This window comes from Psychrobacter sp. DWR1-2-3, assembly GCF_049896465.1.
In the GTDB taxonomy this organism is placed as follows: domain Bacteria; phylum Pseudomonadota; class Gammaproteobacteria; order Pseudomonadales; family Moraxellaceae; genus Psychrobacter; species Psychrobacter maritimus.
The window spans coordinates 729,555-787,225 of sequence record NZ_JAFCUJ010000001.1; the positions used below are offsets into that span (position 1 = coordinate 729,555).

Genomic DNA, 57,671 nt, shown 5'->3' on the forward strand with positions numbered 1-57,671 from the left:
TGTCCATGACGGCATCACAATCACCGCGGCCAGATGCGCCGTCATCTTCCACTCATTTAGATAATGAGCATTTAATTAAAGAAAGCTCGCCTATTTATCATGACACTCCAAAACAGCTATTAGGTGTCTACGTCAAAGGTATTGCGATGGGTGCGGCGGACATTGTACCCGGTGTTTCGGGCGGTACCATTGCCTTGATTGCGGGGATTTATGAGCGCTTAATTAATGCCTTAAGTAGCGTCGGCCCCAATCTATGGCAGATATTTCGCCAACAAGGCGGGCTTAAAGGTTTCATTGCAGTATGGCGACAGGTCGATGCTACTTTTTTAGTGTGCTTATTACTTGGTATCGCCACCAGTTTTGCTACTTTAGCCGGACTTATTAAGCATTTATTGGACAATCAGCCTTTACTGATTTGGTCGTTCTTTTTTGGTTTGGTAGTCGCCACTGTCTTTATTTTATTAACTGAAATTACGCGCTGGAATATAGGGCGGGTCGCATTATTTTTGCTGGGGGCTGGTAGCGCGGTCGTTATTAGTAGCTTGCCGTTATTGACCACGGCACCAAGCTTACCTTATTTGTTCATTGCGGGCGCGATTGCCATTTGTGCGATGATATTACCCGGTATCTCAGGGTCCTTTATCCTATTGTTAATGGGCGCTTATGATTCGATACTCGAAGCGGTCCATACGCTAAACTTTAGTATTATTTTTACCGTCATTGCCGGTATGGCAACGGGGTTATTATTATTTACCCGTATGCTCAAATGGCTGCTATCACGCTACTATCAAGCAACCCTTGCCTTGCTAACAGGTTTTATCGCAGGCTCGCTGGTGAAAGTTTGGCCATGGAAAACCGATGCGCTCGGTACATTAAATAGCGCTGCTATCAATAACGTCATGCCATGGCAATATCCTACGGGTGCTCATTGGCTAACCACTTTAGGCTTAATGCTGTTAGGCGCTGTTTTGGTCACCGCCTTATCATGGTGGGGGCGCCGCGGCGTTCGTCCTTAAAGTTAAATGGACCTCAAAAAACACTTTAATTCCAAAAAAGCGCCCATGATTGTGGTGCTTTTTTGTTGGTAATTTTCTTGGCAATAATGGCAGAATTTGCACAGTATTTCCTTAATATCGTTTAAAAAAATCAAACGTCAGCTGTTGTCGCAAAGTCGTCGCTAGCCTCTTTAGCTTTAGGTCACAAACTTCCATAATGACCGTGTTGGAATTCACCTGATGAAGAGCGAGATGAACAATGTTATTAACAATATTTTCTACTTTTGCGAGTGAAACATGGGGCGCTGGCGCCATACTGGGTACTGGTCTGCTGCTAGGCTTGCTACTGGCGCTTGCCTTATCGTCGCAGCGTTGGTTGCTATGGTATCTGTTCGGTGGCATGGCCTATTGGTTGGCGGTTGAAGCCATTCACAGTTTATTAAGCTATTGGTTGGTATTGTCAGAATGGCACAATTATGTGGTTGCTATGGGTATCAGCTGGCTACCTTTGGTTGCTTGGGTACTTTATAGAGCATTGCGTTACGAAGACGTCAGTCGCACTGTGCATGAGCAACGTGAGCTGCAAGCCGCCCGCTATATTGAACATACGCCCGTCTATGATGATGACTATCAACCGCGCTTTCAGTAATTCGGTAATTCGGTAATTCAGTCATTCACTAAGTTTGCCCAATCATACTGCCGTCATCGAATGTTACAAGATACTTAATGCTCTCTACGTAACTCCTAAAGAATTGAAACCTATCATTCGTTCAATCGTTTATAATCTAATTATATATTTGTCGCAAAAATTGTTATAAAGTACGCATTATTTTGCGTCTCATTCTTTAGGAGTTCGATTATGTTTACTGTTCCTGTATTAGATATTAAGTCTGATCCATTAGATGTTTTATTGGCGGTGATTGGTTACCGTTTATCGATGTTGGCTGATAGCGATAACGAAGACGTCAAAGCGCTGTTTGCTGACCGTAAAGTAACCATCGAGCTTGCCAGCACTGAAGCTGATGTGGCGCGTTATTATAGCTTTGATAATGGTACATTTAGCCAACATAGTGGTCATGCTAAAGAAGCCGATTTGACGATTAATTTTAAAGACTCAATGACCGGCGTTAAGCTGTTGACCAAAGGCAGTCTTCCTGCTTTTATGACCGCTGTACAAGAAGGCAATCTAAGCATCGAGGGCGACTATAGCCTAATGATGTGGTTCAATAAGCTTGCCAAACACATCGTGCCAGCCGTTCCAGAACAATGTAAACCTTACATCCAGCAAGCCAAACCTTATGCTTATAAAGCGCAGAAGTTTGCTAACCATTGGCTCGGCGTTGCTAAGCACAAGTTGGGTAAATAATTGCGTCACCTAATTAAGTAGCTGACTAACCTCTAATGAGCTACTTAGCACTATTCTGATTTTATAAAAAGGTTGCGGTATACTATACGGCAACCTTTTTTATTGCCTAGATTTTATTGTTTTAACTTTACCGAGGGCAAAACATCCAAGGTTATTTAATTGTTCTTCATTTAACTAATAGCTATTAATTTATCTAATACTTCTAAATACCGTTATAAAAGGATTTATCTCATGGCAGGATTGCTTAACATCTCAGAACCGAATGCCAATAATCATAACCACACTGATACGACACTTAATAATAAAAACGCGTCCCATGATTTTTTAGCGACATTGGCAACAGACGCGACTAATACCAAGCAACAAGCTGCCAGTAAGCACAGCCGTGAACAGATTGCTCAATTGTTTGACTTGCCTTTGATGGATTTATTACTGCAAGCACAGACGATCCACCGCCAACACTTTACCGCCAATGAAGTACAGATCAGCACCTTGCTATCTATCAAGACCGGTAACTGTCCAGAAGATTGCGGTTATTGCTCCCAGTCTGGTCATCACCGCGATACCACTAAGTTACAAGCGGAAAAACGTATCGAGGTCGATAAGGTCATTGCCGCCGCCAAACGCGCCAAAGCCACAGGCTCATCGCGTTTTTGTATGGGTGCAGCGTGGAAACACCCAAGCGCCAAAGACATGCCTTATGTGGTCGAACTGGTCAAAGAAGTCAAAGCATTGGGGCTTGAAACCTGTATGACCCTTGGCATGCTAGATACGGACCAAGCAGCACAATTGGCTGATGCAGGTTTAGATTATTACAATCATAATCTCGATACCTCAAGAAGTTACTACGAGCAAGTAGTCAGTACCCGCAGCTATGATGAGCGTCTAGATACTATTGCAAACGTACGCAATTCAGGTATTAACGTTTGTAGCGGCAACATCGTCGGTATGGGCGAAAGCCGTAATGACCGCATCGACTGGGTCCATGAGCTGCTGAAAATGCCAAAAGCACCCGAGTCGATTCCGGTCAATCTATTGGTTCCTATTCAAGGTACGCCTATCGGCGACAAGGTTTTAGCAGAAGGTCAGCTGCCAGTCCTTGAATGGATACGGACGATTGCCGTGACACGTATTTGCTGCCCAAGCAGCTACGTACGCTTATCTGCTGGACGCGAAAGCTTATCTGACTCTGAGCAAGCATTGGCATTTATGGCAGGGGCAAATTCATTCTTTTATGGTGATAAGCTACTGACCACGGGCAATGCCAGCCAGTCGGGTGACGATAGACTGATGCGCGAGCTTGGGTTAACCAAGCAATTTGCCGCGCCACGAGCGCCAAAGCAAGTACCGGTGCTTGACGCCATGAGTGGTCATCAGTCGCAAGTTGTCTTAGCAGAGTAAATGCCTTGCGTGCCGCTACCATTATCACGTAATCTGCGCTAAGCTTGCCGACGTTATGAATCAAGAAATTGTGCATAAGATATCAAATCGTAAGAGAGAATATGATGGCAGATTATTTCAATTGGATTAAAGCGGCACACATTATCTCTATGGTGTGCTGGTTTGCGGCGATATTTTATTTGCCGCGCCTATTCGTTTATCATGCGATGAGCGAAGATAGCATCAGCCACGAGCGCTTTGCCATTATGGAGCGCAAGCTCTATCGCGGTATCATGACACCATCGATGATAGCCACCTGGTTGTTTGGTTTATGGATGTTGGGAATGGGCTGGGATGTTTATAAAACTCAGGGCTGGCTACACGTAAAATTATTATTGGTGGTGCTACTTTCTGGTTATCATGGGGCTTGCGGATTTTATCGTAAAAAGCTCATTGATAATCCGCATTATAAATCGCATAAATTTTGGCGCTGGTTTAATGAAATTCCAGTATTTGCGTTAATCTTTATTGTGATTTTAGTGGTGGTAAAACCCTTTTAAAAACAGCTAACAATAAGGCTTATTTACCTTATAAGCATTTTTATCTTTATTCTAAAATCCATAAAAAAGCGTCCGTTACTCTAACAAGTGACGGACGCTTTTTTTATCTCTCAAGTAAGCTGAATAAATACCCTTAAAAATTAAACGTTTGGTCGCATGATTTGATAGACGTTGCTTAAATCATAAACACGGTAGCGCGCAGGCTCACGGCGATTTTCACCGGCATAGCTCAGTATTAATGCTTGCTTGGCGCGCTCATCGACCCAGCCAACAAACAGTCCGCTATGCTCGACGCCATTGTAACCATGATTGATATAATACAGCCAATCGCCGACTTCTATCTCCTTGCTACTGGCATAAGGGCCTTGACCATAAGTGCCTTTATGAATGGTATCGCGGCTCACCCCTGCTCGATTAAACACCGCATTGAGATAGTCCCAGCAGCCACCTTTAATAATCGTCCGCTCATTTAACGCCATCTTGCGCGCGGTGCTAATCACTTCGCGCGCCGCCCGACTGCTTTGGGTTTCAGCATTGCTTAACAGCGGTAAATATTCGCTATCGACATTGTCATAATTGCCAGATAAAAATGCGGGCAGAACAGATGGTGCTTGGCGTGCTACTTCAGGATAACGGTAATTGCTTTGGGCATTACCGATGTAAGCATTTTGGTTAGAATAGGAGTTATTAGAGTAGCTGTTATTAGAAGAGCTATTACTAGAATAGCTTGGTTGGCCGTTGCTCGAATTCGAGCGATAGCTAGTGGCATTGCCAGCACGCTGAATGGTAGAACGTGTGCTAATTTTGGCCGAAGGAACCGCTGAATACGTTGGGGTATAACGGGCGCTATAATCAGGTTGGACAGATTTTTGCGCAATCAAGGCGCTCATACTATCGGCATGAACCTGACCGGCCGCAGCAAAAGTAAATAATAAGGCACTGCACGACGTTGTGATTGACCAAAGGGACAAACGCGACATGACTAACTCCTTGTCAACATATTATTGATTAGCCGACTCAATTTAATATTAATAAACGGCTATCAATGCTCAGTATCAATAAGCGTATTAACGATAAGTAAGATAAGATTTTTCAATCCTATTTATAAACCATTTGCACAGGAATCTGCAAGTCTTATTGCTTGGAGATAAGCGATAAAAGGTATGATATTAAAGATAAACGGTAAAACGAGATAGGAGTTTTAAAGATGAAGGCAGAGACTTAAGAAAGATAATATAATCAGTTTAATATAAAGAAAGTATATTCAACATAGCGTTCTGCTGGAACAAGTTTTGCTCGCTTGCGGTGTGCTTTGCACTCCAGAGGCTTGGCAAAAAATTTTCCAGCAGCACTAATTTTTTTCTAAATTGAATCAGCTATAAGCTATGTTAAATATAACTCACAGAATGAACAAACTAAAATATTAAAACCAATCGACAATCTAATCGTTGCTCATCTTAATATTGGCATGGCGTTTGCTCAGCGGTTGACCTTGTAATATGGCTTTGGCCGCGTTAGCTTCTTGGATATTGTCAAAACCGCCAATCAGATATTTACGTATGTCATCACAATCGACAATCTGTAGCTGTTCACCAATCAGAGTAATTTTATCGCCATCAGTCAGGTGAATATGCTCACGTTTGCCTTGATTATCATGCACCAACTCGCCATCACGTACCCACAATACGCCGCTACTAATAATACCGCTCATGGCTTGTTTATGTTTCAGGCGTTGCCGATTAAAAATAAAACTACCAATAATCAATAAGGCCAAAGCGCCAATAGCCAAGCGCTCAGGCAACAGACTCATGGCCAAAGCAACCGCCACTGCCCCAACCAGTAATGCGGAGCCAAACCAAAACAGCCCATTTTCAGCCGCTGGCGACTGACCTTGTAAGGTGATTTTGGCGCCGTCATCAGTCAGCTTTAGCATGCGCGATTACCTGTTCAAAAGCAGTGAATGGTTAAAAGTTTAAATAAAAAGTCATAAAAGAACGTTTAGAAATTTACCAACCTAGTGCTGTTTTTTGCATAGCAATCAGCTCAGCGATACCTTTTTCCGCCAGAATCAGCATATCGTCTGCTTGCGCGCGGGTAAATGGCTTTTCTTCTGCCGTCCCTTGCAGCTCGATAAATTCGCCCTTTTGCGTCATCACCACATTCAAATCGGTATCGCAGCTGGCATCTTCTTCGTAATTTAAATCAAGATAGGCTTCGCCATCTTTCATACCAACCGATACCGCAGCGACCAAACCAATCAATGGATCGGCTTTGAGCTTTTTGGTTTTTTGTAGGCTTTCTAGCGCATCGATAAGGGCAATAGCTGCACCGGTCACACTAGCGGTACGCGTGCCGCCATCTGCTTGCAATACATCGCAATCAAGATAAATGGTATTTTCGCCAAGCTTACTTAAATCAATCATCGCCCGTAAACTACGACCGATTAAACGCTGGATTTCTTGCGTACGACCTGATTGCTTACCGCGTGCTGCTTCGCGCTGATTACGGGTATTGGTCGCACGTGGCAACATACCGTATTCTGCGGTAATCCAGCCTTTGCCTTTACCTTTAAGCCAGCGCGGTACGCCCGACTCAACGCTCGCAGTACATAATACTTTGGTATCGCCAAAGCTGACCAATACTGACCCTTCGGCATGCTTAGTGTAATGGCGCTCAAAGCTGATTGAGCGAAGTTGGTTAAGCTCACGGTTGTCAATACGCATAAAATTTCCTAGTACGATGTTGTAAAAGCAGAGTGATGGTTATATAAAGTTAGCAAATAAGAGGTTCGTCGTTACATCAACGGATGTGCTCGCAGACATAAATATGACGATATCCTAACGTGGCAGCGGCGCAATAGCAAGATTCTCTCAAGCTATTACGCCGCTGCTTTAGCAAGATTTAGCGTTAACTTTACTCTAAACCTTCCATCTTACGCAATTCTTTACGTAGGATTTTACCGACGTTTGATTTTGGTAATTCATCAACGAATTGGATATGACGCGGACGTTTGTAGCCGGTCAGTTGCTTTTTGCCAAAATCAAGCAGCTCTTGCTCGGTGACATTGCCTTTTTTGACCACAAATAGCTTTGGATCTTCACCGCGGTCATCATTTGGAATACCAATAGCGCCGCATTCTACCACAGCAGGATGCTCACTCATGGCTTCTTCGATCTCATTTGGATAAACGTTAAAGCCCGAAACCAAAATCATGTCTTTTTTGCGGTCAACGATTTTGATAAAGCCTTTTTCATCCATGATACCGATGTCGCCTGTTTTTAAGAAGCCACTAGCGGTAAAGGTTTCAGCCGTTTCTTGTGGACGATTTTGATAGCCAATCATTACCTGTGGACCTTTGACACAAATCTCACCGCGATCACCTAATGCCACTTCATTTTCATCATCATCGATTAAAATAATATCAGTGCTAGAAGCAGGAATACCAATTTTTCCGGTAAATTCAGAAATAGTCATTGGGTTAAAGGCGACTACTGGCGAGGTTTCAGACAAACCATAACCTTCAACGATAGGCAGACCAGTGATTTTATGCCACTCTTTTGCGACGCTTGGTAATACCGACATACCGCCGCCAATCGAGGCTTTTAGGTTAGAGAAATCTAAATCTGCAAAGCCTTCTTTATGTACTAAGCCATTAAATAAGGTGTTTACCGCAGGGATAAACGATGGCTTGTATTTGCCCATCTCTTTAATCAAACCATCCAAATCACGCGGGTTTGGAATTAATAGACCGGCATAACCTTGGTACATACCATACATGCCGCAAACCATAAATGAGAACACATGGTATAGCGGGAGCGCGGTTAAAATCACATCATTGGCATCGACATCATCATCAAAGGCGCTGTTCATCAGGACACTAATCTGGAGCATGTTAGCGACTAAGTTACCGTGCGACAGCATCGCGCCTTTGGCAACACCCGTCGTACCGCCCGTATATTGCAACAAGCCCACATCGCTTAAGTTCAAATCAGGACGCTTATACTTGCTGGCTGAGACCGCATTTAACGCATGCTTAAAGCTGGTGCTCTCTGGCAGACGATAAGCGGGAATCATTTTTTTAACATGACGCGCGACCAGGTTGACCACTGCCCCTTTGACCAAGCCAAGCATATCACCAAGCTTACAGACGATGACATGCTTCACTTGGCCTTTATCTTCGGCATCTTGATAGGTTTTTGCAAAGTTTTCAACGATAAACAACGCTTTAGCGCCACTATCATGCAACTGATGCGATAGCTCACGGCTGGTATACAAAGGATTGACATTAACCAGTACCATACCTGCACGGATAATACCCAAAGCCACCACTGGATACTGCAAAATATTGGGCATCATTACCCCAACTTTATCACCCTTTACCAATCCTAACGACTGTAAATAGCTGGCAATTTGGCGACTGTATAAGTCTAATTGCTTAAAGGTAATGGACGCACCCATGCAAATATACGCAGGTTTTTGCCCATAACGACTAAAGTTACGCTCGAACACTTCAAGTAAAGACGTACTGTCATCTGGCATATCGATGGTCGCATCGATGCCATAGCGCTCATAAGCACTCAGCCACGGACTGTCGCTATCTATCGTCGGCATGGTAGGAAATGCATTTTCAACCATTGATTGAGCGTTGCCCGCAGCGTTATGGTTGGTGGTTTCTTTATTGATACTGTCCGTCATAATCGTCCCTAAATGTTACTGTTAAAATATAGAGTATATGTGCTGCCCTTACCGTGGTCGCCAACCACGTATTGATAAAATCAAAAGTTTGTGAATAAATAACTGCTCATCACCTAAGCTCTGAGCGCAATTGTTATTCACAAACTTTTTACATCAAAAATCTTTAGACATATAAGCCGCATGCCTAAGTTTACTCTCACTATGATGCAAATGCATAAAAGCTATTGTATCACCAGTTGTAAACGCATTAACGCAAAAAGCTATTATTCAAATAGCCAGCATTGTCGATGCTTTTATAACGGCGCTAAGCACTTAAGCATGCACTTTTATCGTGAAATACAAAAATATAATCGGCAGGAACTATAGCAGTTTTGCTCGCCATTCTCTATGCGTACTGCCAAATCATCATAGAAAAATAAAAAAAATGATAAGGTCTTATACAAACGACCTTATCATCTTTCAGTATGACACCAGCGAATATCCGGCTATTTCTGACCCTATTTATCATGCATTAAGCGCGATAAATGTGGGTAAAAAACATAATACTCGGTGCTAAATCACTTAACCGTGATTCTTCTCTTCTAAAGCGCGCAAGTCTTTATGTAAAATCTTACCGACGTTAGATTTCGGTAACTCATCGATAAATTCAACATAACGAGGACGCTTATAACCGGTTAGATTTTCTTTGCTATAAGCGAGCACGTCTTCTTTAGTCAAGCTGTCATCACTGCGCACCACATAAATCTTCGGTACTTCGCCGCTCTTTTCATCATCGACACCGATAACGCCGCATTCCAAAATCTTTGGATGACCTGACATCACATCTTCTACTTCGTTTGGATAAACGTTAAAGCCTGATACCAAAATCATATTCTTTTTGCGATCAACAATCTTAAAGTAGCCCTCTTCGTCCATGACGCCGATATCACCAGTACGGAAATAACCGTCAGACGTCATGACCTCAGCGGTAGCATCATCACGTTTCCAGTAGCCTTTCATGACCTGCGGACCACGAACACAGATTTCACCGCGCTCACCGAGGGGCACTTCATTGCCTTCTTCATCCAAGATGGCCATGTCTGTCCCAGGCATCGGTAGACCGATATTACCTGAGAACTCGCCCGTACCTTGCGGATTTGCTGAAGCAACAGGTGACGTTTCCGACAGACCATAACCTTGCACAATGATGTTGCCGGTTATTTTTTCCCATTTAGCCGCAGTATCTTTTAATACTGCCATACCGCCGCCCATAGACATCTCAAGCTTGCTATGGTCTAAGGCTTTAAATGCGTCACTATTAGCGAGCGCATTAAATAGCGTGTTTACCGCTGGGAAAAACGCCGGTGGATAATCCTTATAGGCTTTGATTAAACTTGCGCCATCACGTGGATTCGGTACCAGCAGACCGATACAGCCACGATATAGACCGTACATACCACAAACTGTAAATGAGAAGATATGATAGAGCGGCAAGGCTGTCATAATAACAGGCTGCTCATTACGCGCTTCAAACTTATCAAACGCATCGCCAAGATAGGTATCACACTGAATTAAGTTGGCGACCAAGTTACCGTGCGTTAGCATCGCGCCTTTCGCCACACCTGTGGTACCACCGGTATACTGCAATACGGCGACATCATCAAGCCCGATATTGGTTGGGCGGTTATACTTTTTCGCAGACAATTGATTGAGTGCTTTTTTAAAGTTTACGCTCTTTTTAAGCGTGTAATGAGGCACCAGTTTTTTCACATGACGCACGACAGCATTGACGATAAAACCTTTTAACGGGCTCATTAAATCGCCCATCGACGTCACCACCACATGATCGACCAAATCTTTACCGATATCTTCATAAGTCTTGGCAAAGTTTTCTAAGATAAACAGCACTTTAGTCTCAGAATCTTCTAACTGATGCTGCAGCTCTTTAGTGGTATAAAGTGGATTGACGTTAACCAAGGTCATGCCAGCACGTAGGACACCTAATACGGCAACCGGTAGCTGCAAGATATTGGGCATCATAACGCCGACTTTATCGCCTTTTTTTAGACCAAGCGACTGTAAATACGCGGCAATCTGTTTGCTATAACGGTCTAAATCTTCGTACGAGAGCTTTACATCCATGCACACAAAGGCGGTACGACCAGCATGAGTAACAAAATTCTGCTCAAGAATATCGATTAAAGAGGTATTGGCGGGCGGCATATTAATCTCGTACTGTATGCCAAGCTTTTCGTAAGTTTTGAGCCACGCTTTGTCATTACGACGAATTAGGTTACCTTGATTTTCCATAATCTTACTGCTCCTAGTAATAGTGTGCTGCTATTAACCCATCTCTATCACAGAGTGATAAACATACCAAACCTCATCGTTCAAGCTAACCATCCATATAACCATGATGGCGGGCGGCTGACGATATAAGCGTCTGGCAATGAGTCAACAATATAGCGATAAATAGCCCTTTGTTGATTAACATACACACTTTATACAAACTACTCAATATAAAAGATTGCTACCTGAGTTCTTAAACGTACTTGACGGCCGTTAATTATATTACTATCAAATACTTAACCATTAAATGACCGGCCATACCACGGATTGTTACCAATTATTTATTACCAAACATTGTTCTATTGTTAATAAAAATAACCGTACCTTACGCTTTTCTTAACGTTTACTATCAAGGGCAGCAGCAAGCTCGGTTAGGGTCACAAAGTTACGCCGCGTGCCATCCTTATCGCTATCTGGTTTTTGAGCCAGAGTACTGGTCGCAAGTTTGGTGCTATGGCTATAGTGCCAGTCATTAATATAATTGCTTTGGCTTAAGCGTTGACCAAACCCTGCTACGGCGATGGCAAACTGGGTATCGATATTGGCTTTATTTAAAGGGCGGCTGGCATTAATAATCGGTTGGTTTATAAGTTTGGAGCTACCACCTTTTGGCGCTTTATAACGAATATTTAGATAACCAAGCTCGTTTGTTTTTTTGCCGCGAGCCGTCTTCTTTGATTCATTCTCATTATAACGGCGCTCGCTAAACAATCCTTTTGCACCCGTTGGCGTTACCTCAAACAGCGCAATGACTGCCTTACCTGCTCCCAACTCGCCGGCATCGACTTTATCATTATTAAAATCTTCCTCATTAAGGACGCGGTTTTCATAGCCAATTAAGCGCCATTCGCTGACCACATTTGGATTAAACTCTACTTGCACCTTGACGTCTTTGGCAACGGTGTTAAAGGTCGCCGCCAGCTCATCGCTAAAGACTTTTTTGGCCTCAGTCAAACTGTCGATATAGCTATAGTTACCATTGCCGTTGTCTGCCATTTGCTCCATCATGTGGTCGTTGAGATTGCCACGACCAAAACCGACGGTCGACAAGGAAATACCGCGATCACGATTGGCTTTGACCAACTCTAGCATCTCATCGACATCACTAATACCGACATTAAAATCGCCATCGGTCAGCATCATAATGCGATTGATGCCGTTCTTTTTCATGCCTTGTTCTGCTTGTCTATAAGCCAGCTTTAAGGCGTCTTCGCCATTGGTTGAGCCAGCGGCAGTTAAGTTCTCTATCGCAGCGAGTATTTTTGCTTTTTGGTCACCACTGGTCGCAGGCAGTGCCACACTGGTAGTGCCCGAATACGTAACAATGCTAATACTGTCTTGCGCACGCATCTGTTCGGTGAGTAACTTCAATGACGATTGCGCCAGTGGTAGCTTATCGCGTGATGACATCGAGCCTGACACATCGACCAAAAATACCAAGTTGGCGGGCGGCATAACTTGATTGGCAGTTTTATTAGACCAGCTATTCTCAACCGCTTTAATCCCAACTTTGACGATTTTATTATCCTGATCGGCCTTGTCCCACGGCGAATCAACCACTTCTGTTGCGACCACAAAAGGTGCGTTGGCAATGCGCTTGCCATCATCAAATTGATAATTAAAATAGTTAATCAACTCCTCTACGCGCACGGCATCGACAGGTGGCAGCTGCCCCTCATTAAGATAGCGGCGCACATTGGCGTAGCTGCCAGTATCGGTATCGATGGATAGAGTGGCAACCGCCATCTCAGTGGTGCGGTGTACCGGATTGGCGTCGTTTTTTTGATAATTATCACGTACTGGTGGCTGTACGCTGATGCCAGATAACGGCCGCACACTCCATTGCGGCGCGGAACGTATCATGCTGCTCATGCTATTGCTCATGGTGTTATTGGTAGCACTCATAGCACTGTCAGCTAAGACAACACGTGGCATCGCCACCTCCGCCTCGGCGACTGCTACAATAGGCGGCATAGATTTTTGATTATCTGATTGCTTTATAGCGTTTTGACCGATAGTGCTACGGGTTTGCTCAGCCATCGGCTGGCTCACTGGCGATGAGCTACACGCCGTCAATCCCATCATACTGGCGACAGCAGTGACTAATAGCGCATTTTTGGTTAGATGCTGAGCACGCGTTCGTGATAAATAGGCAGGTGATATAGATGACGATGACATAATAGCTACTCCATATGATAGACGGCTTGGATAGACAGTTCGATGATAACGGTACCGTGTTACAGCCTTTATAATAATTATTGCTGAGCACTATTGCATAGTGGGTTATGAAACAGGCGCTTAATAAAAAGACAAACCATATGCGTCTGATTCACTATACTTCTCTTATTTTGTAAAAGCTATCAGCCAAAACGCAATCAGCACGTCTATCTAGCACGTCACGACCTGTCGTCTATTCTGACTTATGCCTTTTTAATTTTGCCAATATCCTTTACGATAGCACTATCCTATTTGCATGCTTGCACCAATTATTTATACCTATTAAAACTGATAAGTGAACCCTATTTTATGTCCGATGTTATTGATAATACCATTACACCCATTATCCCAAATGAACCAATGGATACCCGCTCAGTCGCGGAGTTCACTGAGCAAGCTTATCTCAATTATGCCATGTATGTCATCATGGATCGGGCGCTACCCAATATTGCTGACGGTCTAAAACCTGTCCAGCGCCGTATCGTCTATGCGATGAGCGAGCTTGGGCTAAAATCGACGGCGAAAGCGAAAAAGTCTGCGCGTACCGTCGGTGACGTGCTGGGTAAATACCACCCGCATGGTGATAGCGCCTGTTATGAGGCGATGGTGCTGATGGCACAGCCGTTTAGTTATCGCTATCCGCTCATCACCGGTCAAGGTAACTGGGGTAGCCCTGATGATCCCAAGTCCTTTGCCGCGATGCGCTATACCGAAGCCAAAATGTCGGCTTATGCCAATACCTTGCTTGCAGAACTCGGACAAGGCACGGTCGATTGGCAAGATAACTTCGATGGCACCATGCAAGAGCCAACCACCCTGCCTGCCCGCCTGCCAAATATTTTATTGAATGGTACGACTGGTATTGCCGTCGGTATGGCGACCGATATCCCGCCGCATAACCTAAATGAAGTGGTACGCGCAGCTATTCGCTTGCTAAAAAATCCTGAGCTATCGGTTAAGCAATTAACCCAATCAATACCAGCACCTGATTTGCCAACCCCTGCTGAAATCATTACCAGTAAAAAAGATTTGCAGGCGATGTATGAGACTGGTCGCGGCAGCTATAAAATGCGCGCGACCTTTCATATTGACCCAAAAGAGAAGAATCTTGTCATCATCGACGCGCTTCCTTACCAAGTCTCAGGCAATAAGATTCAAGAGCAAATCGCTAAGCTGATGACTGATAAGAAACTGCCGTGGATTACTGATATTCATGACGAATCAGATCATGAAAACGCTTGCCGTATCGTCTTAGAGCTAAAATCTACTCGCGTCGATGTGCAGCGAGTAATGAGTCATCTATTTGCCAGTACTGATTTAGAAAGCAATTACCGCGTCAATATGAATATGATTGGCCTAAATGGTAAGCCGCAGGTCAAAAACCTCAAAGAAATCCTTGAAGAATGGCTGATCTGTCGCCGCTCAGTGGTCACGCGCCGTTTGCAATATCGCCTCGATAAAATCGATAAGCGCTTGCATATCCTTGCAGGTTTGCTGATTGCTTATCTGAATATCGATGAAGTCATTCGTATCATTCGTGAAGAAGACGATCCAAAATTATCATTGATGCAAGACTATGACCTGACTGAGATACAAGCCAATGCTATCTTGGACATTCGTCTGCGCCAGCTCGCTAAACTAGAAGAGATTGAGCTGCGCCGCGAGCAAGATGAGCTGGCTGCTGAACGCGCCATCATTCAAGAATACTTGGACAATCCAGACAGCCTGACCAATCTGATGATTGATGAGCTTACCGCCGATATGAAAGAACACGGTAACGAGCGCGTATCACAATTGGCAGAACGCGAAGAAGCGCAAGCATTAAAAGAGTCTGACCTCGTACCAAGTGAGCCTGTCACCGCTATCCTATCGAAAGCGGGCTGGATTCGCGCCGCCAAAGGTCATGAAGTCGATGCCGCTGGCATGACCTATCGCTCAGGTGATAGCTATCAAGCCCACGTGCGCGGTAAATCCAACGAGAGAATTTACGTGCTCGATAGCACTGGACGCAGTTATAGTATCGATGCGCATAGCCTCGCATCCGCCCGTGGTCAAGGCGATCCGCTGACCAGCGTACTCAAACCGCCAGCAGGTGCTAGCTTTGAGCAGCTATTAACGGGTGCTGACGATCAACGTATCATCCTCGCCAGCTCAGCAGGTTATGGTTTTATCAATACTATTGGCAATCTCGATAGCAATCAAAAAGCGGGTAAAAACATTATCAACCTAGCAGCTGATAGTCGCTTGCTTCCTGTTGCGCGTATCGATGCGCCAGCGGATATGACTGCCAATGCTAATAATGAAAATGTCGAAGGTGAGAATAGCAGCGCAAGCGCGATGCCTGACCATGTTGCCGTTGTTACCAATGCGGGATACTTATTGATATTTGCCCTTGATGATTTGCCTGAACAGGCTCGTGGTAAAGGTAATAAGCTGATTAAATTAAAAGACGGTGAAGAGGTGCTTGCCATCACGCCACTCAGTCAGCAAGACAGCCTAATCATCACCGCTGGCAAACGTCATGTGACGCTAAAGCCTAATGATTTGGCTAATTATACTGGCACTCGTGGTAATCGTGGTGGGCAGTTGCCAAGAGGTTTTCAGAATGTGACGAGTGTTGAGGTTGGGTGATTATTTTTTTATATTGTGAATTTGAAAACCTACCTTAGTCCTCTCTGAAAAAAGAATTTATATAGGCGGTCACAAATGGCTAATAATGACGGTTATATCTATATATTAACTAATAAATTTGTACCGAATATATATAAAATTGGTTATACAAAAAGGAATCCCATTGAAAGAGCTAAAGAAATAAGTCGAGCTACAGGCGTTGCGGGAGAGTGGAAAGTATCTCGTGATTGGCCTGTTACTGAGGCTTATCAAACAGAGCAATATATATTTGCAGAGTTTAAAAGCTATAGACTTGATAAAAAAGGTGAGATGTTTGATTTCCAAGGTAAGGGGGTCGAATACGTTATAAAAAAGATGGATAACTTGTTATTAAAAAAACAACAAAAGCTTAAGGATTATATAGATAAATTAAACAAAGAGAAAATAGAAGTTCAAAATAGAAACCGCTTAATCGAAGAAGCTGTAGCAGAAGTTGAAAAAGCTCTCACTGCTGAAAGGCTTAATTCTAATTATATCTCTCGTATTAGGAAAACTATAGACAGAATAAGTAGAGAGGATAGTCTTGCTGAAATAGAGACTGTGAAAGATAACAGCAAGCAGTTAGAAAATTATAAATATGGCACCCTTATTGTAGGTGGTATTTTAGCATTATGGTTCAATATAGAATCAATTGCATATTACGTTCTTTTTGCCATAGTACTTTTCCTCTTACATTCATTTACAGCAAATAATGAAGAAGATATTGAAAAAATTCATGATAAAAATTCTAGGCACTATCTAGAAAATTTATCTCAAGATATAGACGTTCTGAAACCTATAATGGCAAAGTTAAAAATAAAACGAATAATATGCATAGAAAAAACGGAAGTGAGTGTCAAAGCAGACGGTAAAATAATTGTTTTAAGTGCTATTTATAATGGGAGAAAATTTATTCAAAGTTATTCAGGAGATGAAAAACCTGCTTTAATCAAGTTTATGACTTATATTAAGCTAGCGTAAAAGATGTAGATGTAGGGGTAATTATCCTACGATACAAGGCTGGGCTTTTAGCTCAGCAAACCATGCTAAAAAAACCAGTACTCGAATCATTAGAATTAGTCATAATCCTATCAATATCCGCGCCACTTCAACTAGACGGATAAACCCTTTCTTCTAAAAATTTCCAAAACAAGGTGGGAAAAGCTTTATTAGAATCTGCTCCAACTTCAGCTCACTGTATACCTTACTCTGACGTTGGAAATAACTAAACACAGCGATACCAAAAGTATCTACAATAAACATGGTCGCACTCAATAATGCACCGATAAATAAACACAGCTTCATGCCAAAGGGCATATATTCAAAGGGTATTTGGGTAACACCGTATAGATGCAGGTTTTCAGCTTTGCTAATGGGATAAAACATGATTCCAACAGCGAGCATAAACGTAAACGGTGCTAAAAAGCAAAAGTGCTTTAGTTGTGTTGGCATATCAGCAGTATACAAATTCATCGTATAAGCACTCATCAACATAATAAATAGCGCAATAAAACGACTGGCTAAACGAGACTGAGCAAATTGCTTGGCATGTCTTTGTACATCATATACCCGTTGCGTCTGTGTTTTAATGACAGGGTCTGGATAAAGTTGTTGCTGCGCTTTGATAACAGAGATTAATCTTCCTTTCCTGACAAAGCTACTTATTGACGAGTACGCCCAATAGGCTAAGACTGCGCTCATAAGAAACAGCCACCATATCACGCTGGGGTATGTCGCCCATACCATTAGGATGACTATGAATAACATTAATAGCGCGAGAAAAAACTGTAAGAAATTTCTTATTCGACTAAACTGCAAGCTGAACAATATCATACGCTTTCGAGTAGCGAACGTGGGAGACTCTGCACCTAGTGGAATATCGCCCGTAAGTTTTTGACCAATAATTCTGAATGTGCCCTTGATACTGCTATCATTTAAACCCGCTCCATAATGTAGCACCTCAAGAAGCGCATCAATGCGAGCTTGTTCTTTATTATTAAACACAATATCAATTCCTTTGAGGGCACTTCTCAGAATTTTAGGAGTAGTTTTAGTATTTTACAAGCTGCAACGTTGTTTCATGAATGAATAGAACAATTTAAGGCCCAATACTCAACTCCTAACCCTGCCTTAACCCCAAAATCGGAATCACTAAATCTTCCTCATCAGTCAAATGTTGTGAGAGTAAGTCGGTCGCATCCATTAAGGTTTGATGCAATTTTTCTGCCAGCATTTTATCCTCAACCTCACTTCTTGCCAGCGTATCATTTTGCACTTGCAACTTATCAAGTAGCGCATCCAAGCGCACATGGTCGCGACCCAATATCTCAAACCCTGCCTGTAGCTGCGGATACATCCGAATAAACTCAGGGAAAAACCCTTCATCCTCGACGCCATGATGTTGATGCAATTTAAGGATATGCATATTGATACGCTTAAGCATCTGCGAGCGATACGCTGCCCAGTCGTACTCGCCAGATTGATAAGCCTCACTTATCTGTGTCAAGATACGCTGACGCTTGCGTATGTTAGTATGTACTTTTAGCCAGCCCGATGTTTTGTAAGCATAATCTGCGCTAAACCATTGCTCTGGTGGTAGCTTGTTGAATAAGAACAACCAATCCGTCTCAAGCCGACTGTCAGGATGACGCGGCGACAAAGTAAATAAATCATCGTCTAAGGCTTTTTGACTCATATTATTTTCGGTAGATAAGCTCATTATGCTGTCCTTATCGGGCAAGTTTGCATCTTATAGATTTATTAATAATACTAAACGAAATGCTATTTCTATTTAGAGCTTATATAAAGTCAAAAAGTATAAAATCAACCGTTTGCTGGCCAGCGCCTTCTAAATATGAAAGGCTTTTATCGTTATAAAAGCGCTACATAAATGAGTCACAACCACCCTATTGCTGTATTTTTAGTCATATAAAATTGAGTACTTATTGATAAATACAAACTACATTATTATTAGCGATAATACTTAAAATTATTCAGTAAATCTCAACGACTCTCAACACCTGCTCTAATTACCTAAATAGTCGTTTTTCAAATATAAAGGATACTCATGTTTATTGTAGATAAGGCGGCGACAGCCAGTATGAAGCATACATTGCCAGTGCCGAAAGTGATATTTTTTGACATCGATGATACGCTTAGCCGTAACGGTGTTATCGCCGCGCACAACCAAGCGACCCTTGAAGCGCTTGCCAAAACTGATATTAAATTGGTGATTTCGACCGGACGCTCTAAAGCGATATTGCCAGCAGATATTTTAGCTTTGTTTGAAGCTGATATCTTAGATGCGATTATTTGTATGAATGGGCAATATAGCTTTGATAATAAGGGTGTCATCAGTCATTACCCTTTATCTGCTGAGCAGACGGACAAAATCGTCCAGTTATGTGAAACAAGCGAGCTGATTCATAAGTTCGACTCGGCGACGCATATCGCATGGTCAGGTGAAAACGCCCGCTTGCGTGAATACAACGCCATAACGCCAAACTCTATTCTTGACCCAGATTATCATAAGGCAAATACGGTTTATCAATGCTCGGTCTTTTTTAACAATCCAGAAGAGAAGATGCAAGATATCGACTTTGCAGAGGACGATTTAAAGCTGGTACATTGGCATCACATCGGTGCAGACATCCTGCCAGCAAACGCCTCTAAAGCACGCGGTATCAAAGATGTCTGTCAGTATTATGGCGTAGATGCACGTGAATGTATGGCGTTCGGTGATGGCATGAATGATTTAGAGATGTTTGATTTGGTCGGCTATGCGGTAGCGATGGGCGATGCTCAGCCCGCACTAATCGAGCGCGCAGATTTCGTCACTGGCACGATTGAAGAGTACGGAATACAAGCAGTGCTTGAACAATTTAAGATAGCATCATAAGTATAAGAATCTTAAGAGAAAGTAGTCATAGCGTTTATCTTTATAACCAAAAAAAACCCCTTGCCAATCGCTGACAAGGGTTTTTGTTTTTCTAGTCATTGCTAATTTTTGGTTGATAACTCACAGCTGGTCGACTTAATAAGGTAGCGAGGTAAAAAGAGTAATGACACAAATAACTATCTCAATAATTAAATATAGAGCAAAAAAGGACTTAACGCTTCCTTGTCATCAGACTATAAACCCAGCCACCAATTTTATAAAAGCCGACGACCATCAGGATAAGCACCAGCGCTGCCAGTACATAGGCCAGCCAATTGGGCACACTACTCAGCCAACCAATGGTAAATGCCAAGCCCATATAGGTTTCCACCGGCCAGTTTAAGATAGGCGTCGGTGAGCCAGCATGGAACATCATCATAAAGGCGACCATCCCAATTATTGCCGCGATGATTCCAGCTCGTTTACGGTTATTCATCTTATTCCTCTATCTCTTAGTTAATCAATATGGTTAGAACTGCGCTTGTTTTTTATTTTATCTTGCTATTTTTATCAACGTTTAGATATCAAGGCATCACAGCATCATGACCTCAAAGCCTTAAGGCATCGTCAAACCACCATCGACAGCGATAGACTGTCCGGTGATGGCCAAGCTCAAATCAGACGCCATTAATAGCACCGAATTGGCAAAATCAGCCACCGAGGTTGCTTGTCGTAATGGCGTGGTGGTGGCGATATAATCAAAGACTTCTTCAGTCGTTAAACGGCTCGCATCCGTGGTTTGTAGCAATCCACCTGCCAGCAAGTTAACGCGGATGCCGTATTGTCCAAGCTCCGCAGCCAAGTTACGCGTCAGCCCAATCAATGCGGATTTGGCAGTGGTATAGTCGTAATAAGTGACCACCGGATTATAAACAAGATTGGTCGAGATATTGATAATCTTGCCCATTTTTTGCGTTTTCATTTGTGGTAGTACCGCTTGCACACTATTGACCGCACCTTTAACAATACCGTCAAGCTGCTGCGAAAAATGCGCCCATTTGACGGTTTCGATACTGGTATAGTCGGCACTGGGATTAAACTGATAACTTGGCAAGGCGTTATTGACCAATATATCAATGCGACCATAACGCGCAACCACTTCAGCTGCCAGCGCTTGCATTTGTGCTAAATCGCTAACATCAGCTTGATAAGCAAATGCTTGACCACCTGCGGCAATGATATCGGCAACCACTTGGTCGGCAGCGCCTTTACTATTAAGATAATTGACGCAAACGCGTGCGCCTGCTGCTGCCATTTGCTCAGCAATCTGAGCGCCAAGTCCGCGACTAGCGCCAGTGACAATAGCGACTTTATCCGTGAGCAGCGCTGGAATCAGTGGGTTACTCTGAGTCATGATGTTGCATCCTTTATTATTGTGTTATGGTTAATCTATTTATTTTATATAAACTATGTTGTTAAGTGGAGGCTGAAAAATAAACCAGCGCCCATCATAACATGATTATTTGCGCTTATTATCTTACAAAAGTTTAGCGGAAAACCTCATACTATTAGTTTTAAATAATTCTTAGCCAGTTATCAGCATGAGCCTTAATAGTGGTATGAATATCGGTTGCATCCTTACTCTTTAAATTATTCACAATCATAGCCATAATAGTTTCACATTTGGCTCGATAGCTTATATTTAGTACTTAACACTTAGTATTCACCACTTAGCCCTTAGCATTAACTATCTACCATCTAACTTTTACTCATTTGCATCATTCTTATTTAGGAGAGCTATTTTGACCCATTTATCATCATCCCACTCTGCCGCTCACAGCATTGTTCGTGGCACTCGTATACTGCCAAAAGCGCTTTTAGCGGTGACAGTCGGACTTGCACTTACCAGCTGTAGCAACTCTGACAATGCGGCAACTGACGGTACAACTGCCAGTACAGAAACGCTTAATTTGTATAACTGGTCTGAGTATATGCCGCAGGAAATTCTCGATGGCTTTACCGAAGAGACGGGCATTCGGGTCAATTACACTACCTTTGATTCTAACGAAGCCATGTACGCCAAGCTTAAATTGCTTGATGACTCTAGCCAATATGATTTAGCGATTCCATCGACCTATTATGTCGAAAAAATGGCCAAAGAAGGGTTGCTACAAGAGCTGGATAAATCCAAATTAAGCAACTTTAAGAATCTTGATACCTCATTTACCAATACCAAAGTTGACCCAGAAAACAAATATTCGATTCCTTACATGTGGGGCAGCACCGGTCTTGCCATCAATGGCGAAGCGGTCGATCCTGCGACCGTAAATAGCTGGAATGACTTATGGCGTCCTGAGTATAAAGGTCAAGTGATGCTGATGAATGACATGCGCGAAGTGTTTGGTATGGCGCTATTGACCCTTGGCTATTCAGGTAATAGTAAAAACCCTGACGAAATCAAAGCTGCTTATGAGAAGCTAACAACCTTGATGCCAAATGTAAAAACCTTTAACTCCGATGCCTCGCGCATGCCGTATATGGAAGGCGAAACCACGGTTGGTATGAGTTGGAATGGTGAAGCTATCATCGCCAATAACGAAGGCTTGACCAGCTTGGTGTATAAATACCCAACTGAGGGCGCTATCTTATGGATGGATAACTTTGTGATTCCAAAAAACGCCAAACAGGTCGATGCAGCACACAAATTTATTGACTACTTACTGCGTCCTGAGAACTCTAAAATCGTCAGCGAAGAGATTGGTTATGCCTCGCCTAACATCGCCGCGCGTGAGATGATGCCAGAAGAGGTTAGAAACAATCCAACCATTTATCCAAGCAAAGATGTCCTAGCAAAAGCTGAATTCCAAGAAGATGTCGGTGATGAAGCCTTGCAAGTTTATCAGCAGTATTGGGATAAGCTGAAAACCGGTCGTTAATCATTGTTTGTTAAAATATGATTATTAATGGTTGATGGTTAATAGCTGTTTTTATTAAATATGGTTATAAAAAAACGCTGACCTTATAGAGTCAGCGTTTTTTATTTGTCTTTTATTTATTTTTCTATTTATAAATGCAAATCAGTTTCGCTGCCTTTATGCTCAATACGCCGCTGCTCGCGGCGCTGATAACGCAGACCTGAGGCGGCAAACCATTGCGGCTTGGTGGTTTGTAGCAAATCACTGAGCCGCTGCAGTTGTAGTTGTAAGGTTTGAGTTAACCAAAAATAGCCTTGCCACTCAAAGCCTAAGTTTTCTACACTTGGATATTCTGATACCGCAATGCGCGTAATAGGACGAAATACCTCATCGTTTGGGCTACGTAATACCGCCGCCATATGCTGCATCGCTTGCGTTAATTCATGCTGATAATGGATAAGCAAAATATGATTTTCATCGTCAATTTCAATATTCGCTAAGCGCGGCGCGGCACTTAAGAGCAAGTCAATCGTACCAATAATATTACGATGGGTACGCTGAATGGTCTCTAGCGTTTCTTTTTCAATTCCTGATTCACTGGCTGTCGCGGCGATATGCGGGCGCACGGCAAGCAAGCGCTTATTGATTTTTTGCAGGGCTTTGACCAAAGATTTATTAACGGGTGTATCTGGTACAGAGCTGCTCTTTGGATAAATAATACTGGCTGAACTGGTCGCCTTACTATATTTAAATGGCTTGGGTACCAAAACTTCCGCATCAATATGATTGCCAACCCCAGCGTACAAATTACTGCAGGTTTCAAGATTGCTAGCCAATAAAAACCGCCACATTAACGTCGATTTAAGCGGTAAAATTAAGGTTGCTGCTACCGCCACCCCTGCCCCAAGTAAGATATTAAAGGCGCGATATAAACCATCTTGGGCGATATTGCTATGATCAGGGCTTGAAACAATCATCAGCATCGTAATCCCTGTCAATAGACCAATATAACCCAGCTGCTTGACCGCTACATAACCGATGATGCCACTGATAATACCAATCAGCCCGTAATATAACCATAGCCAATGACCGGTATCTTGGATCAGCCATAAGAAACTCAGCCCGACCACCACCCCAAGTAAGGTGCCGAGTATGCGCTCTTTGGCCTTGGTATAAATCGCCCCTTGATATTGCAATAAGCCCAATATCACAAACACGGTAATGGTCGTCCACTCGCCATGCGGCAAGTGCGTGAACTCATTTAACAACAGTGCAATCAGCACGGCCACACCCAAACGTATGGCATGCAAAATATCCGCATGCTGATAGCGGGCATATGGCTCCACAAACGGCGCAGTAAATCGTTGCCAAAAAGTCGGTTTCACGCAGGCTGTCTCTTATAATAAATGAATAAAAATAAATGAATAAAAATGCGGTTAAATAATAACTGCTAGCTTAACTATTGATAAAGCGATAATAAAGCAATGGTCAAAAAATAACGCCTTTCATCTATTAAAAGATAAAAGACGTTAAAGGTCAAAACATGCTAGCACATAACAACAAAAAAGCACGCCAAGATAGTGCTTAGCTGAGAACGTCTGGCTAAGAGCATTTAGCTATTGCTAGAGCCAAATGCTACACCTCTAAGAAATCTAGAATGCCTTCCGCCGCTTCACGACCTTCCCAAATCGCTGTCACGACCAAATCAGAGCCGCGTACCATATCACCACCAGCAAAGATTTTGGGGTTACTGGTTTGAAATTTAAAGGTTTGTTTTTCGGCGGCTACGACCCGACCCGAGCTGTCCATCGAGATTTGCTTCCCTGCAAACCAATCAGCAGGGCTAGGACGGAAACCAAAGGCCAAAATAACCGCATCGCAGGGGATAATTTCTTCTGAATTGGGAATGGGCTCGGGGCGCTGGCGACCACGGTTGTCAGGTGCGCCTAGATGAGTGGTAATCACCTTGACCGCGTTCACTTTGCCATTTAAACCAATGATTTCTGTCGGTTGACGGTTGAATAAAAACTCAACACCCTCTTCGCGCGCATTGACCACTTCGCGGCGGGAGCCGGGCATATTTTCTTCATCGCGGCGATAAGCACAAACCACTTGCTGCGCCCCTTGACGAATACTGGTACGGTTACAGTCCATCGCCGTATCACCGCCGCCTAGCACCACCACTTTTTTACCTTTTAAATCGATATATTCTTCTGGATTTTTCTCCCAGTCGTTGCAGCGATTGACGTTTGCAATCAGGTAATCTAGCGCATCATAGACGCCCTCTAGCTCTTCACCAGCAAAGCCGCCGCGCATATAGGTATAAGTACCCATGCCCATAAATACCGCATCATACTCACTTAGCAGCTCATCAATGCTGACATCAGTACCGATTTCTGTCTCTAAACGAAACTCCATGCCCATACCTTCAAAGATGACACGGCGGTTGCGCATGACGTCTTTTTCCATTTTAAACTCTGGAATACCAAAGGTTAATAAGCCGCCAATTTCAGGGCGTTTATCAAAAATAACAGGCGTCACGCCATTTCTAACTAAGATATCTGCACAGCCCAAACCTGCTGGACCAGCGCCAATAATAGCGACTTTTTTGTCCGTCCAAATCACATCGGACATATCAGGACGCCAACCAAGGGCAAAAGCGGTGTCGTTGATATATTTTTCGACGTTGCCAATAGTCACCGCGCCAAAGCCGTCGTTTAAGGTACAAGCGCCTTCACATAAGCGGTCTTGCGGGCAGACACGTCCACACACTTCAGGCAAGGTATTGGTACGGTGGCACAATTCTGCCGCCTGAAATATCTGACCTTCACTCGCCAATTTAAGCCAATTGGGAATGTAATTATGTACCGGACATTTCCACTCACAGTACGGGTTACCGCATTCAAGGCAGCGATGCGATTGCTGCGCCACTGACTCGCTTTCAAATGGATGATAAATCTCGACGAACTCGGTTGAACGGGTGGCGATGTCTTTTTTGGTGGGCTCAAGGCGTGGTACATCTAAAAACTGAAAACTATTTTCTAAGCGTTTTGCCATGGTATTGTCTCTTTTATATAGAGGTATTTTATAGTGGCTAACGACAGCCAATATCTGCAGCCTTAATGAGGCAAATTTACGGATACGGGCTGTCATTTACCTGCTTAAAATTGTGCATTAAAGCTATGAGTTAAAACTGCTCGTAAACCTCTTGCTAACTCATCCCGTTTATTGTGGATCAGCCGTCGTGGTCTTAAGCAAGGTCGCAACGTTTGCTGCTTTGGGCTTCACCAAATAGAACTTACGCGCATAATGCTCAAAGTCCGCTAAGATGGTCTGCCCCCACGCACTACCGGTTTTATCGACATGGGTTTCAATGACTTGTTGCAAGTAAATACGATGACCTTCCATTTGCTCGCTTGAGATACGGTTTAAATCAATCAGCTCATGATTACAGCGATCAAAGAAGTCACCATCCATATCGAGCACATACGCAAATCCGCCCGTCATACCCGCGCCAAAATTCAGACCCGTACGACCAAGGATGGTAATGATACCGCCGGTCATATACTCGCAGCAATGATCGCCTGTGCCTTCGATGACCGCATGCGCGCCAGAGTTACGTACGCCAAAACGCTCGCCCGCCGTGCCAGCAGCATATAGCTTACCGCCCGTGGCACCATACAAACAGGTATTACCGATGATAGCAGTTTCTTGCGCATGAAAGCTTGAGTCTTTCGGCGGATAAATGACAATCTCACCGCCCGCCATGCCTTTACCGACATAGTCATTGGCATCGCCTTCAAGCTCAATATGTAAGCCACCCGCATTCCAAACACCCAAACTTTGCCCTGCGGTGCCGTTTAAATGCAGCTTAATGGGCATATCACTCATGCCAAGGTTGCCCCATAGCTGCGCAATCTCGCCTGAAATACGCGCGCCGATAGAGCGATCGCAGTTGCCGACGGCATAGCTATAATCGCCGCCGTTACCTTGACGAATATTGAGCAGCATATCGCTAATCATCTGCTCAGCAAGCAAGCCTTTATCAAATGGCTCATTACGCGCAACCTGACAGGTTTGCGCTTTGCCGCTACTGGCTGGATGACTAAATAATAACGGCGTTAAATCCAAATGACGCTGCTTATCGGTATTACCTTCTAACACGTCAAGCAAGTCAGTACGTCCGACCAGCTCTTCCATACTGCGTACGCCTAATGCCGCAAGCCATTCACGCGTTTCAGTCGCGACAAATTTAAAGAAGTTAATGAGCATTTCTGCTTCGCCAATGAAATGCTCATCGCGGAGCTGGGCTTTTTGGGTAGCAACGCCGGTCGGACAGTTATTAAGATGGCAAATGCGCAAATATTTACAACCAACCGCAATCATCGGCGTGGTACCAAAGCCAAAGCTTTCAGCACCGAGAATCGCGGCTTTGACCACATCAAGACCGGTTTTTAGACCACCATCGGTTTGGATGCGGACTTTATCACGCAAGCCATTAACACGTAGCGACTGATGAGTTTCAGCAAGCCCTAGCTCCCACGGCGAGCCAGCATGATGGATAGAGGATAGTGGCGATGCTGCGGTGCCGCCATCATAGCCTGAGATAGTAATTAAATCGGCGTAGGCTTTTGCCACGCCCGTTGCAATCGTACCAACACCGGGACGCGAGACCAATTTTACCGATACCAAAGCATCTGGATTGACTTGTTTTAAATCAAAAATCAGCTGCGCCAAATCTTCAATAGAATAAATATCATGATGCGGCGGCGGTGATATGAGCGTTACCCCGGGTACCGAATAACGCAGACGGGCGATTAGCGCATTGACCTTACCGCCTGGCAGCTGACCACCTTCACCGGGTTTTGCGCCTTGAGCAACCTTAATCTGCATCACTTCTGCTGAACGCAGATAGGCCGGCGTCACGCCAAATCGACCAGAGGCGATTTGCTTAATTTTTGAATTACGCAGCGTGCCATAACGTACTGGATCTTCGCCGCCCTCACCAGAGTTTGAGCGCCCGCCAATGGTATTCATCGCCATGGCAATCGCTTCATGGGCTTCGGGTGATAATGCCCCTAATGACATCCCTGCTGAATCAAAGCGCGTCAAGATTGCTGAGATATCTTCGACCTCATTAACATCGATAGAATTATCAGTTTTTAATTGCAATAAATCACGCAAGGTCGCAACGGGACGGCTATTAACCAAATCGGCATAATGACGATAATTATCATAATTGCCTGTCCGTACAGCGGTATGTAGGCTATTAATGACGTCAGGATTAAAGGCATGGTATTCTTTATTAAAGACAAACTTCAGCAAGCCACCTTGATCGAGGGGCGCACGACGTTTAAAGGCATTGGCAGCCAATTGCGCTTGATCGGCAGCTAAATCGGCAAAGGTTGCACCTTTAATCCGACTTTGCACCCCTTTAAAGCATAAGCTTACCACTTCTTCAGAAAGCCCAACCGCTTCAAATAATTGCGCGCCGCGATAAGAGACAATGGTCGAGATGCCCATTTTTGATAAGATTTTTAGCAATCCTTTATCCAAGCCTTTACGGAAATTTACCCGCGCTTGAATCGGATCGCCAAGCAGTTCGCCAGTCGCTACCAAATCATCAATGACATCATAAGCTAAATATGGATAAACACAGGTCGCGCCAAAGCCAATCAATACCGCTACTTGATGCGAATCACGAGCTAGACCTGTCTCGATAATTAAATTGGCATCGGTGCGAATACCTTGGGCAATTAAGTAATGATGCACCGCACCGGTGACCATAATGGCATTGGCCGGTACTTTATCGGCAGCAATATTTTTATCAGACAAGACAATCAAAGTATGACCAGCACGGATGCTGTTTGCCACTTGCTCACAGATAGCTTTGATGGCGGCTGATAACTCAAGATTGGCATCGTAGTTTAAATCGATACGCGCCAGCTGGAACGCTGGATCATCCAAAGTTTCGAGCTGCTGCATTTTACTGGCTGACAATACCGGCGACGATAAGATAATACGATGGGCGTCGCGTGCTGATGGCGCAAACACATTGGTCTCAGCACCCAAGCAAGTTTGTAGTGACATCACGATGGACTCGCGCAATGGATCAATCGGTGGATTGGTCACCTGTGCAAACTGCTGGCGGAAAAAGTCGCCGACATGGCGAATTTGCTGCGACAGTACTGCCATAGGCGTATCATCACCCATCGAACCGACTGGCTCTTGCCCATTTTCGGCATTAGGACGGATAATTTCGGTGCGCTCTTCATTGGTGATGTGATACATTTTTTGCAATGCTTTTAGCGGCTCGCCGCGGCAGGCTTGTGCGGCTAACTCTTCTTCAAGGCGCTCATCATCACGGATACGGGTTGCTTCTTCACGTAGCCACTTACGATACGGATGGGCCTTTTTAAGCAAGGTAGCAATGGCTTTGGTATCCATGATTTGACCGGTCATGGTATCGATCACCAGCATCTGACCGGGACCGACCCGACCTTTAGCGAGCACGTCTTTTGGCGCATAATCCCAAACGCCAACCTCAGACGCCACAGTGATATAGCCGTTCTTGGTCGTGACCCAACGCGATGGGCGTAGACCATTACGATCAAGCATACAGACAGCATAGCGACCATCTTGAATCACTAAACCTGCTGGGCCATCCCACGCCTCCATATGCTGCGAGTAAAACTCATAAAACGCGCGCAAATCCATATCCATGCTATCGACATTTTGCCAAGCGGGTGGCACCAGAATCGACATCGAATGGAACAGACTCATACCGCCCGACATCAGCACTTCTAGCATATTATCTAAGCTTGATGAGTCTGAGCCGGTGCTATTAACCAGTGGCGTTAGTTCGTTTAAATTGGGCAATTTATCAGATTTTAATTTTGGCGTACGGGCTTCAGACCAGCTACGGTTGCCGGTGATGGTATTCAGCTCACCATTATGCGCCAAATAGCGAAACGGCTGCGCCAGTGGCCAACGCGGTAACGTATTGGTCGAAAAACGCTGATGGAAGACCACAATATGCGAGGCCAAACGCGTATCTTGTAGGTCTAAAAAGAAAACTGGCAGGTCTGATGGCATGACCAAACCTTTATAAATAATCGTCTGACAGTTTAATGAGCATACATAAAACAGCTCGTCATCAACCAAACGCTGTTCAGCTTTTTTACGCGCGACAAATAACTTACGATTAAAATCATCGGCGGCTAGCTCATCTGCTGCATTGACAAATACTTGCTGAAAACCGGGTAAGGTCTCACGACCAATCTCACCAACGATACTCAAATCAAGCGGCACATCACGCCAACCAGCTACCTCTAAGCCTTGGGCGCTAAGCTCTTCATTGAGCACCTGTCGGCTATACTGCGCTTTTGTCTCGTCCAAATTAACAAAGACCATACCTACTGCAAAATTGGCCGTCAGCGTAAACCCTTGCTCAGCTGCAATATTGCTAAAAAACACGCTTGGCGTCGCCAATAATAAACCGCAACCATCACCGGTTTTACCATCCGCGGCGACACCGCCGCGATGGGTCATACAACTTAAGCTGTGAATGGCTGTTTTTACCAAATCATGGCTGGCTTGGCCCTCAATATGAGCAATCAAACCAAAGCCGCAATTATCAGAGAAGTCATCTGGGGTCGCCAAATGCGTAGAGGAGGAAATCATTGACATAGCTTGTCCTTTTAAGTAAGCAGACAGCATATACATCTCATATGATGTACAAACCAAACTCCGCAGGCAGAACGGGTATATATTCACATAAGCGGATTAATAAAACGCAGGCAGAGCAAATAGAGTAAAGATTCTAAAGGTGATAAAAATACTTACCACGATTCTCTTTACTCTTTTAATTACTATACAGTAATTGAAACCTTTACTTTAGGGTTGGCTATTAAAAGGACTGCATTCAGGAGATGAGATAAATGATCATCACCCTATCTATCCTTTTATCCTTAAAGCCCTTATACATCATTCACTATCGATCTTTACAGGCTTGCGCTTTTATTTCAGCAGTTAAGGCGCTCAATGTGAGTCGCATAAACGTTGGTAAATGCTGATATCTGTTAACCACTTCGATAGATAATGCGCCAAGTAAATGATAAGAAAATGATGGGTAAAGTAGCTACTATCACTAGCCTAAACCGTCAAATTTGAATATCAGACGCTCTGTACTCAAGCGCCTTAATGACCCCAATTAGGGTAATAACGAGAGATTGTGCCACTTGCAATAAGCTTAATAGAGATGGCAAGTAGCAGCGCTTGAGACAACAACATAAGCGTAAGTGCTTGTATTTATAGCAAGCCTACTTACTAAATGCTGCGATGTTAGATAACGATTTACGATAACTATACAGAACGTCGCCCATAGTTATCTTAGTTAATGATTGACAAAAAATCTAGTCTTTTCTATGTCTTTGTGCTCTCCATTTTGTAAAAAATTATATTATCAATGATGATGCTATCAGCAACTTTCTCGACTGAGACCCCGTTTAAGCCGTTTATAATGATACTTTTAACTAGCTTTACTATAGCGCTGAGCCTTAATATTAAAACCTAATAACCACTGCATACATTCAAATATAATTTTTCTTACCAAAATCACAGGCACAAAAAAACCTACCAAACAGGATAGCTGGTAGGCTTTCTTAATAAACGCTCATTGAAATTAATTGCTTTTTTCTTCAATAAGCTCTTTTATGCTGTCATTGTTGTTCTTTGAGGCGTTATTTTTTGAGGCATTGTTATTAGCATTGGCATTTTTATTAGCCGCATTGGAATTGGCGTTCTTATTAGCCGCATTGCTGTTTGCATTCGCACTCGGCGGTTTAGGCGCTTCAACCACGGGTGGTTTTTTCGGTTCATTGTTGTTATTTGCTTCAGATTTTCGGCTACTATCTGCATTTTTTGGTGTTGGTGCAGTCGTTGTCTGCTCTTCGATACCGACCGTACGCTCTTCATTGACAGATAAGGTCTCAGAGGTATCGACTGACTGACGAATACTTTCAGCAGTGCTATTATTCGTCCCTTCTTGCGCGCCGCGATTGGCATTACTTGCTGCTTGCTCGTTGGCACTATCGTTAGCTGGTGCTTTCTGACGCACCGGCACTTCGCGTTTGGTTGGGCGCAAATTGACAGCGCGCGTGCGTTTGGTGCTTAAGTCCTTGACGGGATCAGGACGCTCATAATTATCAATAATACTGACGTAGCGATTGATCTCTTCTGGCAACACACGCACATTAGCAGGCAGCTTAAAGTCTATTAGTTTAGCCGCGCCGACCGCTTCTTGTGGACTGCTCATCAGCCCATAAGTCAGCATATAACGTACTTGATTGTTTTCATCAAGGTAGCGAAAATAAGCAAACTTCTCGCGATCTTCACGGCTTTCTAGATAGCTGACAATGACATCATTTTCAGCGACATTCATCACCTGCACCGTCCACTTGCCTTTATTGGCCAGCAGATAACGCTTATCTTTAAACTCATCGGGGTAGCTGCGCAAATCACGGACGGTGGCATCAAAACTAATCGGCTGCACATCGGTATCAAGCTCATGCAAGGATTCTATCTTTAACGGCTGCTCAAGCTCATCAGTTGAGGCTTGTGGCGCTGATATTGGCTCATTCTCGATTTTTTCGCCCATCGCTGGCGTTTGACTAAACATCCAAACTAAGGCGGTAAACACGCCCAATAGCAGTGTCGCTATCAGCCAAATCAGTGCTTGACGGCGATATTTCTGCCCAGCTGTGCGAGTCGTCGAGCGTGATACTGCCATGGAGATGTCCTTGGGGAAAAGTACTTATAAAAATAGTCTGATAAAAAGCCATTTATAACGCAATACTTATAAAGATGCAGTTAAAAAATTGTCACTTAATGATAAGGCCATAAATTAAAATCTTAACGCTATGATGAATAGTATTGACTCTATTATTAACAGTATTGACACCTTTATTAACCTTTATGAGTGATGTTGTGACAATACTTCTGTTAACAGCTCAGCATCGAAATCATTGGTCAATACCGCCTCACCTAATGATTTTAACAAAATAAGGCGGATTTGTCCGTGTTTGACTTTTTTATCATGTCCCATCAAACCTAACGCTGTTTGTACGTCAATAGCGGGTGGCGTGATAGGTAAATTTGCCAATACCAATACGCGCTTAATACGGGCAACGTCAGCACTCGTTAACCAACCAAGCTTTTGCGACAGCTCAGCTGCTTGCACCATACCAGCCGCGACCGCCTCACCATGTAGCCAATTACCATAGCCTTCATGGGTTTCAATCACATGACCAAAGGTATGACCGAAGTTTAATAAGGCGCGCACACCGGACTCTCTTTCGTCTTGTGCGACGATATCGGCTTTGTACTGGCAGCAGCGCTTCACCGCTTCGCCAAGTATGGCTAAATCCAAAGCCATCATCGCTGGTAGATTGTGCTCAAGCCAAGTCAAAAACTCTGCATCCATAATCAGCGCGTACTTAATAACCTCTGCCAATCCTGCTGATAGCTCACGTGCAGGCAAGGTTTTCAGCGTGCTCATATCAGCAAGCACCATTTGCGGCTGCCAAAATGCGCCAATCATGTTTTTACCTTGGGGGTGGTTGATGCCGGTCTTGCCGCCAACGCTTGAATCCACTTGTGACAATAAAGTCGTTGGGATTTGAATAAAATTGACCCCGCGCATAAAACTTGCGGCGGCAAAGCCTGTCATATCACCGACCACACCGCCACCAAGTGCGATTAGGGTCACATCACGGTTAAAGTGCTCGGCCATCAGCGCATCATAAATCTGATTGATACTGCTCTGGTTTTTATATTGTTCACCATCTGGGAGCACACAAACCTTGACGGTAAACTGTGCTTCAAGCTCCTCCTGTAAAGCCTTTAAATATAAAGGCGCAACCGTCTCATTGGTGACGATAAGGACTTGACGAGCTGTAATATAAGGAGCAATTTGGCTTGCCATGCTGCTTTTTTTAGCGCCATTTTCAGCAATGTTATTAGCAGCGTTTTCAGCAGTGTTACTAACAATGTTTTTAGGGTTGCCTGCATTACTATCTTCAGTAATGACGATAGGATAATCATGACTTTGCGTCTGTACTGTTAGGGTGGCATGAAACAGTGGCGTTGCCATGAAAATCTCCTTAAGTATGAGGATTGAATTAAATTGCGCGGCGTTGTTTATTAAACTTTTTCTTATTCATCTTCTTGATGTGCTGAGCTGATAGAAGTTGAGGCACAAAATGCGTCTAGTTGCTGCAATAACTGATTGACCATATGGCGAGGATAGGTATGACCGGTCGGCATGATAATATGCGCCACTTGCCGATATAAGGGGTCGCGAGCGCTGTATAAATCTTGCAATATTTTTCTAGGATTCGGTTGTTGTAATAATGGTCGCGACTTATCTTTGGCAGTACGCGCCATTTGCACGTCCACCGGAGCATTGAGATAGACGACGATGCCGCGCTCTTTAAGAAAGGCACGGTTTTCGGCCGCCATTACTGCGCCGCCGCCGGTCGCTAAGACAATTTGTGATTGCTGCGTCAGCTCATCGATGGCACGCGTCTCCCGTTCGCGAAAGCCCGCTTCGCCTTCTTTAGCGAATATCCAAGCAATATCTGCGCCGGTTTGTGACTCAATATACCAATCACTGTCTACAAACGAGCGCCCTAACTGCTTAGCCAGTAACCTGCCAATGGTGGTCTTGCCTGCTCCCATCGGCCCCACTAGAAATACCGACGGTAATTCCTCAACCATAATACGCACTCAGCTAAATTAGGTATGATACAACGTCATTGATATTCTGGCTAGTAATGCGCGTTGATTATTGTGAGTAAAATCCAAGCACACGCAAAAATTGGCCATAAAAAAAGCAAGCGCTGATGCTTGCTTTTTTTAGTTATAAAGACATTAAACGCTGATTAATTTAAACGGCTGATGCCATCATTAATCAATTTTGGCGTGACAAATATCAATAACTCTTCTTTAGAGTTATTACGGACATCACGGCGGAAGGCACGACCGATATAAGGCAAATCACCTAAGAAAGGTACTTTATCGACACCATTACTGCTACGATTTTTAAAGACGCCGCCTAGAACAATGGTTTGACCGTCTTCAACAATGACGTTGGTCGAGATTGAATCTTCAGCGATCGCTACCTGATTATTAATAATCGTTGGCGTGCCATTGGTAATAACAAGTTGCAAACCAATTTTGCCATCAGGCGTAATGTTTGGCGTCGCTTCTAGACTTAATGCCGCTTCTTTAAAGCTGGTCGTGGTCGCGCCACTGGCCGAGGCTTCTTGATAAGGAATTTGTGTACCAGAAGATACTTTTGCCGTTTGTTTATCAGCCGTCAAAATCTTTGGTGTCGAAATTACTTCACCGCGGTTATCGGCTTGTAGGGCTGATAGCTCAAGATCGAGCATCACATCTGACATGCTAAGTAGCCCAAAAGCGATACTACCCGCTGGGTTAGCAACACCTAAGTCAACGTTTAAGTTATCAGGACGGCTGATGTCATATTTAGGATAAGAAACGGTTTGACCATTCACTGTCGTTGTTTCCACGTCAAAATCTTTTAAATCCCATAGCGTCTGATTACTACCACCGACCAACAAGTTACGGTTATTGGCAGCGCCGTTTGACAAGATACCCCAACGCACGCCGATCTCTTTACTAAAGCTATCGGTAGCACTAACAATACGCGCTTCAATCATTACTTGACGGACTGGAATATCAATTTTACCAATCAGCTTATGAATATTTTCAATGCTTTCAGCGACATCTTTGATAATCAAGGTATTGGTACGCTCATCAACCGTTACCGTACCACGGTTAGACAACAAGGTATTGTTATCAGTAGAATTTGTGTTGCCAGTACCGCTGCCACCAGATGAGCCACTGCCCTGAGAGATAAGCGTCAAAACATCTGCCGCTTTAGCATAGCTTAAGCGAATGTATTCCGTACGTAGCGGCGCATACGACTCAACCGCTTGCTGCGCTTCAAGCTCACGTGCCTCTTGTTCAGCAAGCTCAGTCGAAGGCGCAACCAAAATCACGTTGCCATTTTCACGCTTACCAAGATTTTTACTCTTTAGAATAATATCTAGCGCTTGATCCCAAGGTACATTAATCAGGCGCAAGGTAATATTACCCGCGACCGAATCACTAGCCACGATATTCATATCAGTAAACTGTGCCAAGATATCTAACACACTACGGATTTCAACGTCTTGGAATTCCATAGATAGCGCTTCACCGCTATATACTTTTTCTTCAAGCGTTGGCTCACGAAGTAGCTCAGGCTTGCGGATATTGATATTTAACTGGTTACCCGATTGATAAGCTTGATACTCATAATCTTCTTTAACATTGATGGTGATCACACCATTTTGACCTTGGTTTTTAGTATCAATACTATCAACCAAACCACTATTCACGTTTAAGCGACGTAATAAATTTCTCGGTACGGTACTGCCGGTTAAACGTACAACCAACTTATTACCTTGACGCTGGACGTCAACTGGAATGGCTTCGTTGGCAAGCGCAATACTGACATTACCGCCACCATCATTGCCTGCGGTAAAATTAACCGCCGTTAAACCGTCATAACTATACTGCTTACTCACTTGTGAGGCCGCAAGCTGTGGGCTTAGCAACGGATTGACGCGCACCACCATGGTATCAGCAGGTACTTGGGTTTTGTTTACTGTAGAGCCAGTAGCTGTGGTACGAATAGGCGCAGCTGCTACGCTACTGGTCTCAACTATCGGTGTAACAACAGCAGTGGTAGTGATACCCGCATTGCCATTAAGCACGTCTTGCACAGGGTCATTGGTAACTACTTGATTAACCACTGGACGACTAGGGTCGCTAATCGTTAACAACAAATCATTGCCTTCAATAGCGGTGGTATAATTGCCCGCTTGTTTGAGCCCAACAATCAGACGGGTGGTATTGTCGCTATTTAGGGTAGTGACATCCTTGATCATACCGACGTTATATTCATTAAAACGACTGGCAAGTCCGTTTTGTACCTTTTCAAAATCCAATACCAAACGGCTTGGATTATCAAGCTGATAAGCGGCAGGTAATACTGGTTTGCCGGCAAAGCCCAAACGCATTTGGGTAACGGCCGGTGCGGTCTGTACCACAGAGACGTTATTGATGCGCTGCTCAGCATGAGCACTGCTACTAACTGCTACCATACTCATTGCCAATGCAGAGATGGCAAACGTAGAAGATACGCGGTTGTTCATCGTCATTACCTTGTTATTGCGTACTGTCATTATGTATTCCTCAAAAAATCTGCCGACTTAGCTTATAGGGGAGACCAGCGACTGGGGTTTTTCTACAAACCCAGCGCGGCTGTCTGGCACAATTTCAATCAAGTTAATCTGGGTCGGCGTGATTTCAACAATACGGCCGTCATTTAATCCAAGATAATTACCGACTCTAACGCTCGCAACTGAACCATCGGGGCGCTGTACTAAGGCATATTGCTGACCTTCAGGGGAAATAACGACACCGCGAAAGACGAGTTGCGATAGCTCATATTGCTCAAGCGGTTCTTTTACTCGGGTGATATCAGGGCGCACGCCATCGATAGAGGTAGCAGGGCCTTGAACGTTCACTAAGCTTGGTGGCAAAAATGGACTACGCTGCGCACTGGCACTATAGACAAAATCTTCTACCAGCTCAGCCTTGGGCGGCGGTTCAATCGGCTGCGCTGGCTGGTTACGAATATCAGCCATCGCCTGCTCTGCCATGCCGATACGGTCAGTACAACCCGTTATTGACAAAACAGTGGCGCTTAAAATAAGCAGCATGGGCAGTTTTTGGATATTCATTAGTTGCCTCCTGCAGCATCAGTGGTAGCAGCATCAGGCGCGACAGCTTCATCACCTTCAGGAGCCGCTTCTTTTGAGCGATACGTTTTGGTTTGTAGCACCAGATTGAGCTCAGGTAGAACATCCAAAGTTGGCTGCGGATTACTGACTTCAAAATCATGCATCGTAATGATACGCGGTAAGGCAGCAAGCCCGCTGATAAAGCTACCAAACTGATGGTATTCACCTAACGCGGCAATACGAATAGGCTGCTCGATAAAAAACTCATTTTCAATCTCAGGCTCTACTGAAATATCTTGGAAACGGATATTACTGCCAACGCCCGTCATATTGATACCTTCGACCAATTCTGATACACGGGTATCTTTGGGTAGCTGGTCAAGTAAGGTATTGAACTCCGTTTCCATTTGAATGACTTGCGCTTGATAGGCCTTTAAATGGCGCGCCCGTGATTCTTTTTCACGGTAGCTATCCAGTAAGGTTTGCTGTTGACTTTCAGCAGCAGTAATCTCATCAATTTTACTGCTAATCGGCAATGCCCATGACAGCGCAGCGATTAAGGCAATAATAAATCCAATCACGGTGACTTTGACAGGGAGCGGCCAACTGCCATAGTTCTCAGCATCCAACGACTCAAAGCTGCGGCGGAATTCATTCAAATCAAACGGCTTTTTAGTACTAACCGCCGTCTTTTTGGTTTTAATGAGGCTTTTTTTACGGCTCAGTTTCATAACTCACCTCCAAGCACAGCATTACCATCCGCATCAGTAGCTTCAATCGTTTCTGACTGTACTTTGGTCGTTACCACAAACTGAACATAACTGTCTTCAGGATAAATAGGACGCGGCTGTTCACCAACAGTAACCGTATTATTAAGCGCTGGAGCAGATTCATAAGCAGTGATATTTTGCTGAATATTACTCACTGCTGAATTACCCATCCATTTGCTATTATCAAGGTTACGAATCAAGCTAGAGACAATATTTGGATTGTCAGCAAGACCGGTTAAAGTAAGCACATCACCTTCGCGTTTTAAATTATTTAAATAAAGCGCTGGCGGCATCGCCTTGGCAAGATCATCCCATAACCGTACAGGAACCGGACGTCGACCTTGCAAATCTTGGATAACCTGCATGCGTGAGACGATGTCATCACGGCGCTGCTCTAAGCTATCAATCTCTACCAAGGCTTTATCTAGGCGCGCATTTTCTTGTTCAATCAGTGCATTGGCATCTAACTGCTCATCGAGTTCATTGTTAAAATAACTCCATGAAGCGAATGCCGCCAATAGAGCTAGCAAAGTAACGGCCACCACCAAAGTGATAAATTCTTTATTGCGGCGTTCGCGCTCTTCTTGCCGCCAGGGCAATAAGTTAATACGAGCCATTAGTCGAAGCTCCTTAACGCAAGACCGCAAGCGGCCATTAAGCTTGGTGCATCAAGCGCCAATTGCTCATTATCGATATGTGGAGCAATGGTCATATTGATGAACGGATTTGCCATACTCACAGGTACGCCCAATCTTTGCTGTGCCATACCGGCAAGTCCTGCAATAGAACTACTGCCGCCTGCAAGCACCACATGATCAATACTGGTATATTGACTGGATGAGAAATAGAATTGCAATGATCGAGTAATCTGTTGAATGGTATTTTCTATAAATGGGGTCAACACATCAGGATAGTAATCGTCCGGCAAAGTACGTTCGCGTTTACTAATCGTCGCTTCTTCAGCGGACAATCCGTATCGATTTTGTATCGCTTCAGTAAGCTGCACACCACCAAATAATTGTTCACGACTATATATAAACTCGCCATTTTTAGCAATATATAATGTGGTTTGATTATGACCAATATCGACGACAGCCACCAAATCTGGTACGTTTGGCAGGCTATCTGCCATCAAACCAAAGGCACGCTCAATCGCATGCGATTCGATATCCATCACTTTGGTTTGCAAGCCACCAAAGGTCAGCGCATCCACTCTTTGGTCGACATTTTCCGACCGTGAGGCTGCCAATAGTACCTGCACCATATTGTCATTAACCAAAGAGGGACCCAATACCTCAAAATCCAAATTAACATCTTCTAATGGATAAGGTACGTATTGATCAGCATCCAAGCGGATTTGCGCTTCACGCTCAACGTCGTTAAGCACCATATCCATATCGATGATTTTGGTAATCACGGCTGAGCCTGAAACTGCAGTAGCGGCGTTGCTACCGGCAGCTTGGCAACGTCGCGCCAAGCTTGCTATTGTGTTACCCACCGCTTCAGTGTCTACAATGAGTTTGTCGACGACTACGCCTTCCGGCAACCTTTCTATGCCGTAAGATTTTAGGTGAAATATGCCCTGTTGACGCTGTATGTCAACCAACTTCACTGAGGTGGTGCAAATATCCACGCCAATCAAATGTCGACTCTTAGAAGTAAATAGCCTCACAAACTCTATACCTTATGTTAAGTGTACAATCTGATAGTTATTTGTAATAATTTAGTACAATACTTTACTTAACAGATAGATTCAAGCATTTAAATTACTTATTAAGCAACACTTACACATTTATTATTACTTGCCTATTTTGTTCAAGGTATAATGCCCTATCTATTGAAACTTTAATTGATAAGTCTTCTTATGACCAAAAAAAATGCTACCGCTCGTCTCATTCACTTTTTGGTGGGGCTTTTCATTGCCTGTTTAGCGTTAGCGCTAATCTTAGCGCTTGCCGTACCTATTGGCTTTTACGGTATGGCAATGTATTTATCGCCAACCTTGCCAAGCATTCAAGAGATTAAAACGGCTAACCTAGAAATGCCGTTACAGATATATAGTAGTGACGACAAACTGATTGGTCAGTACGGCAATCGTTTATCGCTACCGGTTACGTTTGAAGAAATCCCTAAAGGCTTAACGCAGGCTTTTTTAGCGGCGGAAGATGCGTCATTTTTTCAGCATAGCGGCATTAGTATTAAAGGTCTTGGTCGCGCTGTGACTGAAGTGGTCACCGACGATGAGAGTCAAACGGGTGGCTCTACTATTACCATGCAGGTTGCCAAAAACTATTTCTTAAGCTCAGAGCGTACTCTAAATCGCAAGCTGACAGAGCTATTTTTAGCCCGTAAAATCGAAGACGAGCTGAGCAAAAATGACATCCTTACCTTATATGTCAATAAAATATATTTAGGCGAAGGCGCTTATGGTATTCGCGCCGCGGCCAAAAAATATTATAGTAAATCTCTAGAAAACCTCACTGTTGCCGAAATGGCCATGTTGGCAGGTCTGCCAAAAGCTCCATCTAAATATAACCCGGTTGCCAATCCAAGTCGCGCCCTCACCCGCCGTAATTGGATTATTGGACGTATGCATGAATTGGGATATATTAATAAGGCTCAGCACGACGAAGCCATTAACGCCCCAATTGGTATCAATCTTTATCAAGAAAAACTTGACGTCAATATGCCGTATTTGGCAGAGATGACGCGTTCTGCCTTAGTCAACCGCTATGGCGAGCAAGTGATGCATGGTGGCTGGCGCGTGCGTTTGACTGTTGATAGCGAAGCACAAAAAGCGGCAGAATCAGCGATACTAACAGGTTTGGTGGCTTATGAACACCGTCATGGCTGGCGCGGCGCTGAAGCAAATGGCGAACCGCTGGAAAAATTCCGTCGCTATAGTAATATGTCTCCAGCCAAAGTGACCAAGGTCAATTCTCGCAGTTTTGAAGCAACCATGCCCTCTGGTGAGAATGTAACGGTTAACTGGTCTGGTATGAGCTGGGCGCGCAAATATATCTCTGCCGATCGCATCGGCTACTTTCCGAGTAATGCCAGTCAGATTGTCAGCAAAAATGATATCGTGCGCCTGATACCGACGACCAATGGCAATTGGCAATTGGGACAAATACCTGAAGTACAGGGCAGCTTGGTTTCTCTAAATCCTGAAACGGGTGCCGTTCGAGCCTTGGTAGGTGGATTCGACTTTAACCATAGTAAGTTCAACCGTGCGCTACAAGGCTGGCGTCAACCAGGTTCGACGATTAAGCCACTGGTTTATACCACTGCTTTAGAAAAAGGCTATCGTCCAGACAGTATTGTCTCGGACCGCCCTATTCAAGTAGGTGACTGGAAACCTAAGAATTCCGACCAACGTTTTTTAGGTGATATCACCTTACGCCGTGGGCTTTATCTATCTCGTAACTTAGTCTCTATCCGTTTGCTGCAAGCAATTGGTATCTCTGATGCGCGCAATTTGTTAGACGAATTTGGCCTTGATAAAGAAAAGCTACCTACAACTTTGTCTTTAGCATTGGGCGCTGGTCAGGCCACGCCATTACAGATGGCCACGGCTTATGCCACCTTTGCTAATGGCGGACATCGCATCCAGCCTTATTTTATCGAACAAATTTATAACTATGATAATAAGCTGCTGTTTCAAGCCAACCCGCAGCAAGCTTGCGCCTTATGCTTTAATGAGCAGCTTGACGCTGTCAATAAAAAGCTTATCAAAGATTATGAAGCAAAAATAGAAGCAGAGAATAAAGCAGCTGCTGCTAAAGATGAAAGCATTAGTGCTAAAGATAAAGCGACAGATAAAAAAGACGCTGAGCTAAAAGCAGAAAATAACGACAAGATAGCAAAAGATGATAAAGCGCTTGATTTAGATATTTATGATGCAAGCCCATATTCAGATCGCCTCAAAGCGCCGGTGGTACAGTACGTACGTGCTGAACAAGCACCGCGTATTTTAAAACCTAGAGTCGCTTTTGAGATGGCAGATATCTTACGCGATGTTGTCCAGCGCGGTACGGCTGTGAAAGCAAGAGCCTTAGGACGTGATGATATTGGCGGTAAGACCGGAACGACGAATGAAGCGAAAGATGCCTGGTTTGCAGGGTTTCATCCTACCAATGCCACGGTTGTATGGATGGGCTTTGATCAGCCATCAACGCTGGGTCGCCGCGAGTATGGCGGCGTAGCAGCGCTGCCGGTTTGGATGGACTTTATGAAAGCCCAATTAAAAGACACCCCTCATCAATGGGTCTCTATTAATAACCGTGCCAAATCAAAAAAGCAAAAGCAGAGCATTATAGAAATGATGGATGAAGGTGCTGCCGAGCTTGAAGACGATACTGCCGATGAGGGTAAATCAGCGAAACCCGTTAAGACCACCACCCAGCAACGTAAGCCCCCTGCTCCTGAACCAGTTGAAGAGCAAATTCAAAATCGACCAGCTCCTGAGAAACCGAAGCCAAGTCGTACTGACGACAACAATCCTCAAAACAAACCTTTATCAGCAACGCCAGTTGCGCGTATGCCGCCGATGCCAGAATAAATTAACCACTATTCTGGTTAACAGTCTCATAAAAAAGGTCTTGCTCAGTCTTCTGCGCAAGACCTTTTTTATGAGACTGTAGAGCCTGTATTTGAAGTTAAGGCGAATTTGTAAGGTTAAAGCGAGTTAATGAAAAAAGCTGATGATGATATTAAAACTCTACCATACCAGCGCGTAGCTGCTCAATCAGCTCCGCAAACTGCTGACGCCATTCACGTATGGTTGCTTCGTCTGGCAACCACTGATTCGATAAAGTTACAACATTTACAATCAAATCAGGCACTTCTTTTATCTCACTACCCGTCTTCTCATCGATAACATTATCAGGCAATACCGCGTACAAACAGCGCTGATAAGCATGCTCTATATTGGCTAAAAAACCTTGTTGCTGTAATTGTTGCAAGCGCTGCACTTCAGGCGATACTTGGGTACGGGCGCTTAGTGCTTCTTCAATATCTGCTAAGGTTGGCGCTGTCATACTTAAACCATAAAAATGCCCAAGTTCTTGTACAAAAGCAAGATATGTCCCATATAGGTGAAAAATGGCCGTTTCACAATGGGCTTGATAGAGCTGTTTATCGTTAGTATTAGCTGCCGCCTGACAAGCCAAACGACAAAAATACAGCTTTTGATTGGTACGGTCAGCTTGGTATTTGGCAACGCGAGTCTTACCTGCCATGCGCCTATCCTTGTTATTTAGTGAATGATTTGTTTAATAGGTATTACGATTATAATAATAGGTCTTTTAAACAGCTTTTACATGAATAAGTAAAATTGCTTAATAAGCTTTGTTTTGCGATTAAGACATTTATTTAGAAGCATATATTTAGAAGCATTTAAAAAACCATCTATATAGCAGTGTACTATTTTCTGAAGTCACATTCTAAACAAATAATTTACCTGATTTATTTTCTTTAAGCCACAAAAAAGCCAGCAACTTAGGCTGGCTTTTTTATTAAGGAAACAACTAAGCGTTATTTAGATTAGTGATTGCCTTGGTTAAGCTCTTGGGCAAACGCTTCATCAAAGCTTGCAAAGTCTTTGCTATCAGTGCTGGCTGTCATATCAAACGCTGCATTCAAGTCTTTATCTTGCAGTTTTTGCTCCGCTTTTTCTTTACGGGCTTTATGATAAGCAAGACCAGTACCGGCAGGAATCAAGCGACCAACAACAACGTTTTCTTTCAGACCACGTAGCTCATCCACTTTACCAGTTACGGCAGCCGCAGTTAGAACACGAGTGGTTTCCTGGAACGACGCCGCTGAGATAAAGCTTTCTGTTGCCAGACTTGCTTTGGTAATACCAAGTAATTGACGCTCATACTGTACTGGGAATTTATCTTCCGCTTCTAGTTTAGCATTCAAGGCTTTGATATCAGCGTATTCGACCTGATCGCCTTTAAAGTGGCTTGAATCGCCGCCGTCCGTTACTTCAACTTTACGCAGCATCTGACGAATGATAACTTCGATGTGCTTATCGTTGATTTTTACGCCCTGCAAGCGGTATACGTCCTGTACTTCGTTAACGATATAGTCAGCAAGCGCGGTTTGTCCTTTCAGACGTAGGATATCGTGCGGGTTTTGTGGACCATCAGCGATAACCTCACCACGAGCAACCGTCTCGTTTTCAAAGACGTTGATTTGACGCCATTTCGGGATCAGCTCTTCATGAATCTCACCATCTTCATTGGTGATAATGAAGCGGTTTTTACCTTTGGTTTCTTTACCGAAGCTTACTACACCCGACATCTCTGCCATGATGGCATGATCTTTCGGACGACGTGCTTCAAATAAGTCAGCAACACGTGGTAGACCACCGGTAATGTCTTTAGTACCTGATGATGCTTGTGGTACACGACCTAGGATCGAACCGGCTGCTACTTTTTCACCGTCGCTAACGCGAATGATGGTTTCAGCTGGTAAGAAGTAAACCACTTCTTTACCTTCGTCAGTGTTCAAGATAATCGCCGGACGTAAGTCTTTGGCTGAGCTTGAACGGTCACGAGTCGCTAGAATCTCAAACGAGCTCATACCGGTTGCATCATCAACTTTTACCGTCGCTGTCATACCATCAGTGATGTCACTGAAGCGTGCAGTACCAGCAAATTCTGTGATAATTGGATGCGTGTGCGGATCCCATTTAGCGATAGTCTGACCGCCTTCGACCTGCTCTTCGTTTTTCACAAGCACGCTTGAACCATAAGGAACTTTATAGCGCTCACGCTCACGGCCAAGCTCATCAGTCAATGCCAGTTCAGCTGAACGCGACACGATAACCAAGTGACCATCGGTATGTTGCACTGTTTTCATGTTCTCAAAGTGCACTTGACCAGCATTACGTGCTGAAATGCTGTTGTCCACAGAAGCAGAACTTGCTGCCCCACCAACGTGGAAAGTACGCATCGTTAACTGAGTACCAGGTTCACCGATAGACTGGGCTGCCATAACACCGACTGACTCGCCGATATTGACTTTATGACCACGGGCAAGGTCACGACCATAACACTGTGAACAAACGCCATGTTCGATATCACAAGTAATAACCGAACGTACCCAGATATCATCAATCGCGTTGTTATCAAGCACATTTACCCAATGCTCATCGATTAATGTACCCGCTGGAATCAATACTTTATCAGCATCATCGTTATACGTTACATCACGAGCGGTCACACGGCCAAGTACGAGCTCACCGAGCTTCTCAATGATTTCACCACCTTGAATATGCGGCTTCATGAGCAAGCCTTGCTCAGTACCACAGTCTTCACTGGTAATAACCAAATCTTGTGCCACGTCAACCAAACGACGGGTCAAGTAACCCGAGTTAGCGGTTTTCAGTGCGGTATCCGCAAGACCTTTACGGGCACCATGCGTTGAGATAAAGTACTGAAGTACCGTCAAACCTTCACGGAAGTTAGCTTTAATCGGCGTCTCAATGATTGAGCCATCCGGTTTTGCCATCAAACCACGCATACCTGCCAACTGACGAATCTGTGCCGCACTACCACGAGCACCAGAATCTGACATGATAAAGATAGAGTTAAAGGACTTCTGCTCTTCTTCTTCACCTTTAGCATTCATGATTTTATCAGTCGCTAAGTTGTCCATCATCGCTTTCGCGACTTTATCGTTGGTACGTGACCAGATATCGACAACTTTGTTATAACGCTCACCCGCAGTCACGAAACCTTGCTCGAATTGATCTTCAATCTCGCGAACTTCCGCTTCTGCGGTTTCAATGATTTGTACTTTGCTTGGCGGAATGACCATATCATCGATACCGATAGACACGCCAGACAGTGTTGCTTGAGCAAAACCAAGGTACATCAATTGGTCAGCAAACATAACACTTTCTTTTACGCCAACTTTACGGTAGCAAGAGTTGATCAATTTAGAGATGTTTTTCTTCGTCATCTCTTCATTACACTCATCGAACGACATGCCTTTAGGCATGATGTTCCAGATAAGTAGACGACCAGCGACGGTATCTTGTAACTTGACTTCTTTAGTCTCATTACCTTCTTCGTCGACATGAGTTTCAGTCACACGTACTTTAATTTTGGCGTTTACATGCAAATCGTTTGAACCAATCGCACGCAATGCTTCATTAACGGTGGCAAAAATCATGCCCTCGCCTTTAGAATTGATTGACGAACGGCTGATGTAGTAAAGACCCAATACAACGTCTTGTGATGGTACGATGATTGGATCACCGTTAGCAGGCGACAAGATATTGTTGGTCGACATCATCAATGCACGTGATTCAAGCTGCGCTTCTAGGGTCAATGGCACGTGAACGGCCATTTGGTCACCATCAAAGTCGGCGTTGAACGCGGTACAGACTAGAGGATGCAGCTGGATGGCTTTACCTTCAATCAATACTGGCTCAAATGCTTGTAGACCCAAACGGTGAAGCGTTGGCGCACGGTTCAAGAGTACTGGATGCTCACGGATAACCATGGCCAGCATATCCCACACTTGTGGCTCTTCACGCTCTACCATCTTTTTAGCAGCTTTAATCGTCGTTGCTAAACCATGAGACAATAGTTTGTTATAAGTAAATGGCTTAAACAATTCAAGTGCCATTTTTTTCGGTAGACCACACTGATGTAGACGTAGCGTAGGACCTACAACGATGACCGAACGACCAGAGTAGTCAACACGCTTACCAAGTAAGTTTTGACGGAAACGACCTTGCTTACCTTTGATCATATCTGCCAAAGATTTCAATGGACGCTTGTTACTACCGGTAATCGCACGACCGCGACGACCGTTATCAAGCAAGGCATCGACTGATTCTTGCAACATACGTTTTTCGTTACGTACGATGATATCAGGGGCGCTTAGCTCTAATAGACGCTTTAGACGGTTGTTACGGTTAATCACGCGGCGATATAAATCGTTTAGATCTGAGGTCGCAAAACGGCCGCCTTCTAGTGGTACTAGCGGACGCAAATCTGGTGGTAGTACTGGTAAGATATTCATTACCATCCACTCAGGCTTGTTATGAGAATCACGGAAGGCTTCTAATAACTTAAGACGCTTAGACATCTTTTTAAGCTTGGTTTCAGAACCGGTTTGCGGAATTGCTTCACGCAGCTCATCAATCTCGATATCTAAATCGATGTCTTTTAATAGGTCTTGAACGGCTTCAGCACCCATTTTGGCAGTGAATTCATCGCCAAACTCTTCAAGCGCTTTATAATAATCTTCATCATCAAGCAGCTGATACTTTTCTAAAGAAGTCAGACCAGGTTCTGTGACGATATAGCTTTCAAAATATAGGACGCGTTCGATATCACGAAGCGTCATGTCTAGCAATAGACCGATACGGCTTGGTAATGATTTTAAGAACCAAATATGCGCAACAGGGCTGGCTAAGTCAATATGACCCATGCGATCGCGACGTACTTTAGCAGTCGTGACTTCAACGCCACATTTTTCACAAATAACGCCTTGGAACTTACGGCGTTTGTATTTACCACATAAACACTCAAAGTCTTTTACTGGGCCAAAGATTTTGGCACAGAACAGACCATCACGCTCAGGCTTAAACGTACGATAGTTAATCGTTTCTGGTTTTTTAACTTCACCATGTGACCATGATTTGATCACGTCAGGTGAGGCTAAGGTAATTTGAATACTATCAAACTCTTGGTTACCGTTGCCGGTAGGGCTTTGCATGATATCGAGTAAATCTTTCAAGTTGCTTCTCCGTTATCTTTATAATCATCTGACAGCGTGCTAGGAGCGCGGCTAAGATGAATGAAGGCAATGAATAGGGTTGAGACAAATCACTAAAAGCAGCAGCTATGCGCGTACTGCTTCTAGATTGACCACTAAGGATAATAATTAACTAAAGCTATGTTAAAGGTAGCTTCAGTCAGCCGTGCTTAATGGGTTTGCTTTAACTCAATATTGATACCCAGTGATTTGATTTCTTTGGTCAACACGTTAAACGATTCAGGCATACCTGGATCCATATATTGCTCACCATCGACGATGTTTTTGTACATACGGGTACGGCCTTCAACGTCATCCGACTTCACCGTCAGCATCTCTTGCAAGGTATAAGTCGCGCCATATGCTTCTAGTGCCCAGACTTCCATCTCACCGAAGCGCTGACCACCAAACTGTGCTTTACCACCAAGTGGCTGCTGCGTCACTAATGAGTAAGAACCAGTAGAACGCGCATGCATTTTGTCATCAACCAAGTGGTTAAGTTTCAGCATATACATATAACCGACCGTTACTTGGCGGTCAAACTTCTGACCAGTACGACCGTCATACAAGGTCTGCTGACCATCACGCGCCATACCAGCAAGCTCTAGCAAGTCTTTGACTTGATGCTCATGAGCACCATCAAATACTGCTGTGCCCATCGGTACACCGCCGCGTAAGTTGTCCGCTAGCGCCATGATGTCATCATCACTTAAACTATCAAGATCCACTTGCTCGCCGCCCACTTTGTTATAGATTTGGTCTAAGAAATCACGCAAATCTTTAATCGCTGCTTGTGCTTTGAGCATACCATCAATCTTTTCGCCCAAGCCTTTTGCTGCCATACCTAAGTGAGTCTCTAGAACCTGACCGATGTTCATACGCGATGGTACACCGAGTGGGTTCAAGACGATATCAACGGTATTACCATGTTCGTCATAAGGCATGTCTTCAACCGGCATAATGCGCGATACCACACCTTTGTTACCATGACGACCAGCCATTTTATCACCAGGCTGAATACGACGCTTAACCGCTAGATATACTTTAACGATTTTTTGTACGCCATGTTGTAAATCATCACCAGCGGTCAATTTGCGTTTTTTCTCGGCAAATTTAACATCGATGTCTTTTTGCTTATCGACCAAGTAATCAGCGATTTGCGTTAGACGCTCAGAGATTTCTTCTTCAACCGGTTGGATATCAAGCAAAGTCTCAAGGCTCATGTCTTTCATATCAGCCAATGCCATCACTGTACCGGCTTTTAGACCAGAACCGCCACTGACTTTTTGACCGTCAAGCAAGCTTGCGATACGACCACGAGCTGCTTCTTCAAAGATGCGTAGCTCTTCTTTTAAATCTTTACGGTAGCTATCAAGCTGTGATTTTTCAATTGCTTTTGCACGCGCATCTTTTTCAACGCCGTCACGGGTAAAGACTTGCACGTCAATAACCGTACCTTTGCTTGATGTTGGAACACGTAGCGACGTATCTTTAACATCAGCAGCCTTTTCACCAAAGATAGCCCGTAGTAGTTTCTCTTCTGGCGTCAGTTGCGTCTCACCTTTTGGCGTGACTTTACCAACTAAGATATCACCCGCATCTACTTCAGCACCGATATAAACGATACCTGCTTCATCAAGGCTTGATAGCGCCGCTTCACCAACGTTTGGAATATCAGCAGTAATTTCTTCTGTTCCAAGCTTGGTATCACGTGCCACACACGTCAATTCTTGAATATGAATGGTCGTGAAACGATCTTCTTTCACCACTTTTTCAGATAGCAAAATCGAATCTTCGAAGTTGTAACCATTCCAAGGCATAAATGCGATGCGAATGTTCTGACCCAGTGCCAACTCGCCAAGATCCGTTGAAGGACCATCAGCCAAGATATCACCTACAGCAATCTCGTCGCCTTGGTTAACAATAATACGTTGGTTGATACAAGTGTTTTGGTTAGAACGCGTATATTTAACGAGGTTATAGATATCAATACCCGCTTCACCAGCGACCATCTCATCTTCATTAACACGGACCACAACACGTGAGGCATCAACGTCTTCGATTACACCGCCACGCTTAGCGATAACACAAACACCAGAGTCACGCGCAACGTGACGCTCCATACCTGTACCTACTAACGGCTTATCAGCACGTAGCGTAGGAACCGCCTGACGTTGCATGTTCGAACCCATCAAGGCACGGTTAGCATCATCATGCTCAAGGAATGGAATCAAACCAGCAGCTACCGATACCACCTGACTTGGTGACACATCCATATGCGTCACTTTTTCTGGCGGCATACGCACGAATTCACCATAGCTACGCACACTGACCATCTCATCAGATAACGCGCCTTCTGCGGTTACTGGTGAATCAGCCTGTGCAATAACAGTACCAACTTCTTCAATCGCTGATAGATACTCAATAACGTCTGTTACTTTACCGTCAACCACACGGCGATATGGCGTTTCTAAGAAGCCAAAGCTGTTGGTTTTAGCAAAGGTTGCTAGTGAGTTAATCAAACCAATGTTTGGACCTTCAGGAGTTTCAATCGGACATACACGGCCATAATGGGTATCATGTACGTCACGTACTTCAAAGCCTGCACGTTCACGGGTCAGACCACCGGGTCCTAATGCTGATACACGGCGTTTATGCGTCACTTCTGACAATGGATTGTTCTGATCCATAAACTGTGACAACTGGCTTGAACCAAAGAATTCTTTAACCGCAGCCGCTACTGGCTTTGAGTTAATCAAATCTTGTGGTGACAAGTTATCAGATTCCGCTGAGCTTAAACGCTCTTTAACCGCACGCTCAACACGTACTAGGCCAACACGGAATTGGTTTTCTGCCATCTCACCAACCGAACGAATACGGCGGTTACCTAAATGGTCAATATCATCGACTTCGCCGCGACCATTACGAATTTCAATCAACTCTTTTAGGACGTTAACGATATCATCATTGGTCAAAACGCTACGACCGCGTTGAATATCAGCGTCATCAGTATCTTCAAACTCTAGACCCAAACGACGGTTAAACTTCATACGACCGACATTCGATAAGTCATAACGATCAGGGTTAAAGAACATGCTTTCAAACAGCTTCTCAGCGGTTTCCACCGTTGGTGGCTCACCTGGGCGCATGACTTTATAAATCTCAATCAAAGCTTCTTCACGGCTTGAGGTGCTGTCTGCACGTAGCGTATCGGCAATATAACTGCCTTGGTCGATATCGTTGGTGAACAGAATGCTGAATTCTTTGATAGACTCACTGGCTTCAAACGCACTTAATTTAACCAATAGTTCATGGTCAATCAGCGTATTGGCTTTAGCGATAACTTCGTCATTAACGACGATGTCTTCCGCTAAAATACGCTCGTATAAGTATTCATCAGGGATAGAGATTTTGGTCATACCCGCTTCTTCAAGCTGACGGATACGGCGAGCATTAATACGTTTGCCCTGCTCGACAACCACTTCGCCTTCAGGCGTCACGATATCAAACTGCGCCATCTCGCCACGTAAGCGGTCAGCTACCAGATCAATCTCAAACTGCTCTTCGCCTTTATAAACCGCCACTTTATCAAAGAACAAATCTAAGATCTCAGACGTGCTTAAACCTAAAGCGCGTAGGATGATAGAAGCAAGCAGCTTACGACGACGGTCAATACGAGCAAAAACCAAATCTTTGGCATCAAATTCAAAGTCTAACCATGAACCACGGTAAGGAATGATACGGGCGTTATAAAGCACCTTACCACTTGAATGCGACTTACCTTTATCATGGTCAAAGAATACACCCGGTGAACGATGCAGCTGTGATACGATTACACGTTCAGTACCATTGATAATAAAAGTACCGTTGGCAGTCATCAATGGCATCTCGCCCATATAGACGCTTTGCTCACGGATATCTTTGATTGCCGCTTTGCTATCTTTATCTTTGCTGTCTTTGTCTTTGATGATTAGGCGAATTTTGACACGCATCGGCGCAGCAAAGGTCGAGCCGCGTAAGATACACTCACGCTCATCAAATTCAGGCGTACCTAAATAATATTCAACGAATTGTAACTCAGCATTACCAGAGTGACTCTCAATTGGGAAAATAGAGGAATACGCAGCTTGCAAACCAGTATTCTCACGAGCTTTTGGCTTTTTATGCTCTTGCAAAAATTGCTCATAAGAATCTACTTGGATAGACAACAAATAGGGAATGTCCATCACAGTAGGCAATTCAGCAAAACTTTTGCGAATACGCTTTTTTTCAGTATAAGAATATGCCATCGAGAGTCCTTACAGTAAACGTGGAAACAAATTGAAAGCGTGGCCAGCGTGCATCAATATTAGTTGATATTAATACTATGCAAACTTAGCGACGTAAACGATAATATAAAACGGTTATTCATGCTCATTTAATGACTGATGATTAATTCACGCGTATAGTGCATGATTAAGCCAGCTTATTTAAGCGTAAAATCGGCATCTAAACATGCCTATATGGGTGCTGGCATTGTAAATTTCAATGCCCTACACTCTATAGTACTTAAGGCCAAGCACTGGTCTTTAAATACTATTGATTCTCTTTATAAATTCACTTAAAGTGTTATTGATACCTTTAAAGCGTTGTCGATATCTCAAACAAGGGTGTTGCGTATTAAGTTCAATTTCATGCTATTTAATGGTGCTTTTTAATACTACACAGCAAACGACTCACCCGCTACAATCATAAGTAATATCGTCGCTGATATCTACCGTCTACGAGCCTACTTACTGACAGTAAAACCATGCTAAATGGATAATCGAATATTTATAACTTTTCGGAATTAATGGTAACTGGGGTAACTATAACTTTTAGAAACAATGACTTTTAGAATCAGTATAAACTATAGCGTTAATGGGAAAGCATGCAGACACAAAAAAATGCCAAACATCGATCGACGTTTAGCTTATATTAACTGATTTCAATAACTACTAAGTGTACTTGCATGTATATCGTCTGTCCTTTTGATGGGTATCCACCGTGATGTTGCATGCGTATGTTGGCAGACACAAAAGGTCAAGCTACGAATTATAATAAAAAAAAGCTAGCAATGCAAGGCATTACCAGCTTTTTTTGTACAACACTAAGATAAGCTCAGCTTATTTTAGTTCAACAGTTGCACCAGCTTCTTCAAGTTTCTTTTTCAACTCTTCAGCTTCAGCTTTGTTTACGCCTTCTTTGATTGGAGCTGGAGCGCTTTCAACCAAATCTTTCGCTTCTTTCAAGCCAAGACCAGTAGCTTCACGTACGGCTTTAATTACGCCAACTTTCTTCTCGCCAAAGCTGGCAAGAACTACGTCAAACTCGTCTTTTTCTTCAGCAGCAGCAGCAGGACCAGCAGCAGCAGGTGCAGCAGCAGCAACAGCAGCTGTTACGCCGAATTTTTCTTCCATAGCGCTGATTAATTCAACGATATCCATTACTGACATTTCAGCGATTGCGTTTAACACATCATCTTTAGATAGTGCCATGAGAACTCTCCGTTATCTGATAAAATTTAGTTGGTTTTAATATCGCTTGGATTGCTTGCCAAATTTCAAATAGTGTTGGCAATAAAGTGCAATCGGCGATGTCAAAGTTACGTTAAAACAAGCAATTAAGCAGCTTCTTTTGCGTCTTTGATTGCTGCTACCGTGCGAACAAGCTTACTAGGAACAGCGTTCATAGTTTGAACAAGCTTGGTAACTGGTGCGTTCATAGTAGCCATTAGGATAGAGATTGCTTCGTCGCGAGTTGGTAGCTTCGATACGCGCTCTAGCTCTTCTGGACCATAAACTTCACCACCGACTGATACCAATTTGGTCTCTAAAGCTTTGTTATCTTTACTGAACTCGAAAACAACTCGAGCAGCAGATCCCAAATCTTCCATAGAGAAAGCCAAAAGTAGTGGACCAGTCATACGGTCTGACATGCTCTCAAACTTAGTGCCTTCAAACGCGCGTTTTGCTAGGGTGTTTTTTACCACTTTCAAAACGACGCCTTTCTCACGGGCTTGTTCGCGTAGCTTAGTAAGCTTTGCAACACCAATACCATGATATTCGGCAGCTACTGCTGAGTAAGCATTAGCAGCAACTTCAGACACTTCAGCCACAACTTGTTGTTTTTGCTCTAGCGTTAATGCCATAAGTTGACTCCTTTAATCTAATCAATCTAATTCATACTAAGACTGACTTGATACGATACGTTATTTATAAATTCCATGAAGAATTCACTCATAACGACTGATTACGGCACCGTTATCAGAATGACATCAAGTGATAGCCTAGCGCTTATATTAATTTTTAATACAGGTACTAGCCTATCGGCTCTTATCAACAACTGGGTGGGTCACCGTCTGCGTAGGACAACTAAGATTTTCATCTGTCGTCGATTAACAAAAGCAGCTCATTGCCATCAATAATAATCCGAAAATCATTAATAATAACGCAAAACCGCTTTCTACCTACGGTCTTAGACAGCATAGCGTTTGCTACGCTGACCTAATTCTTTAAAATATTTTTGCAGCCTTTATTTGAAATCGTCAAATAAAGGCAGATGTTTAATTATTTCGCTGTGCGATATGGAACAGGATCAATGGTGATACCTGGGCCCATAGTGCTAGACAAGGTGATTTTCTTAATGAAAGTACCTTTAGAAGTAGCAGGTTTAGCACGCTTTAGATCTGTGATTAGTGCTTGAGCGTTTTGGATAACTTGCTCAGCAGTGAAACCAACTTGACCGATAGTGGTATGGATAATACCCGCTTTATCAACACGATACTGTGCTTGACCCGCTTTAGCGTTAGTTACAGCTTCAGCAACGTTAGGCGTTACCGTACCAACTTTTGGGTTAGGCATCAGGCCACGTGGACCTAGGATAGTACCTAATTGACCAACAACACGCATTGCATCAGGAGCAGCAATAACGACGTCAAAGTCCATGTTACCGGCTTTGATTTGTTCTGCTAGGTCTTCAAAACCAACGATGTCAGCACCAGCTTCTTTGGCGGCTTCAGCAGCAGCGCCTTGAGCAAATACAGCAACGCGCTTAGTTTTACCAGTACCAGCAGGTAGGTTGGTAGCGCCACGAACGACTTGGTCAGATTTACGTGGGTCAACGCCCAAGTTTACTGCGATGTCGATAGACTCTTTGAATTTAAGAGCTGGCAAATCGTTTAAGATTTGAACCGCTTCTTCAAGAGTGTATAATTTTTCGTTTTCTACACGCTCAGCGATTAACTTTTGACGCTTAGTAAGTTTGCTCATTTACACACCCTCCACGGTAATACCCATTGAACGTGCAGTACCAGCGATGGTACGGACAGCAGCATCAAGACCAGCAGCGGTTAAATCTGCATCTTTAGTCTTAACGATCTCTTCTAACTGAGCACGGTCCACTTTACCGACTTTAGCGGTGTTTGGTGTACCAGAACCTTTAGCGATACCAGCAGCCTTACGTAGTAAGTATGCAGCTGGTGGCGACTTCATGATGAAGGTAAAAGACTTATCGCTGTATACAGTGATCTCAGTAGGAATCGGTAGACCCGGCTCTTGGTTTGAGGTCGCAGCGTTAAATTCTTTACAGAACGCCATGATGTTCACGCCTTTTTGACCCAATGCTGGACCAATCGGTGGTGAAGGATTTGCTTTGCCTGCAGGCACTTGTAGTTTGATGTAACCATCAATCTTCTTAGCCATGAGATACTCTCCTTTATGGGTAATAGCGCCAAATCAATGTGGTATAACCCTTATTGACTAACAGCTCCCCGGTTGATGAATTTGTGGCAGGTTTAGTCTAGTTTTTCAACTTTACTAAACTCAAGCTCGACCTGAGTCGGTCGATTAAATACGTTTACCGTTAAATGTAGCTTAGACTTCTCATAATCCACTTTTTCAACCAACCCTTTAAAGTCAGTAAATGGACCATCGATAACCAACAACTCTTCGCCCGGCTCAAATAGAGTCTTAGGACGCGGGTCAGCTTCAGTCTGGTTCAGACGGTTTAAGATGCGATCTGCTTCTACTTGCGTAATAGGTGCAGGCGTCTCTGGCGTGCCACCAATAAAGCCCATAATACGTGGGCAATCTTTAACGATGTGCCAAGTGTTGTCGTTCATCTCCATTTGGATTAATACATAACCCGGAAAGAACTTACGCTCGCTTTTACGCTTTTTGCCGTCTTTCATTTCGACGACTTCTTCAGTAGGAACCAACACATCACCGAACGAATCAGCAAAGTCACTACGATTAATACGATCAGTTAATGAACGTTGTACTTGCTTTTCATATCCTGAAAACGCTTGGACAATATACCAACGCATATCACGCTCCTGATCATTACAGTTAAGTCGTTATGAGTAAATTTTGGCTTAAATGACACTAATACGCGTCATTAACCAATAAAGATACCAACGAACCAATTAAAAAAGTTATCTAATAACCAAACAAGGAAGCCAACAATCGCAATCATGACAAGCACTTGCCATGTGTATTGGAAGGTTTCATCTTTGCCTGGCCATGTGACTCGGCGAAGCTCAACGGCCGCATCTTTTAATAATATTTTAAAAGCGCGACCTTGATTTGTTAATGCCAAGCACACGAAAGCAATGATAACCAGCGCCGCGATAATACCAATACGCACCCAAACATCATTGGCAGGTTGCCAATAGCCAGGTAAGTATTGATTAACTAACGTTGCACCAATTAAAATCGCTGCGGCTAATAGCCACAAAATCACATCTTTTACTGAACCAGTTTTAGCAACTTCAACAGCAGTCGATTGATTGCCAGCTGAAACGTGCTTATCTTTGGACAGCATTCCACCAGCAACTGCCTTGGCATCAGATAACTTAGTCTCGAGGTTATCTTGATTATTGCTCATAAAGAACTCACTTCGGAGATGGTGGGGTATGACAAAGATGTGATAAGAAGATGGCAGGCGATGTAGGACTCGAACCTACAACCCTCGGTTTTGGAGACCGATGCTCTACCAATTGAGCCAATCGCCTATGGGTGTAAAGGACAGCATTATACAATATTTGGCATAGAATGCAAGCATTTAGGAATAAAATTCTTCTATCGCCTTAATGTCGCTATTCTGAAACCTTATTATCTAAACACTTTATATGCATAATAATCTTAAATATTTAGCATAAAAGGTGCTGATAAGCTGCAGCGTTAATATAGCAAGCTCAGTCAAGAATTACAATAGATAGTAAGCACCTTTCAAAACCTATT

Annotated in this window: 41 protein-coding genes and 1 tRNA gene; 11 read left to right on the forward strand and 31 right to left on the reverse strand. The window is 43.8% G+C overall.

The window, feature by feature from the left end; all coding sequences use genetic code 11:
* Positions 1-5: 5 nt before the first annotated feature.
* The 6 genes from ACP7AA_RS03015 (at position 6) to hemJ (ending at position 4,301) form a co-directional block, all read left to right on the forward strand.
* Positions 6-1,016 (forward strand): DUF368 domain-containing protein, encoded by a 1,011-nt coding sequence (locus ACP7AA_RS03015; RefSeq protein WP_426222607.1) that lies wholly within the window; start codon positions 6-8, stop codon positions 1,014-1,016.
* Between the two features lie 219 nt (positions 1,017-1,235).
* Positions 1,236-1,289 (forward strand): hypothetical protein, encoded by a 54-nt coding sequence (locus ACP7AA_RS03020; protein ID WP_367179659.1) that lies wholly within the window; start codon positions 1,236-1,238, stop codon positions 1,287-1,289.
* The gene (gene aciT / locus ACP7AA_RS03025; RefSeq protein WP_227673586.1) at positions 1,267-1,644 is read left to right on the forward strand and encodes an AciT family ciprofloxacin tolerance protein; all 378 of its coding nucleotides are present in this window, start codon (positions 1,267-1,269) and stop codon (positions 1,642-1,644) included. The genes ACP7AA_RS03020 and aciT overlap by 23 nt, the downstream gene beginning before the upstream one ends.
* Before the next feature lie 210 nt (positions 1,645-1,854).
* A complete protein-coding gene (locus tag ACP7AA_RS03030; protein ID WP_201565036.1) occupies positions 1,855-2,361 on the forward strand; it encodes a hypothetical protein in 507 nt (168 codons plus the stop codon).
* 231 nt (positions 2,362-2,592) lie between these two features.
* Positions 2,593-3,762, forward strand: a complete 1,170-nt coding sequence (bioB, locus tag ACP7AA_RS03035) for a biotin synthase BioB (protein WP_201589553.1) — start codon at positions 2,593-2,595, stop codon at positions 3,760-3,762.
* A 104-nt stretch (positions 3,763-3,866) separates the two neighbouring features.
* Positions 3,867-4,301, forward strand: a complete 435-nt coding sequence (hemJ, locus tag ACP7AA_RS03040; protein WP_191690361.1) for a protoporphyrinogen oxidase HemJ — start codon at positions 3,867-3,869, stop codon at positions 4,299-4,301.
* A 140-nt stretch (positions 4,302-4,441) separates the two neighbouring features.
* Here hemJ and ACP7AA_RS03045 read toward each other — a convergent pair whose 3' ends face one another.
* The 6 genes from ACP7AA_RS03045 to ACP7AA_RS03070 all read right to left on the reverse strand — a co-directional run bounded on the left by ACP7AA_RS03045 (position 4,442) and on the right by ACP7AA_RS03070 (position 13,502).
* The gene (locus tag ACP7AA_RS03045; RefSeq protein ID WP_426222608.1) at positions 4,442-5,281 is read right to left on the reverse strand and encodes a hypothetical protein; all 840 of its coding nucleotides are present in this window, start codon (positions 5,279-5,281) and stop codon (positions 4,442-4,444) included.
* 461 nt (positions 5,282-5,742) lie between these two features.
* Complete coding sequence (locus tag ACP7AA_RS03050; protein ID WP_426222609.1) at positions 5,743-6,234, reverse strand: hypothetical protein; 492 nt, start codon at positions 6,232-6,234, stop codon at positions 5,743-5,745.
* Between the two features lie 73 nt (positions 6,235-6,307).
* Positions 6,308-7,024, reverse strand: a complete 717-nt coding sequence (gene rph / locus ACP7AA_RS03055) for a ribonuclease PH (RefSeq protein ID WP_183620154.1) — start codon at positions 7,022-7,024, stop codon at positions 6,308-6,310.
* 190 nt (positions 7,025-7,214) lie between these two features.
* A complete protein-coding gene (locus ACP7AA_RS03060; protein ID WP_426222638.1) occupies positions 7,215-8,936 on the reverse strand; it encodes an AMP-binding protein in 1,722 nt (573 codons plus the stop codon).
* Between the two features lie 621 nt (positions 8,937-9,557).
* A complete protein-coding gene (locus tag ACP7AA_RS03065; protein ID WP_201624677.1) occupies positions 9,558-11,285 on the reverse strand; it encodes an AMP-binding protein in 1,728 nt (575 codons plus the stop codon).
* Positions 11,286-11,660: 375 nt separating this feature from the next.
* Entirely contained in the window at positions 11,661-13,502 is a 1,842-nt protein-coding gene (locus tag ACP7AA_RS03070; RefSeq protein WP_426222610.1) for a vWA domain-containing protein, read from the reverse strand.
* Between the two features lie 348 nt (positions 13,503-13,850).
* Between ACP7AA_RS03070 and parC the strand changes: the two genes are divergently transcribed.
* Both parC and ACP7AA_RS03080 read left to right on the forward strand, forming a co-directional pair.
* Positions 13,851-16,172: a DNA topoisomerase IV subunit A gene (gene parC, locus ACP7AA_RS03075; protein ID WP_426222611.1), complete on the forward strand. Its 2,322-nt coding sequence runs from the start codon at positions 13,851-13,853 to the stop codon at positions 16,170-16,172.
* A gap of 75 nt (positions 16,173-16,247) precedes the next feature.
* The gene (locus ACP7AA_RS03080) at positions 16,248-17,171 is read left to right on the forward strand and encodes a GIY-YIG nuclease family protein (RefSeq protein WP_426222612.1); all 924 of its coding nucleotides are present in this window, start codon (positions 16,248-16,250) and stop codon (positions 17,169-17,171) included.
* A 153-nt stretch (positions 17,172-17,324) separates the two neighbouring features.
* Here the strand turns inward: ACP7AA_RS03080 and ACP7AA_RS03085 are convergent, their stop codons facing one another.
* Together ACP7AA_RS03085 and ACP7AA_RS03090 are read right to left on the reverse strand one after the other, a co-directional pair.
* Complete coding sequence (locus ACP7AA_RS03085) at positions 17,325-18,194, reverse strand: hypothetical protein (RefSeq protein WP_426222613.1); 870 nt, start codon at positions 18,192-18,194, stop codon at positions 17,325-17,327.
* 115 nt (positions 18,195-18,309) lie between these two features.
* Entirely contained in the window at positions 18,310-18,909 is a 600-nt protein-coding gene (locus tag ACP7AA_RS03090; protein ID WP_426222614.1) for a hemerythrin domain-containing protein, read from the reverse strand.
* Positions 18,910-19,257: 348 nt separating this feature from the next.
* On the opposite strand from ACP7AA_RS03090, the gene ACP7AA_RS03095 reads away from it, so the two are divergent.
* The gene (locus ACP7AA_RS03095; RefSeq protein WP_426222615.1) at positions 19,258-20,088 is read left to right on the forward strand and encodes an HAD family hydrolase; all 831 of its coding nucleotides are present in this window, start codon (positions 19,258-19,260) and stop codon (positions 20,086-20,088) included.
* 211 nt (positions 20,089-20,299) lie between these two features.
* Here the strand turns inward: ACP7AA_RS03095 and ACP7AA_RS03100 are convergent, their stop codons facing one another.
* Positions 20,300-20,563 (reverse strand): hypothetical protein, encoded by a 264-nt coding sequence (locus ACP7AA_RS03100; RefSeq protein WP_426222616.1) that lies wholly within the window; start codon positions 20,561-20,563, stop codon positions 20,300-20,302.
* Positions 20,564-20,683: 120 nt separating this feature from the next.
* Positions 20,684-21,481 (reverse strand): 3-oxoacyl-ACP reductase, encoded by a 798-nt coding sequence (locus ACP7AA_RS03105; protein WP_201624684.1) that lies wholly within the window; start codon positions 21,479-21,481, stop codon positions 20,684-20,686.
* 388 nt (positions 21,482-21,869) lie between these two features.
* Between ACP7AA_RS03105 and ACP7AA_RS03110 the strand changes: the two genes are divergently transcribed.
* Positions 21,870-23,003, forward strand: a complete 1,134-nt coding sequence (locus tag ACP7AA_RS03110; protein ID WP_426222617.1) for an ABC transporter substrate-binding protein — start codon at positions 21,870-21,872, stop codon at positions 23,001-23,003.
* Between the two features lie 128 nt (positions 23,004-23,131).
* Here ACP7AA_RS03110 and ACP7AA_RS03115 read toward each other — a convergent pair whose 3' ends face one another.
* The 11 genes from ACP7AA_RS03115 to ACP7AA_RS03165 form a co-directional block, all read right to left on the reverse strand.
* The gene (locus ACP7AA_RS03115; protein WP_201565023.1) at positions 23,132-24,367 is read right to left on the reverse strand and encodes an FUSC family protein; all 1,236 of its coding nucleotides are present in this window, start codon (positions 24,365-24,367) and stop codon (positions 23,132-23,134) included.
* 250 nt (positions 24,368-24,617) lie between these two features.
* Positions 24,618-26,039: an FAD-dependent oxidoreductase gene (locus ACP7AA_RS03120; protein ID WP_426222618.1), complete on the reverse strand. Its 1,422-nt coding sequence runs from the start codon at positions 26,037-26,039 to the stop codon at positions 24,618-24,620.
* 168 nt (positions 26,040-26,207) lie between these two features.
* Positions 26,208-30,671 carry a glutamate synthase large subunit gene (gltB, locus tag ACP7AA_RS03125; RefSeq protein WP_426222619.1) on the reverse strand — a complete coding sequence of 1,488 codons (4,464 nt, stop codon included), beginning with the start codon at positions 30,669-30,671 and terminating at the stop codon, positions 26,208-26,210.
* Positions 30,672-31,665: 994 nt separating this feature from the next.
* Entirely contained in the window at positions 31,666-32,772 is a 1,107-nt protein-coding gene (locus tag ACP7AA_RS03130; protein WP_426222620.1) for a hypothetical protein, read from the reverse strand.
* Between the two features lie 183 nt (positions 32,773-32,955).
* Positions 32,956-34,134 carry a 3-dehydroquinate synthase gene (aroB, locus tag ACP7AA_RS03135; protein WP_426222621.1) on the reverse strand — a complete coding sequence of 393 codons (1,179 nt, stop codon included), beginning with the start codon at positions 34,132-34,134 and terminating at the stop codon, positions 32,956-32,958.
* 62 nt (positions 34,135-34,196) lie between these two features.
* On the reverse strand, positions 34,197-34,760 hold the full coding sequence (gene aroK / locus ACP7AA_RS03140; RefSeq protein ID WP_201565531.1) for a shikimate kinase AroK: 564 nt from the start codon (positions 34,758-34,760) through the stop codon (positions 34,197-34,199).
* Between the two features lie 164 nt (positions 34,761-34,924).
* Entirely contained in the window at positions 34,925-37,297 is a 2,373-nt protein-coding gene (pilQ, locus tag ACP7AA_RS03145; RefSeq protein WP_426222622.1) for a type IV pilus secretin PilQ, read from the reverse strand.
* Positions 37,298-37,324: 27 nt separating this feature from the next.
* Positions 37,325-37,858, reverse strand: coding sequence for a pilus assembly protein PilP (locus ACP7AA_RS03150; protein ID WP_201565523.1), 534 nt, complete (start codon positions 37,856-37,858; stop codon positions 37,325-37,327).
* Positions 37,858-38,589, reverse strand: coding sequence for a type 4a pilus biogenesis protein PilO (locus tag ACP7AA_RS03155; protein ID WP_201565521.1), 732 nt, complete (start codon positions 38,587-38,589; stop codon positions 37,858-37,860). The genes ACP7AA_RS03150 and ACP7AA_RS03155 overlap by 1 nt, the downstream gene beginning before the upstream one ends.
* Complete coding sequence (locus ACP7AA_RS03160) at positions 38,586-39,245, reverse strand: PilN domain-containing protein (protein WP_372829522.1); 660 nt, start codon at positions 39,243-39,245, stop codon at positions 38,586-38,588. The genes ACP7AA_RS03155 and ACP7AA_RS03160 overlap by 4 nt, the downstream gene beginning before the upstream one ends.
* Positions 39,245-40,300 carry a pilus assembly protein PilM gene (locus tag ACP7AA_RS03165; protein ID WP_201625858.1) on the reverse strand — a complete coding sequence of 352 codons (1,056 nt, stop codon included), beginning with the start codon at positions 40,298-40,300 and terminating at the stop codon, positions 39,245-39,247. The genes ACP7AA_RS03160 and ACP7AA_RS03165 overlap by 1 nt, the downstream gene beginning before the upstream one ends.
* Before the next feature lie 192 nt (positions 40,301-40,492).
* Between ACP7AA_RS03165 and ACP7AA_RS03170 the strand changes: the two genes are divergently transcribed.
* Complete coding sequence (locus tag ACP7AA_RS03170) at positions 40,493-43,189, forward strand: penicillin-binding protein 1A (RefSeq protein WP_426222623.1); 2,697 nt, start codon at positions 40,493-40,495, stop codon at positions 43,187-43,189.
* A gap of 151 nt (positions 43,190-43,340) precedes the next feature.
* Here the strand turns inward: ACP7AA_RS03170 and ACP7AA_RS03175 are convergent, their stop codons facing one another.
* From ACP7AA_RS03175 to ACP7AA_RS03220, 10 genes are all read right to left on the reverse strand, one after another.
* Complete coding sequence (locus ACP7AA_RS03175; RefSeq protein WP_426222624.1) at positions 43,341-43,868, reverse strand: DUF6586 family protein; 528 nt, start codon at positions 43,866-43,868, stop codon at positions 43,341-43,343.
* A 304-nt stretch (positions 43,869-44,172) separates the two neighbouring features.
* Positions 44,173-48,393 (reverse strand): DNA-directed RNA polymerase subunit beta', encoded by a 4,221-nt coding sequence (rpoC, locus tag ACP7AA_RS03180; RefSeq protein ID WP_296173806.1) that lies wholly within the window; start codon positions 48,391-48,393, stop codon positions 44,173-44,175.
* A gap of 188 nt (positions 48,394-48,581) precedes the next feature.
* The gene (gene rpoB / locus ACP7AA_RS03185; RefSeq protein WP_201565503.1) at positions 48,582-52,700 is read right to left on the reverse strand and encodes a DNA-directed RNA polymerase subunit beta; all 4,119 of its coding nucleotides are present in this window, start codon (positions 52,698-52,700) and stop codon (positions 48,582-48,584) included.
* 855 nt (positions 52,701-53,555) lie between these two features.
* Positions 53,556-53,927 carry a 50S ribosomal protein L7/L12 gene (gene rplL, locus ACP7AA_RS03190; RefSeq protein ID WP_201565501.1) on the reverse strand — a complete coding sequence of 124 codons (372 nt, stop codon included), beginning with the start codon at positions 53,925-53,927 and terminating at the stop codon, positions 53,556-53,558.
* Between the two features lie 125 nt (positions 53,928-54,052).
* Complete coding sequence (gene rplJ / locus ACP7AA_RS03195) at positions 54,053-54,580, reverse strand: 50S ribosomal protein L10 (RefSeq protein ID WP_201565499.1); 528 nt, start codon at positions 54,578-54,580, stop codon at positions 54,053-54,055.
* A 418-nt stretch (positions 54,581-54,998) separates the two neighbouring features.
* A complete protein-coding gene (gene rplA, locus ACP7AA_RS03200) occupies positions 54,999-55,700 on the reverse strand; it encodes a 50S ribosomal protein L1 (protein WP_201565497.1) in 702 nt (233 codons plus the stop codon).
* Positions 55,701-56,132: a 50S ribosomal protein L11 gene (gene rplK, locus ACP7AA_RS03205; RefSeq protein ID WP_068405081.1), complete on the reverse strand. Its 432-nt coding sequence runs from the start codon at positions 56,130-56,132 to the stop codon at positions 55,701-55,703. It abuts the gene before it with no gap.
* A gap of 92 nt (positions 56,133-56,224) precedes the next feature.
* Positions 56,225-56,755: a transcription termination/antitermination protein NusG gene (gene nusG, locus ACP7AA_RS03210; RefSeq protein WP_201565495.1), complete on the reverse strand. Its 531-nt coding sequence runs from the start codon at positions 56,753-56,755 to the stop codon at positions 56,225-56,227.
* 71 nt (positions 56,756-56,826) lie between these two features.
* Positions 56,827-57,315: a preprotein translocase subunit SecE gene (secE, locus tag ACP7AA_RS03215; RefSeq protein WP_201628325.1), complete on the reverse strand. Its 489-nt coding sequence runs from the start codon at positions 57,313-57,315 to the stop codon at positions 56,827-56,829.
* A 51-nt stretch (positions 57,316-57,366) separates the two neighbouring features.
* Positions 57,367-57,442: transfer RNA gene (locus ACP7AA_RS03220), tRNA-Trp, on the reverse strand.
* Positions 57,443-57,671: the final 229 nt, after the last annotated feature.

Bases quoted from the DNA above. Each gene is read 5' to 3' on its own strand.
- ACP7AA_RS03120 (WP_426222618.1), bottom strand. From the start codon at position 26,039: ATGGCAAAACGCTTAGAAAATAGTTTTCAGTTTTTAGATGTACCACGC.
- ACP7AA_RS03100 (WP_426222616.1), bottom strand. From the start codon at position 20,563: ATGAATAACCGTAAACGAGCTGGAATCATCGCGGCAATAATTGGGATG.
- ACP7AA_RS03070 (WP_426222610.1), bottom strand. From the start codon at position 13,502: ATGTCATCGTCATCTATATCACCTGCCTATTTATCACGAACGCGTGCT.
- ACP7AA_RS03130 (WP_426222620.1), bottom strand. From the start codon at position 32,772: ATGGCAGTATCACGCTCGACGACTCGCACAGCTGGGCAGAAATATCGC.
- secE (WP_201628325.1), bottom strand. From the start codon at position 57,315: ATGAGCAATAATCAAGATAACCTCGAGACTAAGTTATCTGATGCCAAG.
- ACP7AA_RS03015 (WP_426222607.1), top strand. From the start codon at position 6: ATGACGGCATCACAATCACCGCGGCCAGATGCGCCGTCATCTTCCACT.
- rpoB (WP_201565503.1), bottom strand. From the start codon at position 52,700: ATGGCATATTCTTATACTGAAAAAAAGCGTATTCGCAAAAGTTTTGCT.
- ACP7AA_RS03150 (WP_201565523.1), bottom strand. From the start codon at position 37,858: ATGAATATCCAAAAACTGCCCATGCTGCTTATTTTAAGCGCCACTGTT.
- ACP7AA_RS03080 (WP_426222612.1), top strand. From the start codon at position 16,248: ATGGCTAATAATGACGGTTATATCTATATATTAACTAATAAATTTGTA.
- rplJ (WP_201565499.1), bottom strand. From the start codon at position 54,580: ATGGCATTAACGCTAGAGCAAAAACAACAAGTTGTGGCTGAAGTGTCT.
- rplA (WP_201565497.1), bottom strand. From the start codon at position 55,700: ATGAGCAAACTTACTAAGCGTCAAAAGTTAATCGCTGAGCGTGTAGAA.
- bioB (WP_201589553.1), top strand. From the start codon at position 2,593: ATGGCAGGATTGCTTAACATCTCAGAACCGAATGCCAATAATCATAAC.
- ACP7AA_RS03175 (WP_426222624.1), bottom strand. From the start codon at position 43,868: ATGGCAGGTAAGACTCGCGTTGCCAAATACCAAGCTGACCGTACCAAT.
- gltB (WP_426222619.1), bottom strand. From the start codon at position 30,671: ATGTCAATGATTTCCTCCTCTACGCATTTGGCGACCCCAGATGACTTC.
- ACP7AA_RS03060 (WP_426222638.1), bottom strand. From the start codon at position 8,936: ATGGTTGAAAATGCATTTCCTACCATGCCGACGATAGATAGCGACAGT.
- rph (WP_183620154.1), bottom strand. From the start codon at position 7,024: ATGCGTATTGACAACCGTGAGCTTAACCAACTTCGCTCAATCAGCTTT.
- hemJ (WP_191690361.1), top strand. From the start codon at position 3,867: ATGGCAGATTATTTCAATTGGATTAAAGCGGCACACATTATCTCTATG.
- ACP7AA_RS03030 (WP_201565036.1), top strand. From the start codon at position 1,855: ATGTTTACTGTTCCTGTATTAGATATTAAGTCTGATCCATTAGATGTT.
- ACP7AA_RS03155 (WP_201565521.1), bottom strand. From the start codon at position 38,589: ATGAAACTGAGCCGTAAAAAAAGCCTCATTAAAACCAAAAAGACGGCG.
- parC (WP_426222611.1), top strand. From the start codon at position 13,851: ATGTCCGATGTTATTGATAATACCATTACACCCATTATCCCAAATGAA.
- aroB (WP_426222621.1), bottom strand. From the start codon at position 34,134: ATGGCAACGCCACTGTTTCATGCCACCCTAACAGTACAGACGCAAAGT.
- rplK (WP_068405081.1), bottom strand. From the start codon at position 56,132: ATGGCTAAGAAGATTGATGGTTACATCAAACTACAAGTGCCTGCAGGC.
- ACP7AA_RS03050 (WP_426222609.1), bottom strand. From the start codon at position 6,234: ATGCTAAAGCTGACTGATGACGGCGCCAAAATCACCTTACAAGGTCAG.
- nusG (WP_201565495.1), bottom strand. From the start codon at position 56,755: ATGCGTTGGTATATTGTCCAAGCGTTTTCAGGATATGAAAAGCAAGTA.
- ACP7AA_RS03045 (WP_426222608.1), bottom strand. From the start codon at position 5,281: ATGTCGCGTTTGTCCCTTTGGTCAATCACAACGTCGTGCAGTGCCTTA.
- ACP7AA_RS03095 (WP_426222615.1), top strand. From the start codon at position 19,258: ATGTTTATTGTAGATAAGGCGGCGACAGCCAGTATGAAGCATACATTG.
- ACP7AA_RS03065 (WP_201624677.1), bottom strand. From the start codon at position 11,285: ATGGAAAATCAAGGTAACCTAATTCGTCGTAATGACAAAGCGTGGCTC.
- rplL (WP_201565501.1), bottom strand. From the start codon at position 53,927: ATGGCACTATCTAAAGATGATGTGTTAAACGCAATCGCTGAAATGTCA.
- aroK (WP_201565531.1), bottom strand. From the start codon at position 34,760: ATGGTTGAGGAATTACCGTCGGTATTTCTAGTGGGGCCGATGGGAGCA.
- ACP7AA_RS03105 (WP_201624684.1), bottom strand. From the start codon at position 21,481: ATGACTCAGAGTAACCCACTGATTCCAGCGCTGCTCACGGATAAAGTC.
- pilQ (WP_426222622.1), bottom strand. From the start codon at position 37,297: ATGACAGTACGCAATAACAAGGTAATGACGATGAACAACCGCGTATCT.
- ACP7AA_RS03160 (WP_372829522.1), bottom strand. From the start codon at position 39,245: ATGGCTCGTATTAACTTATTGCCCTGGCGGCAAGAAGAGCGCGAACGC.
- ACP7AA_RS03170 (WP_426222623.1), top strand. From the start codon at position 40,493: ATGACCAAAAAAAATGCTACCGCTCGTCTCATTCACTTTTTGGTGGGG.
- ACP7AA_RS03090 (WP_426222614.1), bottom strand. From the start codon at position 18,909: ATGAGCTTATCTACCGAAAATAATATGAGTCAAAAAGCCTTAGACGAT.